Source organism: Novosphingobium sp., assembly GCF_030696665.1.
Taxonomy (GTDB): Bacteria; Pseudomonadota; Alphaproteobacteria; order Sphingomonadales; family Sphingomonadaceae; genus Novosphingobium.
Genome location: NZ_JAUYRV010000043.1, coordinates 1 through 55,279, shown reverse-complemented (window position 1 = coordinate 55,279; position 55,279 = coordinate 1). Strand labels below are relative to the sequence as shown.

52 protein-coding genes and 5 pseudogenes are annotated in these 55,279 nt (G+C 60.5%); 18 read left to right on the top strand and 39 right to left on the bottom strand.

Annotated elements, in window-relative coordinates; genetic code table 11:
* Window positions 1-139: 139 nt before the first annotated feature.
* The 6 genes from traU to traC all read right to left on the bottom strand — a co-directional run bounded on the left by traU (window position 140) and on the right by traC (window position 5,910).
* Complete coding sequence (gene traU, locus Q8R81_RS12340; protein ID WP_305618238.1) at window positions 140-1,150, bottom strand: conjugal transfer pilus assembly protein TraU; 1,011 nt, start codon at window positions 1,148-1,150, stop codon at window positions 140-142.
* Window positions 1,147-1,899 (bottom strand): type-F conjugative transfer system protein TraW, encoded by a 753-nt coding sequence (locus tag Q8R81_RS12335; protein WP_305618236.1) that lies wholly within the window; start codon window positions 1,897-1,899, stop codon window positions 1,147-1,149. The genes traU and Q8R81_RS12335 overlap by 4 nt, the downstream gene beginning before the upstream one ends.
* Window positions 1,896-2,414, bottom strand: coding sequence for a S26 family signal peptidase (locus Q8R81_RS12330; RefSeq protein ID WP_305618234.1), 519 nt, complete (start codon window positions 2,412-2,414; stop codon window positions 1,896-1,898). The genes Q8R81_RS12335 and Q8R81_RS12330 overlap by 4 nt, the downstream gene beginning before the upstream one ends.
* Window positions 2,398-2,874, bottom strand: a complete 477-nt coding sequence (locus Q8R81_RS12325; RefSeq protein WP_305618232.1) for a TrbI F-type domain-containing protein — start codon at window positions 2,872-2,874, stop codon at window positions 2,398-2,400. The genes Q8R81_RS12330 and Q8R81_RS12325 overlap by 17 nt, the downstream gene beginning before the upstream one ends.
* Window positions 2,875-2,974: 100 nt before the next feature.
* Window positions 2,975-3,337: a hypothetical protein gene (locus Q8R81_RS12320; protein ID WP_305618230.1), complete on the bottom strand. Its 363-nt coding sequence runs from the start codon at window positions 3,335-3,337 to the stop codon at window positions 2,975-2,977.
* On the bottom strand, window positions 3,334-5,910 hold the full coding sequence (gene traC / locus Q8R81_RS12315) for a type IV secretion system protein TraC (RefSeq protein WP_305618228.1): 2,577 nt from the start codon (window positions 5,908-5,910) through the stop codon (window positions 3,334-3,336). Before traC ends, Q8R81_RS12320 begins: the two co-directional genes overlap by 4 nt.
* Window positions 5,911-6,335: 425 nt before the next feature.
* On the opposite strand from traC, the gene Q8R81_RS12310 reads away from it, so the two are divergent.
* The gene (locus Q8R81_RS12310; protein ID WP_305618226.1) at window positions 6,336-6,554 is read left to right on the top strand and encodes a hypothetical protein; all 219 of its coding nucleotides are present in this window, start codon (window positions 6,336-6,338) and stop codon (window positions 6,552-6,554) included.
* Window positions 6,555-6,772: 218 nt separating this feature from the next.
* Here Q8R81_RS12310 and Q8R81_RS12305 read toward each other — a convergent pair whose 3' ends face one another.
* The 6 genes from Q8R81_RS12305 to Q8R81_RS12280 all read right to left on the bottom strand — a co-directional run bounded on the left by Q8R81_RS12305 (window position 6,773) and on the right by Q8R81_RS12280 (window position 11,055).
* A complete protein-coding gene (locus Q8R81_RS12305) occupies window positions 6,773-7,735 on the bottom strand; it encodes a DsbC family protein (RefSeq protein ID WP_305618224.1) in 963 nt (320 codons plus the stop codon).
* Entirely contained in the window at window positions 7,692-9,050 is a 1,359-nt protein-coding gene (locus Q8R81_RS12300) for a TrbI/VirB10 family protein (protein WP_305618222.1), read from the bottom strand. The genes Q8R81_RS12305 and Q8R81_RS12300 overlap by 44 nt, the downstream gene beginning before the upstream one ends.
* Entirely contained in the window at window positions 9,050-9,844 is a 795-nt protein-coding gene (locus Q8R81_RS12295) for a type-F conjugative transfer system secretin TraK (protein ID WP_305618220.1), read from the bottom strand. Before Q8R81_RS12295 ends, Q8R81_RS12300 begins: the two co-directional genes overlap by 1 nt.
* Window positions 9,844-10,416 carry a type IV conjugative transfer system protein TraE gene (locus tag Q8R81_RS12290; protein WP_305618218.1) on the bottom strand — a complete coding sequence of 191 codons (573 nt, stop codon included), beginning with the start codon at window positions 10,414-10,416 and terminating at the stop codon, window positions 9,844-9,846. The genes Q8R81_RS12295 and Q8R81_RS12290 overlap by 1 nt, the downstream gene beginning before the upstream one ends.
* 10 nt (window positions 10,417-10,426) lie before the next feature.
* The gene (traL, locus tag Q8R81_RS12285; protein ID WP_305618243.1) at window positions 10,427-10,711 is read right to left on the bottom strand and encodes a type IV conjugative transfer system protein TraL; all 285 of its coding nucleotides are present in this window, start codon (window positions 10,709-10,711) and stop codon (window positions 10,427-10,429) included.
* A 74-nt stretch (window positions 10,712-10,785) separates the two neighbouring features.
* A complete protein-coding gene (locus tag Q8R81_RS12280; RefSeq protein ID WP_371135363.1) occupies window positions 10,786-11,055 on the bottom strand; it encodes a hypothetical protein in 270 nt (89 codons plus the stop codon).
* A gap of 400 nt (window positions 11,056-11,455) precedes the next feature.
* Between Q8R81_RS12280 and Q8R81_RS12275 the strand changes: the two genes are divergently transcribed.
* Window positions 11,456-11,995, top strand: coding sequence for a hypothetical protein (locus tag Q8R81_RS12275; protein WP_305618215.1), 540 nt, complete (start codon window positions 11,456-11,458; stop codon window positions 11,993-11,995).
* Between the two features lie 113 nt (window positions 11,996-12,108).
* On the opposite strand, the gene Q8R81_RS12270 is transcribed toward Q8R81_RS12275, so the two are convergent.
* From Q8R81_RS12270 to Q8R81_RS12260, 3 genes are all read right to left on the bottom strand, one after another.
* Window positions 12,109-12,828, bottom strand: a complete 720-nt coding sequence (locus Q8R81_RS12270; protein WP_305618213.1) for a response regulator transcription factor — start codon at window positions 12,826-12,828, stop codon at window positions 12,109-12,111.
* A gap of 211 nt (window positions 12,829-13,039) precedes the next feature.
* A complete protein-coding gene (locus Q8R81_RS12265; RefSeq protein WP_371135362.1) occupies window positions 13,040-13,429 on the bottom strand; it encodes a transposase in 390 nt (129 codons plus the stop codon).
* A gap of 491 nt (window positions 13,430-13,920) precedes the next feature.
* The gene (locus Q8R81_RS12260) at window positions 13,921-16,440 is read right to left on the bottom strand and encodes a prolyl oligopeptidase family serine peptidase (RefSeq protein WP_305618211.1); all 2,520 of its coding nucleotides are present in this window, start codon (window positions 16,438-16,440) and stop codon (window positions 13,921-13,923) included.
* A 230-nt stretch (window positions 16,441-16,670) separates the two neighbouring features.
* Here Q8R81_RS12260 and Q8R81_RS12255 point away from each other — a divergent pair, with 230 nt between their 5' ends.
* Window positions 16,671-16,880: a hypothetical protein gene (locus Q8R81_RS12255; protein WP_305618209.1), complete on the top strand. Its 210-nt coding sequence runs from the start codon at window positions 16,671-16,673 to the stop codon at window positions 16,878-16,880.
* Between the two features lie 330 nt (window positions 16,881-17,210).
* Here Q8R81_RS12255 and Q8R81_RS12250 read toward each other — a convergent pair whose 3' ends face one another.
* On the bottom strand, window positions 17,211-18,068 hold the full coding sequence (locus tag Q8R81_RS12250; protein WP_305618207.1) for a sterol desaturase family protein: 858 nt from the start codon (window positions 18,066-18,068) through the stop codon (window positions 17,211-17,213).
* 96 nt (window positions 18,069-18,164) lie between these two features.
* On the opposite strand from Q8R81_RS12250, the gene Q8R81_RS12245 reads away from it, so the two are divergent.
* Complete coding sequence (locus Q8R81_RS12245; RefSeq protein ID WP_305618205.1) at window positions 18,165-19,049, top strand: LysR family transcriptional regulator; 885 nt, start codon at window positions 18,165-18,167, stop codon at window positions 19,047-19,049.
* A 210-nt stretch (window positions 19,050-19,259) separates the two neighbouring features.
* Here Q8R81_RS12245 and Q8R81_RS12240 read toward each other — a convergent pair whose 3' ends face one another.
* From Q8R81_RS12240 to Q8R81_RS12230, 3 genes are all read right to left on the bottom strand, one after another.
* On the bottom strand, window positions 19,260-20,075 hold the full coding sequence (locus tag Q8R81_RS12240; protein ID WP_305618204.1) for a sterol desaturase family protein: 816 nt from the start codon (window positions 20,073-20,075) through the stop codon (window positions 19,260-19,262).
* Between the two features lie 11 nt (window positions 20,076-20,086).
* Entirely contained in the window at window positions 20,087-20,503 is a 417-nt protein-coding gene (locus Q8R81_RS12235) for an EF-hand domain-containing protein (protein ID WP_305618202.1), read from the bottom strand.
* A gap of 163 nt (window positions 20,504-20,666) precedes the next feature.
* The gene (locus Q8R81_RS12230; protein WP_305618200.1) at window positions 20,667-21,167 is read right to left on the bottom strand and encodes a hypothetical protein; all 501 of its coding nucleotides are present in this window, start codon (window positions 21,165-21,167) and stop codon (window positions 20,667-20,669) included.
* A gap of 211 nt (window positions 21,168-21,378) precedes the next feature.
* Between Q8R81_RS12230 and Q8R81_RS12225 the strand changes: the two genes are divergently transcribed.
* Together Q8R81_RS12225 and Q8R81_RS12220 are read left to right on the top strand one after the other, a co-directional pair.
* Complete coding sequence (locus Q8R81_RS12225; RefSeq protein ID WP_305618198.1) at window positions 21,379-22,101, top strand: response regulator; 723 nt, start codon at window positions 21,379-21,381, stop codon at window positions 22,099-22,101.
* A gap of 59 nt (window positions 22,102-22,160) precedes the next feature.
* Complete coding sequence (locus Q8R81_RS12220) at window positions 22,161-23,444, top strand: ATP-binding protein (protein ID WP_305618196.1); 1,284 nt, start codon at window positions 22,161-22,163, stop codon at window positions 23,442-23,444.
* A gap of 22 nt (window positions 23,445-23,466) precedes the next feature.
* Here Q8R81_RS12220 and Q8R81_RS12215 read toward each other — a convergent pair whose 3' ends face one another.
* The 6 genes and pseudogenes from Q8R81_RS12215 to Q8R81_RS12190 all read right to left on the bottom strand — a co-directional run bounded on the left by Q8R81_RS12215 (window position 23,467) and on the right by Q8R81_RS12190 (window position 32,759).
* A complete protein-coding gene (locus Q8R81_RS12215) occupies window positions 23,467-24,747 on the bottom strand; it encodes a PepSY domain-containing protein (protein WP_305618241.1) in 1,281 nt (426 codons plus the stop codon).
* Between the two features lie 5 nt (window positions 24,748-24,752).
* A complete protein-coding gene (locus tag Q8R81_RS12210; protein ID WP_305618195.1) occupies window positions 24,753-25,313 on the bottom strand; it encodes a hypothetical protein in 561 nt (186 codons plus the stop codon).
* Between the two features lie 17 nt (window positions 25,314-25,330).
* The gene (locus Q8R81_RS12205) at window positions 25,331-27,418 is read right to left on the bottom strand and encodes a TonB-dependent siderophore receptor (protein WP_305618193.1); all 2,088 of its coding nucleotides are present in this window, start codon (window positions 27,416-27,418) and stop codon (window positions 25,331-25,333) included.
* A gap of 640 nt (window positions 27,419-28,058) precedes the next feature.
* Window positions 28,059-29,582, bottom strand: coding sequence for a chemotaxis protein CheW (locus Q8R81_RS12200; RefSeq protein WP_305618191.1), 1,524 nt, complete (start codon window positions 29,580-29,582; stop codon window positions 28,059-28,061).
* Window positions 29,583-29,587: 5 nt separating this feature from the next.
* Window positions 29,588-31,678: a PAS domain-containing methyl-accepting chemotaxis protein gene (locus tag Q8R81_RS12195; protein WP_305618189.1), complete on the bottom strand. Its 2,091-nt coding sequence runs from the start codon at window positions 31,676-31,678 to the stop codon at window positions 29,588-29,590.
* 347 nt (window positions 31,679-32,025) lie between these two features.
* A pseudogene (locus Q8R81_RS12190) lies at window positions 32,026-32,759 on the bottom strand (IS5 family transposase).
* 222 nt (window positions 32,760-32,981) lie between these two features.
* On the opposite strand from Q8R81_RS12190, the gene Q8R81_RS12185 reads away from it, so the two are divergent.
* Window positions 32,982-33,734: an SDR family oxidoreductase gene (locus Q8R81_RS12185; RefSeq protein WP_305618187.1), complete on the top strand. Its 753-nt coding sequence runs from the start codon at window positions 32,982-32,984 to the stop codon at window positions 33,732-33,734.
* A gap of 155 nt (window positions 33,735-33,889) precedes the next feature.
* Here the strand turns inward: Q8R81_RS12185 and Q8R81_RS12180 are convergent, their stop codons facing one another.
* Window positions 33,890-34,348 (bottom strand): MarR family winged helix-turn-helix transcriptional regulator, encoded by a 459-nt coding sequence (locus Q8R81_RS12180; RefSeq protein WP_305618184.1) that lies wholly within the window; start codon window positions 34,346-34,348, stop codon window positions 33,890-33,892.
* A 94-nt stretch (window positions 34,349-34,442) separates the two neighbouring features.
* Here Q8R81_RS12180 and Q8R81_RS12175 point away from each other — a divergent pair, with 94 nt between their 5' ends.
* The 5 genes and pseudogenes from Q8R81_RS12175 to Q8R81_RS12155 all read left to right on the top strand — a co-directional run bounded on the left by Q8R81_RS12175 (window position 34,443) and on the right by Q8R81_RS12155 (window position 37,626).
* On the top strand, window positions 34,443-34,766 hold the full coding sequence (locus tag Q8R81_RS12175) for a DUF3861 family protein (protein ID WP_305618181.1): 324 nt from the start codon (window positions 34,443-34,445) through the stop codon (window positions 34,764-34,766).
* A 261-nt stretch (window positions 34,767-35,027) separates the two neighbouring features.
* Window positions 35,028-35,762, top strand: a complete 735-nt coding sequence (locus Q8R81_RS12170) for a class III extradiol ring-cleavage dioxygenase (protein WP_371135361.1) — start codon at window positions 35,028-35,030, stop codon at window positions 35,760-35,762.
* Window positions 35,763-35,952: 190 nt separating this feature from the next.
* Window positions 35,953-36,729: an SDR family NAD(P)-dependent oxidoreductase gene (locus tag Q8R81_RS12165; RefSeq protein WP_305618176.1), complete on the top strand. Its 777-nt coding sequence runs from the start codon at window positions 35,953-35,955 to the stop codon at window positions 36,727-36,729.
* A gap of 93 nt (window positions 36,730-36,822) precedes the next feature.
* Window positions 36,823-36,936: pseudogene (locus Q8R81_RS12160) on the top strand (integrase); the annotation flags it as partial.
* 177 nt (window positions 36,937-37,113) lie between these two features.
* Window positions 37,114-37,626: a hypothetical protein gene (locus tag Q8R81_RS12155; RefSeq protein WP_371135364.1), complete on the top strand. Its 513-nt coding sequence runs from the start codon at window positions 37,114-37,116 to the stop codon at window positions 37,624-37,626.
* A gap of 33 nt (window positions 37,627-37,659) precedes the next feature.
* On the opposite strand, the gene Q8R81_RS12150 is transcribed toward Q8R81_RS12155, so the two are convergent.
* On the bottom strand, window positions 37,660-38,442 hold the full coding sequence (locus tag Q8R81_RS12150; protein WP_305618172.1) for a S1/P1 nuclease: 783 nt from the start codon (window positions 38,440-38,442) through the stop codon (window positions 37,660-37,662).
* Window positions 38,443-38,759: 317 nt separating this feature from the next.
* Here Q8R81_RS12150 and Q8R81_RS12145 point away from each other — a divergent pair, with 317 nt between their 5' ends.
* The 3 genes from Q8R81_RS12145 (at window position 38,760) to Q8R81_RS12135 (ending at window position 40,261) form a co-directional block, all read left to right on the top strand.
* On the top strand, window positions 38,760-39,044 hold the full coding sequence (locus tag Q8R81_RS12145) for a transposase domain-containing protein (protein ID WP_305618170.1): 285 nt from the start codon (window positions 38,760-38,762) through the stop codon (window positions 39,042-39,044).
* A 91-nt stretch (window positions 39,045-39,135) separates the two neighbouring features.
* Window positions 39,136-39,573, top strand: a complete 438-nt coding sequence (locus Q8R81_RS12140) for an antitoxin Xre-like helix-turn-helix domain-containing protein (protein ID WP_305618168.1) — start codon at window positions 39,136-39,138, stop codon at window positions 39,571-39,573.
* Window positions 39,560-40,261: an RES family NAD+ phosphorylase gene (locus Q8R81_RS12135; RefSeq protein WP_305618166.1), complete on the top strand. Its 702-nt coding sequence runs from the start codon at window positions 39,560-39,562 to the stop codon at window positions 40,259-40,261. The genes Q8R81_RS12140 and Q8R81_RS12135 overlap by 14 nt, the downstream gene beginning before the upstream one ends.
* 445 nt (window positions 40,262-40,706) lie before the next feature.
* Here Q8R81_RS12135 and Q8R81_RS12130 read toward each other — a convergent pair.
* The 3 genes and pseudogenes from Q8R81_RS12130 to Q8R81_RS12120 all read right to left on the bottom strand — a co-directional run.
* Window positions 40,707-40,844, bottom strand: a pseudogene (locus Q8R81_RS12130) (integrase); the annotation flags it as partial.
* Window positions 40,845-41,016: 172 nt separating this feature from the next.
* Window positions 41,017-41,433 (bottom strand): annotated as a pseudogene (locus tag Q8R81_RS12125) (lytic transglycosylase domain-containing protein); the annotation flags it as partial.
* A 621-nt stretch (window positions 41,434-42,054) separates the two neighbouring features.
* Complete coding sequence (locus Q8R81_RS12120) at window positions 42,055-42,732, bottom strand: hypothetical protein (RefSeq protein ID WP_305618164.1); 678 nt, start codon at window positions 42,730-42,732, stop codon at window positions 42,055-42,057.
* A 363-nt stretch (window positions 42,733-43,095) separates the two neighbouring features.
* Between Q8R81_RS12120 and Q8R81_RS12115 the strand changes: the two genes are divergently transcribed.
* Genes Q8R81_RS12115 through Q8R81_RS12105 form a run of 3 tightly spaced genes read left to right on the top strand, consistent with a single transcriptional unit; the run spans window position 43,096 to window position 45,662 of the window.
* On the top strand, window positions 43,096-43,230 hold the full coding sequence (locus tag Q8R81_RS12115) for a benenodin family lasso peptide (protein WP_305618162.1): 135 nt from the start codon (window positions 43,096-43,098) through the stop codon (window positions 43,228-43,230).
* A 51-nt stretch (window positions 43,231-43,281) separates the two neighbouring features.
* Window positions 43,282-43,923 (top strand): lasso peptide biosynthesis B2 protein, encoded by a 642-nt coding sequence (locus Q8R81_RS12110; RefSeq protein ID WP_305618160.1) that lies wholly within the window; start codon window positions 43,282-43,284, stop codon window positions 43,921-43,923.
* A 50-nt stretch (window positions 43,924-43,973) separates the two neighbouring features.
* Window positions 43,974-45,662, top strand: coding sequence for an asparagine synthetase B family protein (locus Q8R81_RS12105; RefSeq protein WP_305618158.1), 1,689 nt, complete (start codon window positions 43,974-43,976; stop codon window positions 45,660-45,662).
* A gap of 195 nt (window positions 45,663-45,857) precedes the next feature.
* On the opposite strand, the gene Q8R81_RS12100 is transcribed toward Q8R81_RS12105, so the two are convergent.
* The 9 genes and pseudogenes from Q8R81_RS12100 to Q8R81_RS12065 all read right to left on the bottom strand — a co-directional run bounded on the left by Q8R81_RS12100 (window position 45,858) and on the right by Q8R81_RS12065 (window position 55,170).
* On the bottom strand, window positions 45,858-48,014 hold the full coding sequence (locus tag Q8R81_RS12100; RefSeq protein WP_305618239.1) for an Atxe2 family lasso peptide isopeptidase: 2,157 nt from the start codon (window positions 48,012-48,014) through the stop codon (window positions 45,858-45,860).
* A 23-nt stretch (window positions 48,015-48,037) separates the two neighbouring features.
* The gene (locus Q8R81_RS12095; protein WP_305618156.1) at window positions 48,038-50,581 is read right to left on the bottom strand and encodes a TonB-dependent receptor; all 2,544 of its coding nucleotides are present in this window, start codon (window positions 50,579-50,581) and stop codon (window positions 48,038-48,040) included.
* Between the two features lie 103 nt (window positions 50,582-50,684).
* On the bottom strand, window positions 50,685-51,443 hold the full coding sequence (locus tag Q8R81_RS12090) for a hypothetical protein (RefSeq protein WP_305618154.1): 759 nt from the start codon (window positions 51,441-51,443) through the stop codon (window positions 50,685-50,687).
* Window positions 51,444-51,530: 87 nt separating this feature from the next.
* Window positions 51,531-51,734 (bottom strand): annotated as a pseudogene (locus Q8R81_RS18390) (DUF4880 domain-containing protein); the annotation flags it as partial.
* Window positions 51,731-52,261 carry an RNA polymerase sigma factor gene (locus Q8R81_RS12085; RefSeq protein ID WP_305618152.1) on the bottom strand — a complete coding sequence of 177 codons (531 nt, stop codon included), beginning with the start codon at window positions 52,259-52,261 and terminating at the stop codon, window positions 51,731-51,733. The pseudogene Q8R81_RS18390 and the gene Q8R81_RS12085, both read right to left, overlap by 4 nt.
* A 232-nt stretch (window positions 52,262-52,493) precedes the next feature.
* Window positions 52,494-53,123, bottom strand: a complete 630-nt coding sequence (locus Q8R81_RS12080; protein ID WP_305618150.1) for a GntR family transcriptional regulator — start codon at window positions 53,121-53,123, stop codon at window positions 52,494-52,496.
* Window positions 53,120-53,986, bottom strand: coding sequence for a phytanoyl-CoA dioxygenase family protein (locus Q8R81_RS12075; RefSeq protein ID WP_305618148.1), 867 nt, complete (start codon window positions 53,984-53,986; stop codon window positions 53,120-53,122). The genes Q8R81_RS12080 and Q8R81_RS12075 overlap by 4 nt, the downstream gene beginning before the upstream one ends.
* The gene (locus Q8R81_RS12070; protein WP_305618146.1) at window positions 53,983-54,600 is read right to left on the bottom strand and encodes an acyl-homoserine-lactone synthase; all 618 of its coding nucleotides are present in this window, start codon (window positions 54,598-54,600) and stop codon (window positions 53,983-53,985) included. Before Q8R81_RS12070 ends, Q8R81_RS12075 begins: the two co-directional genes overlap by 4 nt.
* A 117-nt stretch (window positions 54,601-54,717) precedes the next feature.
* On the bottom strand, window positions 54,718-55,170 hold the full coding sequence (locus tag Q8R81_RS12065; protein WP_305618144.1) for a helix-turn-helix transcriptional regulator: 453 nt from the start codon (window positions 55,168-55,170) through the stop codon (window positions 54,718-54,720).
* Window positions 55,171-55,279: the final 109 nt, after the last annotated feature.

Below are 55,279 nucleotides of genomic sequence, written 5' to 3'. Positions count from 1 at the left end.
TCTTGGAGACCCCCTTCCGCCCCGACTCCTTCCGCCGGGTGGGGTGGCATCGCAGCCACCGGTCGATCGTCAGCAAGACGATCGAAAGGAACATGATGTTAAATTACATACATATTTCCTTTCTGCGCCGTCACGGCGCTCATGCGCAGCAATTGCGTTTGCGCCAGACAAGATAGCCAAAGTCCTCACCCTTGACGGGATAGCTCTTGCCGGTCTCAGGGTTGATCGTCGTCGCACCGATGGGGGCGCAGGCGTAGCGCCCCTTCACCGTCGCGGTGGGATTGGTCATTTGCAAGCGGTACTGCTGCTTGCGCATGACCGGCATCAGGTATTTCGAGCACAAGGCTTTGGAGCCCATCGTGCCCCAGGCAAGCCCGCTGCGATGCATCTTGTAAAGCATTCGCGTGGCAACCAGGCGCGAGGCCTGAACCGGGGTCACATGCGCGGCGACGTGACCGTTGAGCGGGTACATGCTGCCATTGCAGCCCGCGCACCAGAACAATTGGTCGATCGGCAGCTTTGCGGTCGACGCCACGCAGTCGGCTGCGCAGGCTGCCATCGCGGCAGGATTGGCGAACAGGGCGACTTCGGGATTGAGGATCGAGGTCAGCGCCGAATCCTGCCAGAGCGGGTCGAGTTCGGTGACATAGGCGATGTCGAATGTCGTCTGCTCGAAGCACAGGAAATCGGTCAGGATCTCCATCCAGTAGAGCAGCGGGTAGATGTAGTAGTGCGCTTGCCACTGCGAACTGTTCTGCGCCTTGCCGCCGACCTGGCTCGCGCCCTGGACATGGCCACCGCCAATATCGAAGCCGGGATCGAGGCGGATGCCGCCAAGGTTCGGGAAGCACCATGGCTTGTTGGTGACATCGACGAGCCTTGCCGGCTCCCAGAAGCCGATCGAAATCCCGATGCGCGGAATCGGGCTGCCACAGGCGCATAGCGGAAACGAAGGATTCTTCGGGTCGGGGCGCGAGCCTTTCCAGATGGCCAGGCCGCCGACCGAAAGCGGGAACAAGCAGGACCAGCAAACGTCGGTGATCGGATTGACGAAGCTGCCATGGCACGGCGCACCTGCCGCCTTGGCCGGCGTCACGCTCGCACCGAGGAGCAACAGTGCAAGCAGGACTGCGCACAGGCTCCGGATCATAACACGGCCTTGTGTGGGGAAGGCCCCTCGCCGATGGGTATCTCGCAAATCCTGAGCTGCTGATCGGCCGCCGTTACGACCGCAGGCGTGTGACGGATGCCGAAGCGGGCAACCAGCGCACCACGCTGGTCGAACCAGAAGCGGCGCTTGAAGGGTTTCATCGCATCGAAGGGCGAGCCGGCCACGAAAATGATCTTGGCTTCGCCCGGCTTCCAGTGACGCGTGGCCCAGGCGAGCTCCGACATCCGGCGACCATCGACGAAGACCAGCGCACTTGGCATCGGGACAAGTGCCAGCGGATTGACCCGAGTGCCCTTAGCGGCAATGCGCTCGCCGTGGGCACCGAACACATCCTGCTGTAGAACGACTGAGGGGTCGAACAGCCATTCGCGGCGGTCTTGCGCGGGGCTCAGGCCCGCCACCTGCGCGGGGCGACGAATGCTGGCAACTGCTGTTTGCTGCATTCTGGCCTGCAACTGCGTAATGCCACCTGTGGCTGCGAGGGTCTGCAACCGCGCCGCAATGACGGTAAGCATGTCGGGCTCGATGATGGGGAAGGTCTCGCCCATCTTGCCATGATCGATCGCCGATACGGGAGCGGACGCAGAGACAATGCCCACCCCGACAATGCCCGCCCCGACAATGCCCGCCCCGACAAGGGCCACGCCGACAAGGGCCACGCTGACAATGCTCACGCTGACAAGGGCCGCACCAAAACGGACCGAAACGTTGCTCGTCCAGCGCGTCATAATGCCGCATCGCCCGAGCCAATGATCTGTCGCTTACAGACAAAGCCGATCTCGGCGTAGCGGCTGTCAAAGCCATCCTTGTGTGCGGTACCTGCATAATAGCAGCCTTGGGGCACTTTACCGGTAGGGCCTGGGGTCAGCGTTTCGCCGCGCGTTGTGTGGGCCTTGAGCTGCGCGACTGGTGCGCCGTTGATGAAAACGGTCTGCCCATGCCGTGCAATGAGGTCACCAGGCATGCCAAGCGCGCGCTTGGCAAAGGTTGCACCTCGTTGTCCGAAATGCGCGCGGATCAAAGAAGTGTCCGGTGGTGCGAAGACGACCAGATCGCCGCGCCGGGGCATGCGGCCCCTGTCGATGAAGAAGGCCCATTCGGGCATTGATTGGGTGGTGTTGATCAGGATCGCATGATCGTCGCGCCAGTCTGCAACGACCGAGCCTGTCGTCAGCGTGAGGCCAACGACACCGATAGCGAGCCAGCGCCGCTTCGCACAGGCGCGCTCAGCGGCTTCGGGCATGACCAGCCTCGCCCTCGGCCCCGCCGACGCTTCGGGCCCCAGTTGCCACGGCACCTGGGGCCATGGCCCGGCGCATCGCCTCCAGGACATTGCTCTTGGTGGTGGTGTTTGAGCCCGGCGCCGGGATCCTTGCATAGACTTCCCGGCGCACTGCCATCGTCACATCGGGAACGTCACCGGCCAGCACGGCCTCGCCCACCAGCACGACCTGCCCGCGTGCACCCCGCGCTTCGAGATTGCGCTGTACGGCGCCCATGAACGCTTTCGTCTCGGCGGTCACCCTGTCAGGCGGTGTCTGCGATCTTGCCTGCGCTGTCACGTATTCGCCGATGATCGAGGACAATTGCACCCGCACCATTGTGGGCATCGCAGGGGCGCTGAGCACTTCATGGGTAACCCAGGCACCCCACAGACCGGCAGCGACCGTTGCCCCGATTAGTCCGGCAATTTTCCAGTCCACCGAATGCCCCCCTGGGCTCGTGGCACGTGCCTTGGGAGGTGGCGGCGGGGCGTCTGTTTCAAACAGTGGTCCGGGGCTGACCTCCACGCGCGAGCGACGGTCATCCATGGGGCGTCTCGTGAGAAGGTGATTGCGCACAGATCGAATGCCACCGCGGTAATGATCCAGCGCGCAGCACTGCCACACCAAGAAACAGGACTGTGCTCGCGCTCCAGAACTGGTGGTGGAGATGCGCCTGGCGCGCGGCATCTGCTGTAAGATAGCGGCTCGCAAAATTGTCGAGGTGCAGCAGGGTCCCGGTCAAGGTGAACTGGCCAAGTACGACGAATAGCGTGAGCCAGACGGCACCGGTGCAGCAGATGTTCACGACCAACCATCCGGCGAGGCAAAGGCCCGTGTGGCAAGCGTTCTGGACCTTCGCGGCAGATGGCACGAGGCGCAACCGGAGAATCTGGCGGGTCATTCGGCCCCCTCCGCCGCCCGTGACGGTTCGACCAGATCCGCAAAAGCAATGCGCTCGATTGCATCGGCCAGCGGCACGCCTTGCCCGACCAGCGCCTCGATCGCTGAGAATACTCTTGGGCTCGAGGAGTAGAGCGTTGCCGAATAGGGATCGAGTACGAGGCGTCCAACCACCAGAGTCTCGGGCCCCTTGATGAGAACATCGGAATACTCGGTGCCATTGCGCTTGAGCGACCGGATCAGCGCTTCGGTGTGCCGGTCCATTTCGAAACGCTGGTGGCGAGCAAGGTCATTGACCGTCTCGTCTTTCTGCTGGAGCACCACCGACCAATCGCTGTTTTCGAGCGCTGCCAGCGAGCCCTCGGACTTGTAGAAGTCGTTCAAGGACTGTGTTGCGGTCACCAGTGCTCCGCCATATTTGCGGCAGGTGCGCGCATAAGTCTCGATCGCCTGGCCCATCTGTCCGCCGCCAAGCAATTGCCAGGCCTCGTCAATCATCGTCAGCTTGGGAATCGATCGGTCGAGATCGCGCATGACGCGCAAGGTCAGAAACATCAGCGCCGTTAGCGCAACTGAGCGCAGTTCGGGCTTGGATGACAGGTCGGAAAGCTCAAAGACAGTGAGGTCCGCCGCAAGGTCGATCGAACAAGGTCCGATAAAAAACCGCCCGTAAGTGCCGCCCGACAGGAACGGCGACATCGCATCCGCGAGATCCGCCGCGTAGGGAGAGGGCATTGCGCGCAATGCAGTGGCGATGGCGTCGATCGAGCCTTCGCGCTTGTGCTCGCTCCACACCCTACTGACCGCTGAGTCGATTAAACCTCGGTCTGTATCGGACAAGCGGTCCTGCTGGCGCGCCATCTGCCCGACGATGGCCTTGAGCATGGCAAGGCACTCGACCTCGTAGTCCTCGCCATCGGCCTTGCTGTCGAGCGCATCGGCGTCGATCATGTCGAAGGGGTTCAGCGAAAAGCCCGACGACAGGCGGAACTCGACGAAGGTGCCACCAAAGGCCCTGGCCATGTGCTCGAAGGAGCGCCCGTCGTCGATCACGATGACCTTGGCGCCAGCGCCTGCCAGCGCTGCGCAGACATCCTGGAGAAAGACCGACTTGCCTGAGCCGGACTTACCGAAGACCGCGACATTGTGATTGCCGGCGGCGTTCTGAAACGGCGACCAGAAGAAGGGTTGCCCGCGCCGTCCCACAAGCAGCATGTGCGGGATGGGTCCTCCTGCGTGCTCACCCTGCAGCGGCGCGATTGCCGCTGCCGTATTGCTCAGCATCGTACGCAGGCGCTTCATTCGTCGGAGGTCGCCTGACAGGCCGTTGGGAAGCGTGAGCGGCATGGCGGCCAAGAGGCCCATGACCTGCAGGTAGCGCTCCTCGACCAGGTCCCAGCCTGCCGCCTTGTAGACCGACTTGACGAGGCGCTCGTTGGCATCGCCCTTGCCGAGCGGGGACAGTGCGCCGACGCCATAGTAGGCTTGGACGAGTTTGCGCCCTTCGCGCAGTTGGGCCTGGACGTGCTGCCATTCGTCGCGCTGCTGCGCGAGCTGTGGCAGAAAGCGAGCGGAGCGCGATTCGGCAAGGCTGGTGGTACGCAGCACTTTGTACCCTGCCCGCGATGCCGTCGCTTCCTCGTCGGACAGCACGAAGCCCAGAACCGTAAGCACGTTGCAGGCAAAGCGCAGCTTGTCGTTGAGCACGTCACCAATGAGCTTCTGGACGTCCCACGGCGCCCATTGCCGCGGCATCTGCCGAACCGAGAAGAAGCGCCAGTCGAAGGCGTCCGGTTCGATCGCCGATGGCATTATCGGGCCGCCGGACGGCGCAATCGCGCAGCTGTGGCGGTGGACTTTGAGCACGATACGATCAGGCGACACTTCGCTGACGAGATCGCGCCGCACGCATTGCTCGTGGATCGGATCGAGCGGCGAATAGAGGTCGGCGTTTTCGGCATTGTCGATGCCCGGAGCAAGCAGATCGCTCAGGAAGGCGATCAATTCCGCAGGCGCAATTTCGCGATACGGGACGCTCAGCGCCTGCAAAGTTCCGCCAAGGCTTTCGCGGGTCGCCGCAAGTTCTGACGCGGTGAGTGACGAGCCCAGTGAGGCTCCGATGCTGACCAGTACGCGGTGCTGGCGCAGGCAGAAGGGCGCATCGCGCGATAGCGAGGCCCATGCTGCCTGCCGCAGGTAACGCGCCCGGTGCTGTGCAGCGCGGCCATAGACACCTTTGGCGAGCACCCTTGGCATGACCCAGTCGGCAATGCGCACGCCTGCCGCAGGACTTTGCCAATGGATGATCTGCACTTCGCAGCCTGCCGGCACGCCATCGGACAGGAACTGCGTAAGAATGTCGCCGGTGCGCTCGTCAGCGCCAACCATAGGCGCAAGCTCGAGAATGAAGCCCATGCTCGCCGTATTGATAAACAGCCGGGTCTCGGGGTCATAACTGCGATAGGGGAGCCAGTCTGAAAGCATCGGCACACCCGCTTGTGGCGGTGCCTTGTCAGTCCGGGCCGCGTCGCCGAAAACGACATCGAGAAAACGGTTCCAGATGCTGGTGGACATTGCGCTCACTCCCCGGCCGGACCGGAAAAGGCGGAAGGCGTAGTTGCGGTCACCGGCAGTTTGGGCGCCGCGGAAACTGGCGCAGCGCGTTCTGTCCTGTCTTCAGGAGGTGAATGCGGTGAAATCGGTTGGAGCGATCCATCTGCGGGTGCCGGCGCAGTGTGCTGAGTGCGCCTTGGCGTACCTGCGAGGCGCTCTGCGACCTGGGCGCGGATGGCGTCGATTGTGAGAGGGCTGCTCTGCGTTGGAGATTGGGGGCTTGCTGATGTTGCTGGCTGCTCTTGTGAGGACGCGCCGATCGTTTTGTCTGATATGGACGTTTCGGGAAGGTGAGGTGCCTGAGGGACGGGTAAAGCCTCTCCATCACCGGCGTCATATCCAACCGGGGGCGCCAGCGAACCGTTCGTCAGCTCGATCCAGCCACCTTGATCGACGACAGTGTGGACCACGCGGGCTTCATGCAGGTTGCCTGCATCATCGATGAAGGCCGGGAATACCAGTCGCAACGTCCGAGCATCGCGGTGGGCCAAAGTATCGCTGACTCGGGCGAATTTGGCGGCACGGTTATCACCCGGTTTCCCACGTTCGGCCCGGCTCCCGACTGCGTTTGCCTTGACTTCACGCCGGACGACCAGGCGATGTGACACTGGACTTTGAGGCTGGGCGCTTTCGATCAAGGCCAGTGCCTGGTCGTCGATCAGCGTGGATGGGGCGCAAGTCCCTCCGGGCGCACTGCACACGAAGCTCCCCTTGACGTTGTCGCCAAGCAGTACGCCGCAGGACGACAATGCCGCGCTGGACAGGAGGGCAAGCACGGCACGGGCACGGCCACTGATTTTGCCAATAGCACGCCGCGGCAGGCTCACGATTGGCCTCCCTTGATCCAGGTCTCGAGAAATGCGCGCGGACGGTAGCCCTCGATCACCGCACCGTCGCTGCGGACAATGACCGGGGTTCCGGCAATGCCCTGTTCGCGCGCAAAGTGCTCGTTGGCATCGAGCGCCGAGGTATCGCACGGCGTGGATCGCTCGATCGCCAAGCCTGCATAGGCAGCCTTGACTGCGCGAGCACGGTCGCGCGCGCAAAACACCTGGTTGGCGAGCGCGCGGCTCCCGAGAATCGAGATCGGTCGCTCTATGACCCGAACGTTCATCGCTTCGAGCGTTTGCGACAGGGCGCGACAGTACCCGCAGCGAAAATCACTGAAGACCGTGACGGTCAGGCCTGCAGGGTTGCCCCAGACAATGCCGCCAGCGGCGGGCAGTCCGGCAAGGGACATTGTCCGGGGGGCCCCGTTCGCGGCCGGGGTGGACGCGCCGCGTTCGGGAAGCGTTTCATTTGGTGCAGAGCCACTTTCACGCTCACTGGCCCTGGCGGCTGCGGCCCCGAGAAGGAGATCCGGGTTCACTTCCAGGAGCCGCGCTGCGGTCAGGTCTCGGCGCGTCTTCATGTCGTAGACCCTCCCGACCAGGAGATAACGGCCAGAGCGGTCGACGTAGAACAGCTGCGATCCCGCGGTGACCTCGCACAGCCCGTCGACGAGCGTGCAGTTGATCTTGGTGACGGGTGTGCGCGGCAGCGTTTGTGCGAGAATGCGCGCGACGGTCTTCTCGATTTCTGCAGATTGTTGCGCGCCTGGCGAACCGGCCTCGGCCCAAACCAGCGAAGTGCCGCTTCCGACAAGGATCGCTGCGAGCGGCAGCAGGATCTTGCCTGTTGGCACAGCGAGTTGGCCAAGTGCAATCTTGGTGTTGCGGATAGAGTACACAGCTGCGGTCTCCTCAGCCCTGGATGAAAACGCCTTCGAGAAATACGATTTCGACATCGATGCCGGTCGGCATTTCGATCACGGGCTGGTACTGCTCGGCGCGCTCGATGAGGTATTTCGAGACCATGTCGCCCGAGGTCGCGACGCCCTCGCCAACGCCGCCCTGGAGGATATCTCCCGTTCCCAGCTTCTGACGCTCGCCATTGACGTTGACCGTGCTGCCGGTGAGCAACGACGTGCTGTTGGCGGCAAAGCCTCGGCCAAAGCCGCCAGCCAGCCCGGCAAGGAAAGCCTGGCCGACAAGCGCGCCCTCGCGGCTCACCACACGGCCGCGCACGCCGGTCTTGCCGCCGAACGCGATGAAACCCTTGACGTCCGACACCGCGTAGCGACCGCCTTTCTGCGGGCATGTCATGCGCTGGAGCTTGACGTAAACCTTTTCCGAAGAGAGATCGCCGCGTGCAGCTCCGTTGACAAGGCAGCCGCTGATCTCGGTCTTGAGCAGATGTCCCCGGTCGTAGACCGAGCGCGCCGGGCCGGTGATACGCAGAACGACGGGCAGGGGATCGGTTTCGCTACGCACGCCGGCATTGGCATCGACGCCGACAATGACCCGCGCCACCGCGATCGAATTGGGCGGCAGATAGTTCGCACTGTCGGTGTAGACGGTGTTGCTCTTCGGTACCGGAGATCCGGTTCCAGCAGACCCCTCTCCGAACGAGACCAGACTGACCTCGCTTTTGCGCTGCGACCCGAACCCGGCGGCCGCTACGGCTGCCTCGCCCGCTGGCGTCGAGCCACCCTGGGCAAGCGATGGAGCGCCCGGGCCGTATAGGCCTGTCGGAGATGCGGACGCAGCTATCGGCGACTGCCGCGCGGCGTTTAGCGCGGCACGCAGCTGGTCGTTCTCGGCCTGGTAGGCAGACAGGATCCGCTGCGTATCGGTTGAGACGCCTGCACCACTGGTTTCCCCTGCGCTGCCCGCAAGCTGCTGTTCGAGCTGATCTGCGCGCTCGGCGCGGGCACCAAGTGTCCGCAGTTCGGTCTCAATCCCTGCAATCTGCGCCTCGGATTGCGCCCGCCACTCCTTCTCGGCCATGTTGCTGTTGACCATCTCGTCAACCGAGACGCCAGAGGCGAGCGCATGTGGTGACGCACTGCTCGAGGGGTCCTCGCCCGAAAATATGTACAGCGATCCTGCCACCAGCGCGAACAGACCGACACCTGCAAAGCGCAGTGCTTGCTTGCGCCGCTCTGCCTCGTTAATCGCGATGGCATCGCCGAGCGGCGGAACATCGCCTTGCGGCCTATCAACAGCTGCAGGGCCATCGAGGGCGTGCTGCTTCTTTCGGAAAAGGTCGGTGAGCTTCATCATCGCGCGCCCGCTTTCTGGATGAGGTACACAGCCGAACTCGTGTTCGGCGCGAGTTCGGTCACCGGAGCCATGAAAGCGACCGCGCCGCGCGCTGACAGGACCTGCTCGTCAAGCGTGATAGGTTCGCGCGATGTGTTGCGCACGCGCAGGACCAGACCGCGCAGGTCCTTTCCGTGGTATTGCCCAATCTGCTGGACTTCGAGCTTGCCGATCCGCACTGGCGCGAGCACAGCCGCCACCTGTTCGAAGCTTTCTATCGCCTCGCCGCGGTACATTGCCCGGATAAGCCGGATCGCCGTCTCGTCCGGGGATAAGGGCCGCAGGGTCTGCCGCGCTACTTCCGCCTGGATCGCGTTATTGGCGACGAAGATCTGCTCGGCCTCTTCGCCCCTCACTTCGCAGACGAACTTGTAGACAAAGCCCTTGCGGGTCGTTCCAAAGAACGAAAGCCTGGATTTCTGATAGCCGTCGGGGACGGAGAGGTAGATGTCGCCGCGATTGGGCTCGTTGACTATTTTGACATCCTCGTCGGCATTGCCTGTCGAGATCTTTGAGACAGAAGCAAACTGGTCGCTCTCGAGGCTGATCCGCGTGAGGTCTTTGGCCGAGGCTACACAGCCAACCGTGCCATTGTCTGCGGCGAGCACAGTCTGGTCGGCACAGGCCGGGCTTGCCATCATGCACGTGCCGATGGACAGCACGGCGAGACACCGCGCACGAATTGCCGGCCCGGACTGGGACATTTGCATCCAGTCTTTGGGCGCCAGGGTGAATTTGGCAGGCGTGCGCATCATGCTTCCTCACCGTGCTGCTGGGCAGGTTGCACTTGCCCGAAAGCAACCAGGCGCAGCGAAACGCCGCTGTAGCTCCAGACGAACCGGAACGTCCGTGCCTCCGCGCTGACTTCCTTGGAACCGACCACGGTGTGCAAGGTGCCATTGACCTCGCTGGTGAGCGCGGCAGGATCGACGGTAAGCCGCTCCATCGTGAAATACTGCGACACGCTCGTGCCGCTCTGGTCGGCGACGACCTTGAGCAGTTCCGCTTTCATCCGCCCATGGGCCTTGGGGTCGGCCAGCGCCAGCACGGCGTCCATCCAGTACGTGAGATTGGACGGAGAGCGATTGAGCATGAGCAAGGCAGCGTCGCGGGTCACCAGTTCGAGGTAATCGCGGTTGACCTTGCCGGAGGTGATCGTCAGCGGTCGTGGCAGGACAGGCTGGAGGACAATCTCGCGGCTCTGTCCGGCAGCTGCAAAGGCGAGGAACAGCGAAGCTGCAAATAGGCCGAGCGAGCTCGCGGCAAGGAGATTGCGCTGCTTGAGCAGACGTTGCGACTGCTGGTGGGTGATCGCGAGATCCATGGTCGCTGCCTCATCCTGCCATGATGCGTAGATGCGAGGGTGGCGTTGCCTTAAGGCCGGTGAAGGCGCCCGGCAGATGCCAGTAGGCCGTGTGAACAATCCAGCATACCGCCCTTCCCGCCTTCAACTTGCGCAATCCCCACCAGGCCAGCACGCTCATCATGAGCCCGATCAGAATATGTTGAGACAAGATCCCCCAGGCGAACGGAACGAGGAGGCCCAGGAACTCGTCGAGAGTCCAAAAGCCGATGAGTTCCGGATCGTCGAGGTGCTGAGGCACGGTGTATCTTTGCATGGTCACGTCGCCACCCTCGGGCTGCTGCTTTTCCAATCCCTCAGGGGGATCTTCCTGAAGCAGCCGATGCAAATTCAGATGGTTGCGGTGATCGCAGCAGTGACGATCGGAACCCCGGTGCCAACACCGACACCAACGCCGACCGGAATGGCGATCTGGGCCAGACTGAACCGCCCTGCTGCCAGGCCAACGACACCACCGGCCAAGCTGAGTACCGTAATGATCTTGCCGCCCGACCCTTGCAGGAACCCAGTGAACTTGAGGAGCGCTGTGTTGAAAGTCTGGTCGTTACCAGCCATCGCCATCTCGCTTCCCAGCCCTGCGGCAATGGCAAGGACTGCCATGCTCTGGAGGAGGACTGTGCTCTTTCCTTTCCAACTGCTTGTCATTGGTTTTGGCTCCATTCGTCAAAGCTGCCGCGTCAATCGCGGGCCAATTCAAGGAGCGGTCTTGCGCGGTGTGGGGCAACCGAGCTGCAGCCGGGTGCCCGAAGAATTCCTCAAAAATGGGCGCGTGATAACCACCATGTAAATCTGTACGGAATGAAGCTTCCGCCTCGCGGATTTTGCTTTCCCGCTTTGGGGGTTCCGTTGCCCCGATTACGGCGCTTCGATACTTCGAATCGGAGCATCTCTACAGCGTTTCGTGGTGAACTGCCTTGGCGCTTTACAGGTTAGACTTCGGCATCAATTCAAGTGGATAGGCCGATTATAATGTTGACGGGCCAAGGCCGGGCATGCTCGCATGCAGCAAAAGGGGAACGCTTCGATGCTGCATGGGGCTATTTCACCAGAGACGGTTTTCAATCCGCTCATCGTCGCGCGCAATGCCAACCCGTGCGCATCAGAAATCCGGATCGATGACGAGCAGACCCGGTATAAGCGCCTGATCAATTGTGAGCTTGCACGTCAGGCCGTTCCGCTCGCGCATATGGCAGACCGGCTCGGTATGCTGCGGACAAAACTGCATAAGATCCTCCGGCAAGGGGCGCACCTGAGCGATAACCTCCGTGCACGGTTGTTTGAGCAGTTGGGAATCGATCATACGCGCGCAACGATTGCGGTCTCAATGCTGCAAAGCGCAGCAGCGTATCATGAACAGGCGGTCTTCCTGGCAGCTGAAGGTCTGAAAGGTCTCTACTGCGAAGCTGCATCGGGCAGACAGGGCGAGATCCAGGTCGATCTGCGCCCTGTCATCATTCATACGGCGGTAGGCAAAACCTACGGGATGTTGTTGACGCATCAGGAACGGGTGCTTGAAGCGAGCCGTACCTTGCTCAGCTGATGCAGGGCACAGCTTCTACCCGGTGCCGCCGGACCATCGTGGGTTCATCGTTGAGTTTGTGACGAAGGCTTGGTGGGAGTTGCTGTTCGCCAATTCTAAAAGTGGCTTTTAGACTATCCTTCAAATGCGTCGATCCGAATGCGAACGGCATGGGCACCCGACGTCGCTCCGATCTTTCCCATCATCTTCATACGGTGGATTTCAACGGTTCTGGGACTGATCCCAAGATCCCGCGCCATTGCCTTGTTGGACAAGCCGGTAGCCAGAAGGTCGAGCACTTGGCGCTCACGGTCCGAAAGTCTGGCCAGAGCCGATCTGGCCGCGGCTTGCCGGCCGCGAAATGCAGATACGGACATGGCCTCCTTGGCGCATTCGTTAAGTTTGGCGATCATCGTCCCGGTGCAAACCGGACCGACAAAGTAATCCATTGCTCCGGCCTTCATGCCTGCAACTATCCGGCTGGCATCAACTTCAGCGCCAAATCCGATGACCGGCAGCCACGAAGCGTTCCTTGTCAGTGCTTGGCAGACTGCCGATGCTCCAAGTTTGCCGGATTCATGGACAAGCACGATCCCACCAGTTGGGCGGTGTGCAACCAGTTCTTCGGCATCGTTGTAAACTTCGGCGTGATGACCGGCTGCAAAGATCATACGGGCCATCGCTGCCCTCTGCTGGGCTTCGTCGGCAACGACGTGAACGGTATGACGCGCCGACGACGCTGAGGGCGATGACGCGGTGTCACTAAATTCTGCGACAGTGTCTCGAAATCCGAAAGCGTCCGCGAGGCCCTGCTGTTCGAAATCAGAGTAGCCAGACCGATCTTCAAGCAACATATGGAAACCCCCGTTTTTGGTGACACTAAGTGCGTCGACTTACGAAACCTCCCACATTGGCATTAACCATAACGCGCTGAAACCACGGCAAAGTCTACTAAGTTCTTTTACCTACCTAGCTGTCCAAAACGCCCAGCTTGCCTGCGTCAGCAGAAAAACCTCGCCATTTTGGCAGCGATTCTCGAGGTAGAAAGGACAATGTTGAGTAGCGCTAAGACCCGCCACTTCCCCTCGTTTTGACGTTCTGGCTGTTGATCACACCGGCGCTGTGCGATGCCTCATGCCTCTGTGTTTCACAGACCAGCATAAGAAGCCCATGGTTCACGGCATGCCGCAACCCCGTATCGCGCCAGAGGTAGAACCAGCGTCGCACCGTCGAAACTGGAGGAAAGCGCGGTGGGTAACATTCGCTACGGCAGCTCGCCTCGGCGCAGATCGAAGATGGCCTCGACAGTCCGGCGCATTTCCCACTTCGGTGGTCGGCCTGTCGAGGCTGGCGGGGAAGAAGGGGCTCGAAAATAGCCCACTGGGCATCGGTCAAATCTGTTGCCAAAGCCAGCCCGCTTTGCGCATGGAGCGTGCGAGCGGTATAGGTCCACATCTTTGCATCCAACGTAGTTTTTGGCGAACCCCCCTAAATCAACGACTAGGCTCACCGTCAAGCTAACCTGTTGATACCAATCAACTTAGTTCAGATCGGATTCTAAAGTGCCAACCAATTTTAGGCAGCTGCTGGCGCATTTACCGGCATCGTAAGCGTGGCAGTTGCCGCGTTGAACTCGGTCATTCGCGCTTCAGTTTGCGATTATCGATTCCTGCCCTTGGTTCATCACGCTTTTAGGAAGGGCGGGAGGACTTGGTCTGGGAAATAACGGCCATTCCCGCCTGACGGGTTCAGCGGCAGGTTCGTTGCCAAAACCCGCCACTCTTTCGTCTGCGCATTGGGCATAAATTGCGACCGCTATTGGGCCGTTTGTTGAATGGCAGGTCTTGGAAAAAACGAGGCTGAAGCGGCCATGCTGGTTTCGGGAAAGGGCCTCGCCGTCACTCATGACCGCAGATGGGTGGCAATCTGCCTTTCCGCTTCGAGCTTTAGTCAGTGATGCCGAGGGGCACTTCTGCGTAGCCGCTATGCTTTAGGTGGAGATCAAACCAGTCGACGAGCTCGCGCGTGATGTCGCGGATGTTGGCGGGCGAATTGGCGAGCGAGTGGTTCTCGCCCCAGTAGCGCAGCAGCCGTGCCGTGCGGCCCTTTCGGCGCAGCAGCGAATACAGTGCTTCCGGCTGCGAGAGCGGCGCGCGTGTGTCGAGCTCCCCGTGGATCAGCAGCAGCGGTGTGTGGATCCGGTCGGCGAAAGTGAGGGGCGAGTTGCGGTGATAGAGCGCGGGATCGGTGGCGGGATCGATCCTGAAGCCGAGCCCGCTTTCATAGATCGGGCCGTTGGCCGCCATGTCCTGCTCTATGCCGGGCCAGCCCCGTGCTGCCGGATCGAACGCGCCGTAATTGGTGGCAATGTCGGTTGCCCCTGCGATCGCGGCCGCCGCTCTGAAGCGGTCGGTCTGCGCTACCAGCGCGCTGACCGTGTAGCCGCCGAAGCTCTGGCCGAACACGCCGACGCGGTCGTTGTCGGTGATGCCGAGCTCAACCAGCTTGTCGATGGCAGGAAGGACGCCGCCGGGGAACGCTGCAAGGGGCTCTCCCGGAGCGTCGCTGCGCGGGACCGGGATCGAGGGAATGGCCACGACGTAGCCATGGCTCGCGTAAAGCTCGAGGTTGTAAAGACCCGGCATATGCGGATCGAGGAAGTAGTCGTCGATCCCGGACGGGCTGTAGCCGCCATAGACCCACATCAGTGTCGGGTAGCGCCGCGCAGGATCGTAATCGGCAGGGAGCAGCACCGCCATCTTGAGCGCGGTGCCATCGGCATGGCGATAGTCGATCATGCGCCGCTCGCCCCAGGCGATATCGGCAAGGTGCTGGTTGTGCTGCATCAGGGCCCGGGGCGCGGCGGGATCGTCCCACGAGGTGAAGTTCACGACGCTGCCTTTGAACCCGTTTTCGGCCCAGACAATCCCGCTGCAATCATGGTTGAGCATCCTGGCGGACGACGCGAGCCTGATGCTGGCCGGGCGCGGGTCGTCGCTGGACCAGAGGCTATAGGTGGCGGCCCCGTCTTTCCGTTCGGTGACGAGCCGTGCCGCGCCGTCGCAACCTGTTGCTTTCCTGGCCTTCCATGGCACGAACCGGCGTGCGGCAGGATCGAAGCGGACCGGGCCGGCCTTGCTCTGACCGGTGATCTGCCCCCTTGCCGAGGTCCGCAAGCTGGCAAGCCCTTCGACATTGTCCTCTACCTTGGCGGCCCGGCCAGTGCGAACATCGACGAGCCGCCACCCGCTCCCTGCCTTGCCATCCCGCACCAAAATGCTTGTCCGGTCGGCCCAGAGCGCATGGGATCCCTCGCGCCAATGCGCTGGCGCGGCATCATCAAAGGTCAGGCCGGGGGCTTGGGCGGTCAGCGCGAGGGCATTCGCCGCGAGGGTCCAGAGGCTCGCCGAGTTCGCGTCTGAAGCTGCCCGCGCGCGCAGGGAGATGTATTCCGACTCCGGGGACCACCCGATGATGTCGAGCGGGAATTGCGCGCCGCCCGGCGGCTCGACCCGCTGCAAGGCCGGTCGCTCGCCAAGGTCGAGCATGAACAGGGCGTTCTCCACTGCCCATGCCATGACATTGGGCATATCGGCTGACCGGCGGTGTGGCGGGATGGCCCGCACCGGCGCGAGGATCGCCGCGCGGCGGGCATTGGGCGAAAGGGCAATGGTCAGCGCGCCGAACATCGGGAATGCCGGCACCTCGCCAAGATTCGTCGTCGAGCCATCCGCCAGATTGAAGATCACCAGCTCCGCCGAATAGTTGACCTCAGCCAACTCAGCCGCCGCCGTCGCGCTGTCGGAGCGCGATAGCGTCGGCACCTCGCCTGCACGCATCTCTTCGCCCGCCTGTGATGCCTCGCGGTGGAACTTGGCGTAGCGATCCACCATCGTTGAACGCTCACCCGACGGCATCAGCACCGCCAGCAGGCGATCCGGGCCGAGCCAAACGAAAGGGGCATTCTCGTCATTCTCGCGGCACGTATTCGGGAGGCTCGCGCCTGGGCTGCGCAGGTCGAGCTCATTGAGCGGCGAGCCGTAGCGCACCTGTGTCATCATGGCGCGATCACTGACGCGCCGGGGCGCTTTTGTCCCGCGCTCCCACACATAGAGGCGCACATTGTCACCGCCGCGCGGTTCACTGAGTTCGGGCGCAGTAGAGAGCATCGCCAGTCGCTTGCCGTCGGGGCTCCAGTAGGGGCACCAGTAGCCTGCCGCGCTCGCTTGCCCATCGGTCAGCTGGCGCAGCTGCGACCCGTCGCGCTTCACCAGCCAGATATCGGTGCGCGAGGAGTCGATCTCATAGGAATTGCGGCCATAAACCTCGCCTGAGGTAACCGGGCGAGGCATCGCGATCGCGATCTCTTCAGAGTCCGGAGAGATGTCGGCGCGGTCGACCGTCGCGGTCGCGAGCACATCGTCGATGGACAGCGGACGGGCAGTGGCGGAAGCCCCCATCAGCATCGACAGGAAGCAAAGAAGAGCTGCTCTTGATGAACGTATTCCGGAAGCTTCCAACTTTGCCGCCCTTCGACGCAAACCTTCTGTGATCTTTCAAGGAACTTAGCCAATCATCTGGACGGCGGCTACGGCGTCGGTTGCGGAAAAGCAGGAAATCGCGCCGATTCTAAAAAATCTGCCGTTCAGGTTCCGACTCCATTGCGGACACCCGCCCTGTTGGTAAGGTCTCCGGGATGAAACCAGCGGCAAAGACGCTTCGAGCGATAGAACATCTGCTTTTTGCAAGCCTCGTTGCATGGCTCGGCATCGCTGGCTTTTTGTATGAGCGCTTCCATGATCGCGTTCCTACTTGGCAACTGGTTCCAGCGCTCATCGCGTTTATGGCCTTCGGCTATTTTGTTTATCGTGTATTGCTCGGAGCTTTGTCATCGAACCGCAGATGACTGTCGCCAATGAGCCCACGCGTCCCCTTCCCACCCACTTTGCGCCATAGAGCGTCCTGCAAGGTGATGCTCGAAGCCGAAATCACTGGCGGGTTCCCAATGCCCGCTTTCAGGCAATGCAATGGTCGCTGTTAATGACCGGGATGGGGCGCTTTGCTGACCTTCTTCTTTTCCCTCAGCGATGGCCGCTTCTGGCTGGATACGACGTTCAACGCAGCCGATCCGAGCGACCGGGTCTGGTCGGAACGAGCCTAACGCCATTTACACCCTTTTGCCTGTGGCTCGATTTTCAAATGGCCACTCAAGCAACCACTGCTTCACCGCTTGGGCCTAGGTTGAACGTTTGCTCTCCGCCTCGCTAGGCAGACTTTTGGCAAACAGCGTGCCGACACTGATCGGTGAGAAGGCATCGTCTGCCCAATGCGGGGTGGTGCCGGGAATGCCATAGCGGAACGGTCGGCCTTCCGGGATATGCAACGTTCCGAAAATCCAGTCATAGACCGAAAGAAAAACCCCGAAGTTGCGGAAATTTCCGCCGTCGCGGCCATATCCGTGGTGGCTGTGATGGATTCCCGGGGAGATGAAGACATGTTCCAGCCCGCGAAACACCGGGCCGAAGAAGGTGTGCCGTCTGACCGCGTCGTCCCAGCGGAAATCGCTATGGGTAAAGATGCCCCAGAAGGTGAAAATCACGATCCCCAAGCCCGCCGCCCGAGCCTGGCCGAGATAGATCGCCAGCGAAAACACCCAACCCAGACCCCCGACCAGTATCCAGAATGGGCTGATACGGAAGTTTAGCAGGACGTTTACATATTTGGCGGTGTGATGCGTGCGGTGCATGCGCCAAAACCAATCGAACCAGCGCGTGCCCTTCAGCTGGTGACTGGCGCGATGAACCCAGTAATTTGCAAACTCCGCCAACAAGATGATCGTGATCAACGCCGGCAGAAATGGCACATCTTGCAAGGCTCCCTGCCCACCCGGAAACAGGTACGCGATGGACATCGCCACCATCGCCGTGCCCGCCGGGCGGACCAGTGCGGCCCCGAGCATGCAGATACCGTTTACCAGCCAGTCGCTGCGGTTGTAGATTTCACGGTGCCGGCCGGCGATAACTTCGGCCAGCAGGATCGCGCCGGTTACGGCCAAAACCCAAAGCCCGAGATGGTCCATTGTTTTTACCTTCATCTGTTGTGAACATCGTTGCAATGAAGGGTTTCTGCGTCCAATGCATATTGATGCTATTTTTAATGATGCGGATGCATATGTATGGACCTGCGAAACTTGCGCCATCTGGTCGCCCTTTCCCGCCGCTTGAGCTTTTCGCGCGCCGCCGAGGATTTGGGTCTGTCCCAATCCGCACTCACCCGCAGCATTCAGGCACTGGAGCAACAAGTCGGGATGCGGTTGTTTGATCGAGATCGCGCGGGGGTAAGTCTTACTCCACAAGGCCAGGTTGTAGTTGGCCGAGCCAAGGCCTTGCTAACCCAAGCAGATGATTTTGAACGCCAGTTGCGCCAAACCGCACGAGGGGAAGAAGGACGGGTCAGCTTCGGCATGGCGCCATTGCCGGCCTGGACGTTGCTGCCGGCCGCACTGTCAGAAAGGCTTTCAGCAGCTCCAGCCCTCACCAACGAGGTCGTGGTCCGCAATGTCGAGGCACTGTGGCCTCTGCTGATAGCGGGTGACATAGAGTTTTTCGTCAGTGCAGAAGGGCAGGTGCCTGATGCGCCGCTCGTGCGCGCCGAAACTCTTGGCAACTTCCCGGTCACGCTGATTGTCCGCGCGGGTCACCCTTTGCTGACAGGAGACTGCCAAGACGCCGCATTTCCTGTACTGCTGTCAAGTCGAGCAACCGCGAACGTGGCAATATTCGACGACCTCCGCAAATGGGCGGCAGGCCCCCCGCATGTGATCGAGGATTACGGCACACTGGTTACGCTCACCAAGACCACCGATGCGATCTGGGTTTCATCTGCCTATTCCGTTGCACAGGATCTCGCGGCGAAAGTGCTTCATGCACTTGGTCCGCTCCGAACCGGCGCACCCCAAAGTTTTCGAATGGTTATCTATTCGCTCGACCGTCGCTCCCAGTCACCGGGAATGCAAAGGTTAAAGCAGGCCTTTCGGCAGCGGATACAAGGACTGGAGAACGCGCTCCGCATATGAATTTTGAGCTGATGGTCTAAAACGATCCTATCGCGGCGGCCCAAACCCTAATCTAGGATCGGCACGAACGATGGTTGTCAGCGGGGCGCTATCACGGTGCTATCCGGCAGGAGTTGGCCGCAATCCTGCTCGCCAGTTTCTTGGACCTAAAGTGGCACGTCTAGATTGAACCGGACGTTCGCCGCTTCCAAGCTGAACGACCTGGTTTGGTCATGGTCGGCCAAGGGCAACCTTGATCCTTTCCCATCCTCCCCGCGCTCGCGCGATGTCGGCCAACATGCGATGCCATTCGTGCAGCGCGATGCGCGCGGGATTTCGGGAATCAAGATCGTGCACCAGTCCATACCGTAGTGTGCGATCTCGCGGTTCTGCGCGAAAGGTGCCGAACAAGCGATCCCACACGATCAGGACGCCACCAAAGTTGCAGTCAAGATACTCGGTCTCGCTGGCGTGGTGGGCGCGGTGATGCGATGGCGTGTTGAACACCGCTTCGATCCAGTTTGGCAGGCGGCGCACGGCTTCGGTGTGTAGCGGAAACTGATAGATGAGGTTCGCGCCCAGCAGCACGGCTACCACCGTGGGCGGAAATCCGATCAGCACCAATGCGGCAAAGAAGACCCAACCCAGCGAGAAGAACTCCGTCCAGCCAAGGCGGATTGCACTGGGCAGCACATATTCGCGCGAGGAATGGTGCACCGCGTGCGTTGCCCACATCCAGCGGACGGTGTGGCTGAAGCGGTGGAACCAGTAGTAGGCGAATTCAACAGCGAAGAATCCGGCAACCCACGTCCGCCAATCGCTGGCAGACAGTTGTAGGGGGGAGATGTCAGCCAGCAGTAGAAAGATCGCCCCGGTCGCGATGCCGGTGATCGGGCGGAATACGGCCTGCCCCACAGCCACGCCGAGGCTGGCTGCCGCGGCACTTCCATCATATCCGCGCCCCTCACGCAGACGCCAGCCGATTTCTGCCAGCACGAGAGCCAGCATGATGCCAAGAATCCAGGGGTGTTGGAATGCCAGACGCATGGTGTGATCCTCTAGTTGCGTTTCAGGTCGGCGATTGCGGCCCTGATTTCGGCTTCGGTCACGCGGTTGTCGCGGTTGCTATCGGCCATGTCGTATGCGGGTGTCGGGCCGGAGGTGAACTCGGCGCGGCTGATGCGGCCATCGCGGTTCGTGTCGTAGGTCTGGCGCATGGTGGCAAGGCGTCCGCTGTCCCAGTGCGCCTTCGCAAAGCCCGGCAAATCGTCCTTGCTGAAAATGCCGTCTCCGTTGCGGTCAAGCCGAGGCCATTCCTTCACGCGGTGTACGAGGAGTTCTTGGCGGGTGATTGCCCCGTCCTTGTTCGTATCGGCAGCGCGCAAGCGTTCCAGTGCTTCTTCACCACCGAAATCGCGGGAAGGACGGGCGGTTGGCGCGGCGATTGCAAACGTTGGGACGACTATCAGTGCCAAGGCCAGAGAGGGTCTTGTTATACGAACGAAACGCATTGTGCAGGATCCGTCGGCAAAGAGGGCATGACGCAACGTTTGGGGAGGCTTCGACAGGTGGGAGCGTCGCGCCATGCCAGGTTGAGGGACTTCCAGTACAGATCGTCCCGGGGTCACGTGAAGGCGATCAACGGCAAGTGATCGTTTCGCCCGCAGCAGTGGTGCAGGTGCCGGTGTGGCTTACCGCCCCATCGCTAAGCGTGGTGGACCCCGAGTAGCTGTTCCCGGTGACGGCGTTGGTTGCACTGGTCGAGCGCGATCCACTGGCGGTTCCATCGGCGCTGCGGGTGAAGCTGCCCTGCGACGAAGCGCTGCCGCGCGCGCCGCTGGTTGCAGCATCGGCGTTGCGCGTTACCGTGCCATCGGGCGAGACCGAAGTGGTGGAGGCGCGCGCGCCGCGCGAGCCATTAGTACCTTTGAAGCCTGCTGCGCTGGTGCGGGTCACAGTGCCATCGGCAGCGGTTGTGGTGCCTGCTGCACGACCAGCCACGCCCCTCTGGCCTGCGACAGCGCCGACCGAGCCGTTCTGGCCGCGAGCGCGAACGCCTCCGCTGGCGTCGGCGGTGGAAGCGAATGCAAGTGCGGCAACTGCTGTCAATGCGGTGAGCGTAGTGCGAAAATTTTTCATGACTGATCTCCTTCATGCTGGCCCGGGAAGAGGTTTGACTTTTGTTTCCGGGCGACAGGAGATTTTCTGACCGCAAGATGCATCACCGGAATGTCGGAAAAAGCCGAAGTCGTGGCAGAGCGTGACAGTGAAGGCCTGACGTAACAGTTTGTCACAACTACCCCACCGTATCGGCTGGCTGATCGTCCCCGGCGATGGCAGGAACAAGCCCATGACCGAACGTCCACACCGCCTGCTTGTCGTCGATGATGATCCTGAACTGCGCAGTCTGTTGCAGCGCTTCCTGTCAGAGCACGGCTTTTCCGTGCGCGCGGTGGAAAGCGGAAAGGCGATGGACGTGGCGTTGCAGCGTGAGCCGGCCGATGTCCTCGTGCTGGATCTGATGATGCCAGGCGAAGACGGGCTTGCCATCCTGCGTCGCCTGCGCGCCAGTGGCGAACAGGTGCCAGTGATCATGCTGACGGCGCGTGGCGATCCTGTGGACCGGGTACTTGGGCTGGAAATGGGCGCGGATGACTATCTGGGCAAACCGTTCCTTCCACGGGAACTGGTAGCCAGAATTGCTGCGCTGCTGCGCCGCATGGCCCCGGCACGGAGCACGAATAGCGACGAGACTGTTGTGGTCGGCCCCTTCCTGGTCAACTTTTCGGCCATGTCCGTCAGCCGCGATGGCACGGTCCTGCCACTTTCCTCGCGCGAGTTTGCGCTGATGGCCGCTCTGGCGCGCAGCACCGGCAGGCCGCTCAGCCGTGCGCAACTGATCGACCGTGCGCTGGGCCGCGATGCCGAAGTGACCGACCGCGCGATTGATGTTCAGGTAGCCCGCCTGCGACGCGCCATCGGCGATGATGCGGGTGAGCCACGCTTCATCCGTACGGTCTGGGGTGTGGGCTATGTGCTTGCGCCCGAAAACGGCGGAACCGGCCAGGCATGAACTGGCGGCTTCCGACGCTGGCCTTGCCGCGGAGCCTTTTGCGCCGGAATGTCGCGCTGATGGTCGGGGTCGTGCTGGCCGGACAGGTGGTGGCCGGGCTGCTGGTCATGGCGTTGGTAATACAGCCTCAGGTCAACCGGATTGCTCAACTGACAGCCGATATGATTTCCGTTCTTACCCACGTGATGGAAGATCTTCCGGACGCAGAGCGCAAGATCATGCTGTCGCGATTCGAAAGCAGCGGCAATGTCCTGATTAGGCTGGAAGAACCTGCCAATAGGGCTGCGTCGCAGAGACTACGCAACCGTGTGCCCAATTTCGTCGAACGGCAATTCGTGCGCGCTTTGTCCCATCGGTTGGGTTCTGGAAGAGAGCTGAAGTGGCAGCGCGGTGCCGACGATCGATTGTGGTTCGAAATGCGGCTCGGCACGCAAACCGTGTGGATTAGCGTTACGCCGCCATCGGGGCGCAGCGCACTGCAGACAATGCTCTATGCTTTTCTCGTCGCGTTCATCGTTGCAGCAGCGGCGGGCCTGCTTTTGCAACGAAGGCTGGATGCCCCGCTTCAGCGGCTTGCGGCGCAGGTCGATGCCTTTGCCCCTGACATGGCTAGGCACGAGCAAATTCTGCCTATGCTCGAAACAGCAGGCCCTGACGAAGTCGCAGCGGTGGCCAGTGCCTTCAACCGGCTGACCGAAAGGTTGGCCAATGACGAAGCGGAAAGGACGCTGATGCTTGCCGGGGTCAGCCATGACTTGCGCACTCCGCTAACCCGGCTTCGCCTGTGCCTTGAAATGATGAGCGGGCATTATGACCAGATTGAGGCAACGGCTGCACGGCAGGTTGACCGGATCGAGGCGATGCTTGAGCAGTTCCTTGATTTTGCCCGCGGCTTTGCCGAAGAAGCGGTCGTGGGCTGCAGCTTAGACGAATTGCTTTCGTCCGTGGCACGGGATGGCGATCCGCAAGGGCAAACGCAAGTCGTTGTCGACAAAGCGCTCCGCGCCAATCTGCGCTATCAGGCAGTGGCAAGAGCCGTTGGCAACCTTCTTGGCAACGCAATACGCTATGGCCAACGACCGATTAGGCTCCAGGCGCGCAACGAGGGAAGTTTTGTTCTCATCGAAGTCAGCGATGCGGGCCAAGGGTTCAGCGCTGCTAGCGCAGAACAATTGCGACGCCCGTTTGCCCGAGGTGACAACGCACGCGGCGGGGATGGAGCTGGACTAGGTCTTGCCATTGCCGAACGCGTTGCCGTGGCACATGCAGGATCCTTGCGCTTCGTGTTTCGACATGGCCGTTTTTGTGCCGAACTCGCATTGCAGGACCAGATTTTGCCATAACAATGATTGTTCGCAAAGCGGCTTAAGAATCGTGGCTTGGCTGCCAGGCGCTGAATAGCAGCGCGGATGCCATAATTGCTGCCAATGCGAGCCAGAAAATTGCGGAAAACGCCATCGCATTGCCGAAAAGGATCCGGGCTAGGAAGGTGATGGTAAGAGCAGCTGGCGTTCCTGCCACAACGCCATTCCAAAACGCATGTAGCGCGTGCTCCTGCATGCCACGTCGACGCCGCTTGCCAAGCCAGATGTAGGTTCCGGTTGCACAGATTGCCGTCAGCGCAGCGCCGAGCAGGAAATAGGCTAGTTTGACCGGAAGGCCGCCGAAACTGCCAAAATGCAGTTTGTAAGCAGACGCCGCTGCCTGCTGTCCGATTTGTCCGTCCGCAAGCCCGGCCGTCTTATGAAAGCGGCCGAAAGCGTCGAAATCATAGTATTCGCCGAAGATCAGTCGGCGCTCGTGATCGCCCACGATCTGGACGTGTTGCCCTTTGGTCATGGGATTGTGAAGCGTGGCATAGGTCACGGCCACTTCAGGGTAGGCGCGCGCCATGTATTCCAGCGCTGCAGCCACGTTGGGAACAGGTGCAGGCGCGGCGTCGGGCTTGCCTTCCCCACCAAATACTGTTGCGTAGACAGCTTCGACATCTCCGCCATAGCTGTTGCTGGCAATCGCATAGGCGGTGATGGTAGCCATGCCGATCATGGCCCCGGTTAGCGCGATGGCAAGCGAGAAGGGCAAGGTCCATACGCTCAACCGGTTGTGCCAGTCTGCCAAGCCGACGCCATTGCTGTTGCGTGCACGCAGTCGAAACGCGTCACGGAAAATGCGCGGCAGTGCGATCACGCCGCTGAACGACAGCGCCAGCATCAGCACGCCCAGAATGCCGACCACCGTGATGCCGACAAGCGCTGGCAAGTTGAGTGTATAATGGAGTTGCACGAGAAAATCGGACCAGGCGATCTCTTCCGGTCCGGCGATGGCGCCGGTCCGGTCTAAATGAACGGCCTGCGTATCGGTGGTGATCGTGGTGCGAGGCAAACCCTCGGTTGGCAAATGCACGTAGAGATGCGTGGTGCGGGGTTTGCCTGCCTCACTTGCCAGAACGGCCTCAACTCCACGCTGTACGGCAACGCGATCTATTGAAGACATTTCTGGTGCATGGACTTGCTCGATCCGCTGCAGCTCTTCGTAGAACACCGCCACTGTCCCTGTTAGCGAGACAATGTAGAGCAGCGCACCGGCCAGCAGGCCGATGGCGGCGTGGGCCGATAACGCCTGCTTGACGGTTCCGGTCTCAATCATGCGGCTCACGACATGCTCCCTTTGACGATGGCGGGAATTGCGGCGATCAAAGGCAGCGCGATGCACACCAATTGGCGCTTGCGATTCTCAGTCATGAGCAAGAGAAACGCCAGGATCGACCAAACCAATGGCACGGCAAAGAAGACGAGCACGTTAGCATCAGCTACACTTGCGTTGACCGTCAGGGCGGCCCAACGCGTCATCACGCCGATCGCGATGGCCGCGACCAGGCCGCCTCCAACCACGATGGCGAATGTTGTGATACGCTTTGCCAGATGGCGTGGTTCACCCGGCTCAGGCAACATGCCTGCTCTGCGGTCCGATCCCCTGCTCTTCCTGGCCGGATCGCGCCATGCGGCTATGGCCAAGAGAATAAGCGCCGCTGCCATCGCCCAGAGCGAGGCTATGCTAACACCCCAGGCACCGGCATAGACCCAGCCAGCTGCGAGTCCTGCGCCGATCAACATCCAACCTGCGGTGTTGAGAATGACGGACCGATTTGCGCGCCCCCAGGCAAAACGCAGCGCGCCTATGCCCAGGATGCCAAACAGTGCGCCCGCGGTCATCATTGCCGCGCCTGCCATCAAAACCGATAGCTCACGGTGCCCATGACGTTGCGTTCACTACCCATGAAGCAGTCTCCACGCGCCAGGCATGCTGAGTAGTAACTTTTGCGGAAAAGGTTTGTGGCATTGAGCGTGACCGCCCATTTGCGCCACGACAGTTCCACCAAAGCGTCGGCCAGCGTGAACCCGGGCGTTCTGACCCCATCGGGAAAGGCCGGACCGAACGAACGCTGGCTGCCCACATGGCGCACACCGCCGCCCAGCAGCAACGCGGTTTCCTCGTTCAGCGCAATGCCCGTCGTTGCCCACAGCGAGGCGTTGAACTTCGGCACATTGTCGATCTGGCGCCTGGTTTCGTCCGCTTCGGCCTGGTTGTAGCTGGCATTGGCAATCAGGTTTACCGAGCCGACAAGAGACACCCGCCCTTCAAATTCCACGCCTTTTGAGGTCAGGGCTCCGATCTGGACCTGATCGAACGGATCGACTGTGCTGTCATCGGAAACGGGGCGATTGCTTTCCCTGATGTGATATCCGGTCAAGGTTACCAGCATAGTGTCGGCGGGATGGAACTTGATCCCAACTTCGACCTGGCGGCCAGCCTTGGGGATGAAGGCCGTTCCATCGCTCGCGGTCCCCGCAATCGGCTCAAAGCTCTCTGTGTAACTGAAGAAGGGCGAAATTCCCGTGGCAACTTCGCCGATGATGCCGGCACGGAATGTTGTTGCCGAATCTTTGCGCCACGCTCCGCCGAAGCTTTTGGCCTGCGTCCAATCACGCCTTGCGCCAAATACCACTGAAACGCGATCGTGCAGGCGAATCTGGTCCTGCAAATAGATGCCTAGTTGATCCTGATCGACATCTTCGGCAACATATGTCGGCGTCGGCAGCCCACCGCCATAATCTGAGAGCGCACCATAATCGATATTGTATATGTCGAAGGTTTCGTAAGCAAAACCACCAGTCTTGTTGACAGAGTTGGCACTATAATCGACACCAGCCAACAACGTATGCCGGATGGCTGACCCGGTGTTGAAATCAATCTGCAAGTTGTTATCGGTGGAGAAGATCTCCATCCGGGCGATGCTGCCATCAACGTACAGCCCCATGATGCGCTGATTGGCATCAAGGAACGGGTTCGTGGGATTGGTGTAATTGTCTGGGTAGTGCGTGAAATAGGCAAGGTCGCTGTCGATATAGCGTGCCTTTAAGTTGATCCGAGCGTTTTCACCAAAACGCTGCTCCAGCAGCGCTGTGCCTTGTAGCAGGCGACCATCATAACGGTCCCAGCCCGGCTTGCCAACGAACAGGCCGTTGGACAGCGTGCCATTGGGATTGGGCAAGATTGTGCCCACCAGCGGCAGGAACTGTGATGTCGAGCCGCCATCGTCTTCCTGATAGAGTCCGATCAACGTGAACGTCGTGTCTGACGAAGGCTTGAAGGTGATTGAGGGTGACACCATTACCCGATCATCGGGAACAAAGTCGGTTTGTGTCTTGGCATTGCGAACCCGCGCCACCAGACGCGCCGCAACGCTTTGGTCAAGCGGCCCGGTAAGGTCGAGCATGACTTCTTTGCGGTCGAACGAGCCGTAGCGGACCGAAGCTTCGCCGTGCGTTTCGAATTCAGGACGTTTGGAGACCAGATTCACGATCCCGCCCAGCGCGCCCTGACCGAACAAGACCGATGCGGGGCCGCGGACCAGTTCGACTTGTTCGAAATTGTAAGGATCGGCACGAATGCTGGCGTAAAAGCTGAAGATGTCGCGCATGCCATCCCGAAATTGCAGCGCATTGATTCCGCGCACGAATGCCCCATCAACGCGGCTGTCGGGACCATACGGATTGGCGGTGACGCCCGAGACATAGTTCAATGTATCGCCAATGCTCACCGCACCTTGTGCAAGGAAAATCTTGTCATCGATCACCGTGATGGGTTGCGGGATCTGTACAATCGGCGTGTTGGTTTTTGTCGACGTTGTCGCCGCTTCCTGTGCCGCCGTGACGACGATCGTGCGCTGATCTGCGCTTGCATCAGCTTCAGCCGCGACTGCGAAGCTGGGGGTAAGCGCAGTCGCGCAAAGGATGGGTGCTAGAAGATTGCGCATGTCTACCCCTGAAATCACAAGAGATTTTCTTGCTACTGCGACCTAGTCGCATTTGCAAGAGGTCAAATGCGAGACTGGCGAGAGCTACCCGCGCACCCCATTGCACTCTCACCAGCAAAAGGTGCCGAGCGACAATGGCTGCACCTGTCTCGCGTGGCCGTCGCGGAAGCTTGGCGGAGTGGAATTTTCTGGCCCTGCGAATTTCAATAACGAAGGCTGGAATACCTGCCTTCCTAGCGGCCAGGGATGGGCACCGGCTGACATTCGTTTTGGCTAAGATGGAAAATAATCTTGGTCGGCCGCTGGTGCTGTTATCGGCAGCGTGAGCGTGGCAGTTGCCGCGTTGAACTCGGGCATTCGCGCTTCAGATTGCGGTTATCGATTCCGGTCCTTGGTTCATCACGCTTTTGGGAAGGGCGGGAGGACTTGGTCTGGGACGATCGTTAAGTGCATTGCAAAACGCCTTCACTCCGGCCGTCTTGGTCTGGGACTTTGCTGTCGGTTGCCGCAGCTTACGCTAAGGTCTGGCTACGAGGGAACCAGCCATCCGTCGGGCCGCACAAGCCCCTTCTGTTTTGTCCAAGCCGTCGGACGGTCTTGAAAGTCCGCTTACATTGGCCATTATGCTACTTAGCCCTCTCTAGATTGTTGCTTGGGCCGCGGCAGTGTTGAGCAGGCGTTCGGCTGCTCCGGCAAGGTCGAGCACGGTGCAGGCATGCCCGTCGTTCAGACGGATTGTCGGGCCCGGCAGGCCGGGCAGTTGGGCGGACCGGTCCTTCGCTGCAATTTCTTGCAGCACCTTGCGATCGACCGAATGCAGTTCGTCGACGCGGAATCCTGCGCGGCGCAGGCCTTCGGAATGATCGCTGCGCGTGACTATGATGTAGCGTCCGTCGCGGGTGGCACCATCGCCCAGCACGTGAGCGAGATCAAGCAGCGGGACGCAGTGCCCGCGTGACGCGAACAGGCCGATCATGCCACATTTCCCCGGTGGCATGGGCAGGATCGCGGTTTGTGCGAGCAGGATCTCCTCGACCGCTGCAAGCGGGGTGGAAAAGCGCTGTTCGCCAACCGAGAAGACAAGGAACGGCTTTTCGGACGTGCGCGTGGCACGCTCGTCGGATTGCGCGGAGTGGACCGTGGTCTTTGCGTGTTCGGGTACGTTGCGGATCACACCCAGGTTGCGCAGGCCTTCGTGCGTGGCAAGCTTTTGCGCATCGATCAGGAGTGCGCTGCCTTCAGCCGTTTCGAGCATCCCGCGCGATAGCACGGCACCAGCCACCGCATCCTGCAGCAGTGGCGCAAAGCAGCGGGCGGCAAACCGTCCGATATCATCTACGGAATCGATCAGAAGTGCGACAAGGCCGAAGGATTCTGTCCAACCTGGTGGTGCAGGATCGGGCAATTGAGTGCGCACGACAATGCTCGCACCGCTGCGCCGCCCTGCGGGAAGCGAACCGTGGCCAAGGAGGTGTAGCGTATCAATCACCGGGATTTCAGCGCCTTTGTATTCGCGCTGGGCGATCCACAGTTCGGTTTCCGCCGGCGTCGGCAGAAGATCTGCGCGGGGCAGGCTGGCATCGACGCAACTGGCGGGCAGGGCAAGCCGTAGACCAGCGACCGTGAACACGAGAATCGGCTCATCGATCTGGCGGGCATCGTCCTTTCGCGCGCTGCGATCGGTAGCCGTGACCATGCCGGGCAGCGCGATGATCGCAGCCGGATCTAGCACGACGCCGTTGTGAGTCTCAACGCGGAAAGTGCTGAAAAACAGGCGCTCTCCCTCATTTGCCGTGCTGTGGCCGAGCGGGTTGATTTCGCGCGAGGTGAGCGGCATGACGCCCAGAATGCCATCGGCCAGAACGGCAAAAACGTGCTGTTCATGGCGCAGGATCACGATGATCGAGCGGTCATCTGACTGCGACTCACCGTTAACGACCGAGGCGCTGGTCAACGCGCGAGCAAGGTCGATCACCGGAATGACTTCGCCCCGCAGTTCAAGCGCGCCGAGTATGTCTGCTCGCGATGCGGGGAAAGGATCGAGTTGCGGGGGGCAAGGCACGACTTCGCGGATGGCGGCAACAGGGAGTGCCGCGCACAGCCCGGCCAGGCGGATCAGGCCGTACAGGGTATCGTGTGTGCCCGGTTGCAGCACCGCAGTCATCGTCTTCAGGCGGCGATGCTGGTCGTGGCGGAAAGCTGCGAGATCTGGCCAACTACATTCTCGGTCAATTGCGCCTGATTGGCGGCAAGCCGCGTGATCGCCTCGATTGCGGAATTGGTCTGCTGCACGCTGGAAACGATGTCGGAAAAAGCGTTGCGCGCCATGCGCGAGCGATTGGTGCCTTCGCCTACTTGTGCGTTGGACTGGTCGATCAGGCGCGAAATGTCGCGCGCGGCGGTGGAACTGCGCTCGGCCAGCTTGCGCACTTCGCCTGCGACAACAGAGAAGCCCACGCCGTGCTCGCCCGCGCGGGCGGCCTCGATTTCGGCATTGAAGGCCAGCAGGTTGGTTTGCCCTGCAATCTCGCTGATGACGCGCACGATTTCGGAAATGGAAGTGGCAGATTTCTGGATGAGTTCGATGGCTTCGATGGCCGAACCCAGCGTGTCCTCACCCTGTTCCGCATTGACGCGGGTTTGCAGTGAAAGGGAAAGCGCCTGCTCGGTCGATCCGGTGATTTCGCCAATCGATTTGCAAAGCTGTGCTGAAAGCAGGTTCATTTCGTGTGCGCGCTCGTTGATGGCCGTTTCCATCTGCACCTGTTCGGTAATGTCGAAGGCATACTTCACGATGCGCACGGGATTGCCCGTCAGATCGAAGATCGGATTGTAAGTGGCTTGGATCCAGATATCGCGATCATACTTGCCAACGCGGTGGAAACGCCCGGCATGATACTGCCCTGCATTGAGCGTCATCCAGAAATCACGATATTCAGCGCTCCGGATATAGTCGGGCGAGCAGAACATCGAATGGTGCTGTCCGACGATCTCGCGCAGCGAATAGCCAATGGTGCGCAGGAAATTGTCGTTAGCACTGATCACCTTGCCATCGAGATCGAATTCGATCGTGGCAAGGCTGCGGCCGATGGCATCGACTTTGGCTGAGAACTCGTTGCTGCGCAATTTTTCTTCAGTGACGTCCGAGGCGAATTTGACGACCTTGACCGGTTTGCCGCTGGTATCGAAGATCGGATTGTAAGAGGCTTGTATCCACACCTCGCGGCCATCCTTGCGCAGGCGTTTGTATTCACCGGTGTCAAATTCACCGCGGCCCAGCTTATCCCAAAAAGCGCGATATTCTTCGCCTTGGGTAGCATAGACATCGCAGAAGATGCGATGGTGGCGGCCGCGAATTTCCTCGATGTGGTAGCCCATCAGGGTCAGGAAATTGGCATTGGCATCCAGAACATTGCCTTCAAGGTCGAACTCGATGACGGCTTGCGCGCGTTCGATGGCGCGCACCTTGCCCTCGGATTCGGCATCGCGACGGCGCTGGTCGGTGATGTCGTGCGCGAACTGCACGATGCGCCGAGGTTTGCCGGTCAGGTCCAGAATAGCGGCATAGGAGGCGTGAATCCACACGTCGGCGCCCGAAATACTGCGGCGCTTGAACACGCCGGAAATGGCCTCACCCTTGATCAGGCGGTCCCAGAACTTTGCGTATTCCTCAGTCTTTACAAAGGCCGGGTCGCACAAGTCGCGGTGGGTAAAGTTGCTCTCCTGCCCAGCTTCAAACCCTTTCATCGTGCGGAAGAGGTCGTTGGCGGACGTAATCTTGCCGGACAGGTCGAACTCGACCATCGCCTGCGCGTTTTCGATTGCTGCCAGCTTACCTGCTGCGGCAAGCGCCTCAAGGCGTTGCTGCGTGACGTCCATGGCGATCTTTACGATGCGCTGCGTGGCACCATTGTCATCTTTCACCGGGTTGTAGCTGGCCTGAAGCCAGACCTGTTTGCCATCCTTACGGCGGCGGCAGAATTCGCCCTGCTGTTCTTCGCCCTTGGCCAGATTTTCCCACAGGGTGCGATAAGCCGCAGCGCTTGCAAACTGCTTTTCACAAAGCTGGCTGTGATGCTGGCCGACCAGTTCTTCGGCAGTGTAACCCATGAGATCAAGGAAGCGGATGTTGGCGCGCAGGATGGTGCCGCCAGTATCGAATTCGATCATGGCGAAGGCGTGGTCGATTGCCAACAGCGTTTGTCGGTCGCTGGTGTCACCGGCAATGGCCGCTGCCACATCCACCTTATCGATCTTCATGCCGAGCAACCTTCTGCAATTTCCTACAAGTTTTCAAATTACGACGCATGGCTGGCGCTGGGCTTCGCAATCCATTGCCGTTTGATCTAATAAACTCCGGTTTTCATATAACAGCAAACTACACTAGGAGAATTACTTACAATTTACGCATGGAGGTTGGCGAAATCCTTTGGACTAAAGATTTCTCTGCGCTTTACGAGTTTGCACCCTGGTCGGCGGCCACCTCGAAGTTCTGTGCGTTGACCCAGCGGCACCCGCCCGAAAGGAAGGCCAGCGATCGCCTCGCCGACATCGTCCGGCTCACCGATCGAAAGAAATTCGAGGACGCGCCGATCAGCCGGCAATTGCTAGGCGGCGTGGACAAATTTGAGCCAGTATCTAGCGGTGGCGAGATAGGCCATGCCGAGGAAGCTGTTGGCTAGCTGATCGTATCGGGTGGCGATGGCGCGGTTGATCTTGAGCTGTCCGAACATGCGCTCGATGCGATTGCGCTGCTTATAGAGCGCACGGTGATATTCGATTTTCACACGGCGGTTTGACCGGCCAGGAATAACCGCCTCGATATTCCGTTCGGCAAGGTCGGCGCGGATGGCGTCAGCATCATAGCCTTTATCGGCAAGCAAGGCATTCGGCCTGCGCTCTGGCAGGCCGATCAAGGGGGTATAGACTTTGCAGTCTGCTGCCTCGCCGACCGTCAGATGGAATGCTAGCGGTCTTCCGAGGGCATCAGCCAGACAGTGAAGTTTACTGGTGAACCCGCCCCGCGAGCGGCCAAGAGCTCGTCGATGAGCCCCCCTTTTCCGCCCGCTGCCGAGACATGGGCGCGGACGGTGGTGCTGTCGATGCTGTAGTGGCCAGTGTCCGCCATGATCTCGGCCAGAGTTACGGCCACGGCCTCCCAGACCCCGGCTTCGCTCCATCGGCGGAACCGCCGATAGATGGTGTTCCAACTGCCATATTTGGGTGGCACATCACGCCATGGTGAGCCGCAACGGAGCCGCCAAAGTATGCCGTTGATGATTGAGCGGTTCTGCTCAGGCGGTCTGCCTCGACCACGGTTCTCAGGCTGGATTGGCAGCAAGCCCTTCAGAACGCGCCATTCTGCTTCAGTTAGCTCACCCCGGCTCAAACCTGCCCCCAAAAGGCAGCCTTGAATCAACCCCTCAAGGTCATGTCAACCTATCGGCATCTGCAAGAACTGAGAAGCGGGGTGACACCCGGTTACCAGTTTGAAAGCAGGAAACGGGAAGCCCCGGCCCACAGCTATCCCTAAAGACTCTACTTCAACAGATGGAGTTGCAGAATGAGGCTGATAGAGGGCAAGGTTGCCATAATTACCGGGGCGAGTTCAGGAATAGGCCGGGCGGCAGCAACATTGTTTGCCGCAAACGGAGCCGCCGTCGTTCTTGTTGCTCGTCGACAGGATCGCCTGCATAAATTGGTCGATGAAATCGTCGAAGCTGGCGGGCAGGCAATGGCTGTCGCAGGCGATGTCACGGACGAGCGCACACATCGTGAAGCAGTGACCGCCGCCCAATCCGCCTTTGGCGGCCTAGATATCGCGTTCAATAATGCCGGGACAGTCGGTGCCATGTTGCCGCTCGCGGAGATGGAACCTCAGCAATGGTCGGACGTGTTGGCGACAAATCTGACAGCTGCATTTCTGGGCGTGCAGGCGCAGCTTCCGGCGATGCAGGCGCGTGGCGCGGGAACGCTGATCTTTACCGGTAGCTTCGTCGGCACCAGTGCCGGTTTGCCCGGAATGGGCGCATACGGCGCGGCGAAAGCTGGCCTCATGGGTCTGGTACGAGGGATAACGGCAGATTATGGCGCAACGGGAATTCGGGCCAACGCACTTCTGCCTGGGGGGACAGCGACCGAGATGGCCGGCAATACGGAACAACGCCAATGGGCTGCTGGCCTTCACGCCATGAAGCGGATCGCTGAACCTGAGGAGATCGCACAGGCAGCGCTCTTCTTGGCCAGCGATATGTCGAGCTTCGTCACAGGTTCAGCCTTGTGGGCCGATGGTGGAAACGCGGCGGTGAAGATTTGACCATGCAGGTGTCGCGTACGAAAAGCGAAATGCCGCATTCGTCCAACCTTGAGAATTTGTCCACGCGACCTAGACCGCCTTGGTAACCTTGTGAGTCACGCCCTGTAGCTGGCAGTTGCCGGCCAGCACACCGATCCTTGGGCGCTCAGTCATCATCATTCCTGTGCGGTTGCGTGGGATGCAGCAGCAGGCCGCGCGGTCAGGCCGTCGATCACTTTCGTCAGAATTGCCGACAGATGTTCGCGCTCGGCTGCGGTGACGTTCGCAAAACAGTCCTGCGTAACGGCCGCGCGGTGCGCCTGAAGCCGTGCGAAGATGGCAGCGCCGCCAGCGGTCAACTTCAGATCCAACGCACGCCAGTTTTCCACGCTGGCTTCGCGTGTGATCAGCGACCGTGCCTCGAGAACCTTAATCGCACGCGTCAGCTGTGCCTTGTCGCATCCCATCCGTGCTGCGACAACCTGCTGGTTCGCACCAGGCATTCGCGCGATCGTCGCCAGCGCGCGCGCCTCAAAGGGCGTCAGTTCAACATCTGCTGCATACACTCCATCGCGAAGTCGTTGTTGGAAACGGTGCGAGAGTTCACTCAGAAGGTCGATCGATGCTTCGGTCATACCCTCGTTCTAATGGCATCAGTTGACAATAGCAACCTAGCCTCCATATATCAGTTGATAGCGTCCACCGACCAGCACCAGACTGGATATCCTTATGCCTTCACACTACACGATCACAATTCAACCGAATGATGGATCGGGCACGCGGACCGGCGTCGCGCCGCTCACGTTTGAAATTGTGAACCACGACGATCTCTTTGCGATCCTGAGCAGGATCGAAGCCAACGCGGCCGTGCCGCCTGCCGAGGCTGCGGAATTCGTCTTTGGCCTCAAGCTCTTTCTTGAAGTACTGATCCGCCATCGCAAGAATGCGCTTTTTGCGGAACTGTGGTCGCCGATGAGCGACTTCGTGAAGCGGTTGAAGGCCTTGGGGCCACGCGCCCCTGCATATTGGCGTACGCAATACTGCCAATCGTGACCTGTAGTCTACCAGCGCAGGTGTCGCCCGCAGGCGCGCGCTGCCGCCTTTGGAGGCTCGGCGGCAAATGTTGGGACGCGATCACACGACCCTTCGTCCCTGTCACCTGACCATCCGCCGCGTTTAACCTTGAGTGTGTACTGCGTCGATCCAATGGCTGACTATCCCGTGCCGTCAGAACGCTCATATCGTGATTTGAAAGGACGACCTTTGCGGCAACCCGCTTTCTTTATTCCCCATGGGGGCGGCCCCTGCTTCTTCATGGACGACCCTCGCGGCGTCTGGGCCGGCATGGAGGCGTTCCTTCGCACGCTTCTGGCACTCCTGCCGGAGCGACCGCGGGCCGTGCTGGTCGTATCCGGCCATTGGGAGACCAAGGGCTTTGCCTTCACCGGCGCCGAGCGACCGCCACTGATCTACGACTATTACGGCTTTCCGCCACATACTTACGATCTCCGGTTCGACGCTCCTGGCTCGCCTGAGGTGGCCGCGCGTGCGGCATTGCTGCTTCGGAATGCAGGGCTTCAGGCGGCAGTCGACGCGACCCGCGGCCTGGACCATGGCGTGTTCATCCCGCTAAAGGTCGCACTGCCGGAGGCGGACATTCCGGTGATAGAAATGTCGGTCGATCGCAGTCTCGACCCGGCTTTGCACGTGGCGGCGGGTCGCGGGTTGGCGCAACTTCGCGACGAGGGCGTACTGATCCTCGGGTCTGGCATGAGCTTTCACAATATGCAGGGCTATGGCGATCCCCGCTTTACCGCTCCATCAGAAGCGTTCGATGGCTGGCTGTCCAACGTCGTCCTGCAGGACGGCGCCGAACGCGCTCGACTCCTGGCCAATTGGGAGGTGGCGCCTGCAGCACGCCTATCGCATCCCAAGGAGGAGCACCTTTTACCGCTGATGGTGGCTGCAGGAGCAAGCGATGTGCCGGGCGAACGTGTTTATTCGCAGACTGTCCTCGAAACTGCCATTTCTGGCTTTCGGTTCGACTGATCCTGCCGGGGAACGGACAATGCTTACCGCCATCGCTTGTGCAACTGACGATCTGGCGCCGCCTCGTCGTTGGCAGCCTTAGGGACAAGTGGTTCACCAAATACATCCCCCGGTTCTCGGGCTTGACGTGCTGCTCCCCACCAACGGGATAACGCGCCTGACATTCACAACATCAATAGGAAACTGATCCATGAACATCGACCTCACCGGCAAAATTGCCATCGTCACCGGCTCGACCGAGGGCATCGGATTCGCGATAGCCAAAGGACTGGCGGAAGCGGGAGCCACCGTGGTGGTCAACGGACGCACTGAAGCCAAGGTCAACGCTGCGGTCGTTCGTCTGGGCGGGCACACACGCGGCGTTGCAGCCGATCTCGGCACGAGCGATGGTCACGCCGTCCTGATCGCCGCCGAGCCGGCAGCGGACATCGTCGTCAGCAATCTTGGCATTTTCCAGCCCATGGACTTTTTTTATACCGACGATGTGGAGTGGGACCGGCATTGGCAGGTTAACGTAATGGCCGGGGTGCGGCTCGCGCGCAGCTATCTTCCCGGCATGGAGGCGCAAGGCTGGGGACGGTTCGTGATGCTTGGATCCGAATCGTCATTCAACATTCCGGTTGAAATGATCCATTATGGCGTGACCAAAGCTGCCGATGTCGCGCTCGCCAGAGGCCTTGCCAAGCGAATGGCAGGGACCGGAGTGACTGTGAACTCGGTGTTGCCCGGCCCGACGCTATCTGACGGGATGGCTGCGATGTTCGAAAAGGAACTTGCCGTCGGAGACCGCTCGATGGCTGAAATCGCATCCGACTTTGTGACGACCCACCGTCCGAGCTCAATCATCCGCCGAGCCGCGACCGTCGAAGAAGTGGCAAGCATGGTCGTCTATCTTGCATCGCCGCAGGCGTCTGCCACGACCGGCGCATCTGTCCGCGTCGATGGTGGCGTAATCGACACGCTGTAGGAGAACCCACCGAATGCCACGAGGCTGCGGCCCTGCTCGCCATCGGGAGCGGTGCCGCAATCGTGCATTGTAGCGCTATCCCTATCGCTCTGCAGCTTGCGCGCCGTCCGGATTTTGCTCGGTCATGGCAAGATCGAGAATGCGGTCCGCCATCTAGGGATCGATGTGGAAGACGCGCTAGCTCTTGCCGAGAACACTGAGACCTGAACCGTTGGCTCCCCGCTACTTGCGGGGGGCCAATTTTTGACGGGCCTGGGACAATCCTGCCTATCCAGATCGACAAAATGAAGGGCAGCGCCAACGCCATAACCCGACGCCTATGGTCTCGCCAATTCGGTGTCCGCTTCGGCTGCGTTTCGTGCGAGCCGCTAAGCAGCGCGCCGGATAGGTCGCACCGATCTCAAAGCCACGCAACTCACCCTGAGTGTGCGCGGTGGTGGTTTTCGCACGGACACTGCGCGCCGATCAGACCATCAACGCTGGAGCGCAGAAGTGCAATTTGAAGCGATGCGCGACGATGCATCGAGGCTGGAGCAACTGGCAGCAGCGATTGTCCACGATCGGCGGGAAGTCGGCTTCAAGCCGCGTTCGGTTGCCGTCATGCTGGACGGTCTGCTTGATGCTGCGCCGGCGCAGGAGGACCTGTTGAACCAGCCCGGCCTGAATGATCAGCGCGCTGCGGTTCTTTTGCGCCAACAAAGGCGCGAAAGGCTAAGCGACGCATTGGACGCCATCCGTTCAAAACATGGCCCATCATCGGCATCATGGGGCGTTTGTGAGGACATTCCTGGCGGCTACGTCGGCGGCAAGATCGCGTTCGGGCGCATCCCCGAACTGGCCGATTTCAACGAAGCGCCCAGCAAAGATGAGGCTACGCACTTTTGTGTGGTGGTTTGAGCTAGAGTTTTCGGCTGCGCGCTTGCCCTGCGGTCATTTTTTTTCGAAAACCTTGTTGAGGTAGGCCGCAATCCGAACCCCGGCTTGCTTGAGCCGAAGGTCAACCGCGTGGTGATGTTGATAGGCGTAGTCCCACGACAGTTCAGGGTTCTGCGGGTAAATGGTCTTACGCAAGGCAATGCTTTCGGTGGTCCAGATTGCCGGATCGGCTGTGTTCCAGGCAATGATCTGTTCCGGCGTTATCGAACGCGACAGCCAGTCCGCATGTTCTGAATATGACAGCGAGCGTTGCTCTATCATAGCGGAATCCCACACCGAATGCAGGTTTGTCGGCTTGCCAAACCATGTGACCTTGACATCGTTGCCACCTCGATCTGTGCCCCCGCCTGCGTGCAGCGGTTGATGCAGGTCGCCAATGATATGGACGATGAAGCGAAGGGCGAGGCGGCGATCGGTTGGAGGGGCGTCTGGATTCTTGAGCGTCTTGGTGAAGCTCTGGAGTGCAGTGATGGCGTCACCTTGGGCAGGCGCATCGGCTGGCTTATAGGCATTGCCGTCCTTGACCGTGATGTAATGCCAGGCGCTGGCCTCCTTTTGCCAGTACGTGGCCGGGTCCGATTTCATTTCATCAGGCCATGTCGAGGCTTCGGCCAAGTCTTCGTTCGATAGCAACAAGCGCACATTGGCTCGCGCAACACCGCTCAGGTTCTGGTCGGCTATGGCACCTGTAATGCGATGACCGTTAGAGCCCCAGGCCAGCGCTGGCGCATTTGCGACGACGAGAGCGACAGTGATGGTCGAAAAGGCTTTTTTCATCGACACGCACGATACTGTCTTTGCCGGGCTTTGTCAGCTTCGATCGTTATGTGCAGCGCAAAGCGCCTTGACGCCGGCCGACTTGGTCTGGGCCAAACGCGCCGTTCACGCGCCAAGGATAGAGCGGCAGGTTCTTCGCCAGAACCTGACCTGCGGCCAAGGCAAGCCTAGGCTATAACTGCGGCCGCAACCGGGCCGGTTGCTGAATGGCCGGTTCTTGCTGACAGGTTCTGGCTGGCAAAGGCCCAAAGCCCAAGGTCGGCTTTGGGCAAGACCTTGGTTGGCCCGGCGCGACCGAAGATGGGTGGGAAGCGGAAATGCAAAAGATGGACTGGTGGCGTAGTTTCACGTTAGCAGCTGCGCCACAAAGCCACAAATCCAGCTCCCTGTACACGACCATCCATCAAGCCGCGATCAACTCGCTCGTCGAGGCGGAAAAGTCCAACGGCATCGAGCCGCAGACTCGCATCGCCGACGTCCTGGCGAAGCTTGCCAGTGGATGGTCGGCCTCACGCCGGGACGAGCTCATGCCCTGGAAACGGACGGCTGGCGAGCAATCGCTGATCGGCCACTGGCTGCCAAAAGCGGCTAATCTCCCATAGGATCGCCTATGATTGCAGGCGCTGACCGCTATCCGTTCAACCTTGACATACGCACCATATGGTGCGTATGGTCGCGTCAGGAGAAACGAATATGGCGATCGCCACAATTCGGCAGCAAGCGGCCCCGGCAGCTGTGGGCCTGCAGACCTTTTCGGGCGACAAGGACCGCAAGCGACTGACCGGCGCGGCCGTCAAGGCCGTGTTGCGGCTCGTCGATGCCTGGGGTGGCAGCAATGCCGAGGGTGCCGCGCTGCTCGGCGTGTCCGAGAGCACGTGGGACCGGATCAAGGCCGGCAAATGGGACGGCGCATTGAGCCAGGACCAGTTGACCCGTGCCTCGGCCTTGATCGGCGTGTTCAAGGGCCTGCACTTGCTCTTCGCCGACGGGATGGCCGACCGCTGGCCGCGCCTGCCCAACCGGGCGCCGGTGTTCGGCGCAATGTCGCCGCTCGAGGCGATGATCGACGGCGGCATTCCCCGGATGCTCGAGACCCGGCAGTATATCGACGCGCTGCGTGGCGGGCTCTGAGCCGCAGTCCCCGCTGCCGCTGGCGCGTGAGGCTTTCCTCTACACCATCAGGCTGGTTGCCAGCGCTCGGCTGCGCGAAGCTGTGCTCACGCCGCTGGCCGACGATCCGGACGAGTTGGCGCTGCTCGCCGAGATCGAAGGCGCGACCAGCGGGCGGTTAGTTGCCGAGGAACGCGGACTTGGCGCTCTCAGCCCCGAAGAACTCGTTCATGGCGTGCCACATGCCCGCTTCATCAACGCCAGCTTCGCCTATGCCAAACCGCGTGAACCCATGCGCTTCAACCCTGCGGACCGCGGCGCATGGTATTCGGCGCTGGCAGTTGAAACCTGCATCGCCGAAGTTGGACATCACCTGACCAAAGCGCTTGGGGATGCAGGAGAATTCAACGCGGTTGTCGAATATGGCGAAATGCTGGCGAGTATGGCGGGCGTATTCGTCGACCTGCGCGAGGCAGCGGGTCATCCCGCGCTCGATGCTGACCCTGCGACCGGCTATGCCGCTGGAAATGTTCTTGCCGCGCAGGCACGCGTCGAGGGCCACAATGGCATCATCTACCCATCGGTCCGCCACGCAGGCGGCACCTGTATCGCTGCACTCTGGCCCAACGCCGTGCAGTCGGTGGTGCAAGGTGCCATGGTTCGCCTGATCTGGTCGGGCACGCCGGATTATACCTGGGAGCCGATCTAGTGGACATGATTTTGACATGTGCATCCCTTGGCGGCGGGGATTGGTCTGCAAATGTCAAAATTGCTAGATTCATAAGAATCACGGGTTTTTAGTGGTCCGTTAAGATTCCGACATTCGAGCAGGGCCTATGGTCGGTGGTCGCGAATGTCAGAATCGGACCATTAGCAATCTGCTCCAGCCTGTCCGTTTCTCCGCCAAGGTCTTCAGCAGGCAACTCGCCGCGCCAGAGCCACGGGGATTGATTTGGACGAGTGCGGCTCGAAAGGTTTCTCCCGCTGCGTTTACGACATTCTGACGGCGAACCGAACAGTCCGCTCCCCACCCATTTGCGGTCGAACCTGATCAATTCAGCGCTCCCCTACAGCGGCCCCCCTACAGCGCCCCCCCTGTAGCGGCCTCCCTGTAGCGGCAAGCGGATCATGCCCGATAGCCGCCGCGGCCGCCAGATCTCGGTGCGCTCGGCCAGCACCAACGCATCTTCAACATCCACGCCAAGGTAGGGCACGGCGTTCTCAATCCTGGTGCGCCCGAGGAAAATTGGCGCCGCACGAAGATTTCCTGATGCTCTGTAGATCACCCCGGCAATGCGGGAGGCAACCTGCACACTGCAACAGAGTGCGATTTTGCTTCCTGTGTAATGCAGCGCCGACCGACCCGCCCTTTGCAAGTTTTTCCCAGCGTTCGATAACAGAGCGAACATAGTCTTGGGTCTCACGGATTGCTGGAATCCTGCCGCGCGCCAAAGACTTTCTCTCCGGACCAGCGTTGTAAGCTGCCAAGGCCAGATCAACCCGTTTGAAGCGATCAATCTGCTGGCGCAGATAGCGCGCCCCTCCCCGAAGATTATGCCAAGGATCAAACGGCTGTGTAACGCCCAGCCTTCGTGCCGTGGCTGGCATTAGCTGCGTAAGCCCTGCCGCTCCAGACTTGCTGAGAGCTGTTGCGTGGTATGCCGATTCCTGCCCAACGAGCGCGTCCAGTAGATGTGCTGGCAAGCCAACTTCACATGCGACCTGCTCAATAGCCGCATGATACCGCAGGCGTCGTCGTTCCGCCGCAAGTGCAAGCCAAGGCGCAGGCACATATTGCGCGGAAGGACAGGGTGGTAGGATATTCTTGTGGTTTGCGTCGCGGGTTGCGGGGGCTCGAGTGGTGTGAAAGTACCAGCGCATCGCAGCTAGGATGTCTGCGGTCTCGTGGCTTGAATCGCTGCGGAGCGCGCCTGTTTTTGGAGTGCTTGCCGGTCGTGCAAAGTTTGAGACTTCTGCTTCGCGCGCAAATGACCCAGCAGGAAATGGCAAAAGCAGCAGCACTATAAGAAAAACGCGAGACATCAAACGCCTCCAAACGGGGCGTACTGGACTGTCGGGACTGCGCGCAAGCGATCAAACGCGATCGCGGCCGCTGTGTCAAATCCTGGCGATGATCTTCTCGCTTCGTCGCTGTCTCCGGTATTGCCCTGACCTGCAATCCCGCACGCCGCTCAATGCAGATGGCATGGACTGCGTGGCCCGCTTCCCTGACCTTTGGCGCGATACAGGCCAATTCTCGTGCAATGATCCGCTAGTGCTTTGCACAGCGCGCTGTGACACATGCTTCCTGCAGCTTCCTGACCTTCGTACGTTGCTGGCGATTGACGCCAGGCCTGGCATGGACGACACGCCGGTCCAACCGCTCGGCTTGCGTGCGCTGGCAACCCAGATGGCGGACGTCCGAGGTAGACCGTCACCTGTGAGCAAAGCGTAATGCTACAGGCTCTCCGGCAATCTGATGATCCAGGAACGCCGCATCCTTTAACCGGCATCCTTAGGGTATTCCTTATCCAAAGCGATCGTGGCTAACTCCTGCTTTGGCTGGGCACGAGGCATCCACTGCGCAAAATAGGCCTGCGCCTTGGACAAGGCCTGCACCTTTGACAGGCCCAGCGCCATTGACAAGCCATCCGGCAGTGTCTTCGGTCGGGGCTGGTCCAGTTCCTCGCCAGCGTTTTGGTAGAGCGCGATGCCGTCGCAGGCGACGTCGATGAAGCAATAACGACCCTGTACGCGACCCTGTAAGCAACCCTTTACGCGACCGTGTACGTGACTTTGGGCGTGACTTTGGGCGTGACCCTGTTTCACGTCTCCCAGCGTGCGCACAATGAAGTTCACCGGAGCGGTGAGCGGTGCGGTAACGCCGTACTCGCGCATCAGGCGTTCCTCGCGTTGTGACCCATACCTGACCCGCGCCGTCACCTGCGCGTCGTTGACAACGATCAGCCGGTCCTGGAGCGCCTTGTAGACTTTGTCTTCATGCGGCTCATCAAGCCATCCACCGCGCGCAGGATCCTTGAACCAGCACCTCGAGGATATGGCCGTGCAATTTCCATTCCTGCCGGCGAACGCGAAGCTGGCCTCGAATTCCGCCAAGACAAGTCGGAGCTCGCGCTCGCGCGGCGTGTTCGTGCCAAAATGGTCGAGGTCGGTCGGCATGGCAGACAGTGGCCAAGCACCAAGCGGCAAGTGATGCACGATTGTGAAGGAACTTTAACGCTCTGAAATATTGTCATTTATGACAAATGGTGATTAGCTTGTGCGATTGAACGGCCTTGCTTTGCGCAGTCTGTCAGCGGCAAACGGCAAGTGGGCATGACCGGGTCGCCGCCGCGCATGTCCAGGCCGCAAGGCTAAAGGCTGTGGTATGTGCCCCAACGCGCATTCCATGACCCGGTCATAGATCCCATCGTGAAAACCCTTTAAAATAAAGCTATTATAAAGTGGCTGGCAGCCCAGCGTCACCACATCCTTGGCACCGCGACAATGGAGTCGCGCAATCAGCAAACGAGGATGATGACCATGACCGAAGACACCTGTGAGGAAACCGTGATCGACCTGGGCGAGGCCTCAACCACCACCCGGGGTCAGGCGATCGTCGAACTCGACGTGAGCGGCGGCAATCTCCGCTTCCTGCCAGGCATTGCCGCTGAGTGAAGGCAGCGGGGCGCATGTCAGGTTTGGCATGCGCCCTATGGCCGACCCCGCATGACAGCCCCCCTGCCGTCCCTCGCCTTCTGCGTGATTGGTGACACCGCGATATTCCTCGACATTGCCGGTGATCGCTACTTCCGCCTTCCATCCGACAGAAATGCCGCTTTCGTTTCTGCGCTTGCGGGCACAGCGGCCGGGGGCAAAGTCCTGAGAGCGGCGGGCCTTGACCGGTTTGCCGATGGCGCACGGGTGACGATGCCGCACTTGTCCAATGCGGAACGGCGCAGCCCAGACCTCTCTCACGTCAGCGTTAGCCCGCTCAATCTGGTCCGGGCAATCGTCTCCCAGCGAACAATTGAACGGCGAGTGCGATCACAAGGGTTGTTCAGGGTGCTCGGCCAACTGCACAACCAGCTCCACGCCGGTGTGCTCGAGCCAATTTTGGCACAGAAACCTGCCTTGCAGATCGTTGCGGCATTCGCACAGGGCCGTCTGGTCCGTAGCGCAGTCGATCGCTGCCTGCCTCGGTCCATCGCTCTTGCACATATGCTCGGAAATGCCGGGTATCGCACAGAAGTGATAATCGGCGTCAAGCTGCGCCCATTTGCCGCGCATTGCTGGGTCCAGTCCGGGTCCTTCACGCTTAATGAAAGTGCGCAAGAGGCGGATCGCTATACGCCGATCCTGGTCCTGTGACACCAATACGTTTTGCATTGCGCAAGCCTTGGCCATCGCCGTCAGGGCCGATGGTGCAGGTCAAGGCGGTCGCCGGGCTCAGGTCCTCAAGTGCGCAACTGTCGTCTACTTTATGGCTCGGTGACAGCGACCACCGCATCGATCTCGGCCCCTTGGGTGTAGTCATCGGCTATGTCTTTGCTCGCAGCACTGGCTTGCGCATCAGGCACTTGCCGCAGGATCTGGCCCATCAGGACATCACGGACCTGGCGACCTGGCTGGTGCGCGAGTGCTGGGGCACTTACGTCGCCTTGTTCAACGACCTGGACGCGATACAGGTACTGCCCGATCCCTCTGGCCTCCTGCCCGTATATGTAACGACCGACGAGCAAGATGTTGTGTGCACCAGCGATCCTGGTTTGATCGGGCAAAGCGGCTGCCGGCAGCCAGAGATATCCTGGGAGGACCTCTTTCACCATCTCCAGCACCCGGGCCTGCGACCTGCCAGAACCTGTCTGTCTGGTATTTGCGAACTGTCACCCGGTTATCTCGTCAGGCTCGGCGATCCACGCACTGCTGCACGTCCGATCTGGGTGCCAGCGAGCTTTATGCCTGACGGCGGGACGTTCAGCTTTGAGGCGCTGTCTGTGCAGTTGCGCGAGATTGCCACGCACGTCCTGGGCGCTTGGAGCGCGCTGTCGTCCCGCGTGGTAGTGGCGGCATCTGGCGGGGTGGATTCCTCACTGATCGCAGCCGCTCTTGCAGATGCCGGGCGGGACTTCGCGCTGATGACTGTTGCGACTTCCGATCCCAGCGGCGACGAGCGCGCGCATGTCAGAGTCTTGGCGCAACACCTCGGCGTTCCGCTTTTTGAAGGGCAATACGCCCCACAGAACATCAATCTCGGCCTGGCCGTGTCGGCGCGAGGTCCGCGACCTTGTGGCAAGGCCTTCATGCACGAAACCCGGCGTGTGGGCTTTGAAGCACGCCGTGCGCTCGGTGCGGACATCGTGTTCGATGGCAACGGCGGGGACAATCTGTTCTGCTATTTGCACAGCGCGGCGCCTGTGCTCGATCGCTGGTTCTGTGACGGCTTGAGCCGGGGCACCTGGTCTACGCTTGTGGACATGTGCCGGGTGACCGAAACCACAGTGCCGCAGATGGCGCGCGCATTTGGGCGCCGCTGGGCTCGTGGCACGGCATTTGCGCTTCAGCCTGCTGATTCTCGCCTGCTCAGCGGTCAACAGGGCCAATCTGCGATCCCGGAAACCTTGCGCGACTGGCGCGACCAGGTGCCGCGCAAGCATCCCGGCAAAGTCGATCATCTCGCACTGCTTCTGGCCACGCAAAATCATCTTCATGGTGCCGGTCCCTCTCCTGCCTTCGCGCAGTTCTCCCCGCTGATGAGCCAGCCCCTGCTCGAATTCTGTCTTTCGGTTCCAACCTGGATCTGGTGCATGGGCGGGATAAATCGGGCGCTTGCGCGGGCAGCTTTTGCCGATGTCCTCCCCGCTGCGGTGACCCGGCGTATTTCCAAGGCAGGCCCCGACAGTCTGATGCACATGGTCTTTGCCGCTAATCACGCGCTGATCCGCGATATGCTCATGGACGGACTGTTGATGCGTAACGGTATTCTCGACAGGCACGCGGTCGATCTGGCGCTTTCTCCAGGAAAGGCTGGCGTGGAGACTGACGATGCAACACTCTATCGCCTGCTTGACCTGACCGAAGCAGAAGCCTGGGTCCGATCCTGGCGCTAGTGGATTGGTTTTGACATTTGCATCCCCTGGCGGTTGGGATGGGTCTGCAAATGTCAAAATTGTGAAATCCACTAGAATCAAAAACTTCTAGTGGTCCGAAAAGATTCTGACATTCGAACGCCGCCTAACCTCATAGGGTACCGAATGTCAGAATCGGACCACTAGCGCGCTGGTAACGGCTGTCGCGCCTTGTGCTCAATCACATCGCAAAACTGTCGGATCCGGCGCGCCACGCATTGCCTTCCATCTTTCGTATTGAACCTGCTTTGCAGGGGAGCAATCCATCTTGGCCAGCAACCAGAACCTGAACCAGTCGACCGCGCGCGCGTAGATCGCAAGGCGATGCGCCGGCTGCCATTTGAAATGCGGCTCGTTATCAAGCACGATGAGCTCTACGGCTTTACCCCGCTTGCGAAATGCCGATACCACATCTAATCCTGCTTCGTATTCGCTGTCGCCGGTCTGGATCAGGATGGGAACATCGACTTTGTCCGCATTGAGGACCAAGGACATCGGCTTCCAGAAAGCAGGCGCATCCTCCTCGAAAAAGCGGTAGCCCATGTCGCGTCCGAACCGCTCGAAAAAAGGCCCTGCTGCCAGAGGATAAGACATTATATCCTCACAACAAGCGCCCAGACTTGCAACCTTGAACAACGCAGAGTTGATCAAGGCCCATTGCGTGGTCGACGTCCCGTCGCTGAAACCGCTGATGCCCATCCGCTGTGCATCGACTGTGCCGGTCGCAATCGCACGGGCTACCGCCATTTCGAGGGAGGACTGCACGCTTCTTCGGTCAAGCCAATCGGTTCTGTTGCGTGTTCTTAAGTCCCGTTCGCTGGTAGCTTCCATGACCCACGCCGGGAAATCGGGTCTGGCAAAACTCAGCACCGCAAATCCGTTTGCGGCGAGCACCGCAACAGGCACTTCGTCGCCGGTACCGCCGCGCAGGAAACCGTCGCTGCCATACTGCACGACAACAAGCGGATGCTTCTCGCCGGACTTGTGGCCCGGCGGCGTAACAAGGTCAGCATAGCTCTGGACACCATAGGCATTGCGAAACCGCAACCGCTGCACCGTTGCGTGATGGAACGACCCCCACGCCGGATTGGGATCAAAGATCGTCCGTTCATGGCCGGTGACCAGATCAATCGAGACAAGGCGGCGCGGCTGCGTGGCCCCTTCCCTTGCACAGACCAGGTGCAAGGCTTGCAAGGCGCAGCCGATAAGCGCGTCCTGCGTCACCAGAACCAGCTCAGGCTTCGACGCTCCGATTTGCCAACGCAGAACTGCCGTCTGGCTCTGGCCCCATCCGGTCTTCTGGAGGGTATAGAGCACGCGTCCGTCAGCCGACCACCACAAGTGCCTTGCCCCATCGCAAGTGGCCGTGCTGCACGTCAGCACCGATCCGCCTGGCATGCGCATGACCAGCTTTGTCGGGGCAATGAGCCGCGCTGGAGCTGTGCTCTCAATCCATGCCGCAGCGCCTGCGCTGGACAAAGTGAAGCCCATTGCTCCTGCAGGTATGGCCAGCTTGCCAGCGTCCGCATTGCTGCGCGTTACCAATGCCACCTCCTGGGCGGTTGCGTCACGTATTGCCCCGTCGAGCTTGGACACTCTGTAAACGACTGGCATGGGACCGGTTGGCAGCGGCCGGTCAGAGAATTGCGGCGAGAAGCGGTCATCAAACACAAACCCGGAACGTGCTTCCTCGGCAATTCGTGCACTTGCCTTGCCAAGCGCCGGCCGGCTTGCAGTAACGATGCGCGCGCCGTCTGGCGTCCAGGCAAAGTCATCGACATCCTCCGGCAGCGCAGTCAGTGGCCTTGCGGCAGCTTTTCCAATGGTCTGGACCCCCCACACTTGTGTTTGCTCATTTACCCGCTTGAGAAACGCAATTGTCCTGCCATCAGGAGACCACTTGGGGGTAATTACCCGGGCATAGCCTGCTGCAATCGCGGGGAAATTGCGGAGTTGGAAGGTGTCGCGGATAAATGCGCCGCCGCGATCGAGTACGCGCGGTAGCGCGCGCTGCGCGTCTACCGGCATGACCATGAGCTTCTGGCAAAACGTATTGGTATGCGGGTCGGCGCGTCGGACGACGAAGGCGATCTGCCTGCCATCGGGCGATAGACCGAACGGACTTGGGGATTCGTAAGGATCTGAGCGGCCAATGTCAGCGATTGTCGCCAGATCAAGCGCACCGATATGCAAGTCAGCACGCGATTTGCGCTGGCTGTCAAGCCCATCCAGATCGGCGCAAGAGTCGAGGCCCGCGAGCGTTGCCGGGGTTGTAGGGCTTGCAGGGCTTGCAGGGATTGCAGGCGTCGCCAACGGCAGCGCTGCTTGTGCCATCAGCACAATCAGAGCCGTGCCCATTACCAGCGCCTCGAAATCCCGACGGCGACAAACCGTCCGATCGGCGAATAGTTTGTCGAGTCGTAAGGCGTATCGGTTGGCCCAGTCGTTCGAATTGCCTGTGGCTGCTTGTTCAACGCATTGTTGACGACCACAGACAAGGCAAGGCCGGGTTCCTCAGCGCTGGCGTGGAGCGCTGTGTAGCGCAGAGCAAGATCGAGCGTGGCCTGCGGCGCGATGCGTGCAGGCAAGGCAAAACGGCGATCCGACAGCGCGCCGCTGTAGTTGAGGAAAGCAGACCCCGTAAACTGCTGCGACCGATAGCTGACGCTGGCGCGCGCGCGGATCTCAGGCGGATTGAATAGCGTGCCCGACAAGCTGGTCTGCGGCAGGTCTTCGCTCACCTGCTGTCCGCTGTCGAGCCATGCGCCGGCAAGATTGAAGGAGATGGACCGCTCTGCGCCAAGCTCACGGCGCCAGCTTAGCGCCGCATCCAATCCCTGGATGTGCTGGATCGCGACATTGAGATTGCGGTTATCAACCAGCGCGACGACATTGGCGGGATTGTAAGGCAGCCCCGAAAAGTTCTGCAGGCCAAGCTGGGCAGCGGCCACGAGGTCGGCCAGCAGGCTCGCGGACGGATCGCGGTCGATCAGCGAGGCGTATCCTGGATCGGTGAATGCAGCGGCGATCGAGCCGGCGATAGGCTGCACGACCCTGTCGCGATAGCGGATGTTGAAGTAGCTGCCCTCAAGCGACAACCCCGGGATGCCCGCAGGCTTCAGGACAAAGCCAGCGGTCCAGCTGCGCGCCCGCTCGGGTTTGAGATCGGGATTGCCCCCGCTGGTATACATGACCGTCTGGCCAACGGACCCTGCACCGAAGGCTGCGGCCGGCAACAGGTAGGCCTGATACCCGACATATTGCTGGTAGAGCGTCGGCGCCTTGAAAGAGCGCGCCCACGAGGCCTTGAGCGTCAAGTCGGTTGCAGGTGCATAGATCAGGCCAAGTCGTGGCGTTGCAAGCCGCGCCATGCCGGGATAATCCTCATAGCGTAGTGCGCCGGTAAGGATCAGGCGCTTGACGCCAGGGATGTCTGAGTGCGGGCCGACAAACGGCAGGTAGACTTCCCCAAAGGCAAAGTAGCTGTGGCGTGAAACATCGAACGTCTGCTGCGTAGTGCCATTGACAATACGGCTGAATTTCATGCCATTGTCCCGATAGCCGCCGCCCACTGCCAGCTGGGCAGATCCGCCCGAGAGTGCGAACATCGGCCCGCTGGCAATGAACTCGGCAGAGGCAGCGTCATTGCAATAACACCCAGAAGTGACGCTGGCAGTTCCTCCGGCAGGCGCAAAGGAGGTACTGTACCGGGTCCGGTCGTTGCCATAGGCACCCAACAGCTTTACCGTCCAGGCACCCCCGGCATCAAAACTCAGTTCCGGGGCAACCGAAAAGGTCGAGACGCGCGGCGCAAAAACATAGCGGGCCGCCGCAGTACCTCCGATCGTTGTGGAAGTACGGCGCGACAAAAGCGCATCGACATTGAACGCCCACCTCTCGCCGAGCGCCTGATGCACGCTAGCAATCCCGGCATGGCGAGTCTGCGCGGGATAAAGCGAGGCCTGGGGATCAAGTGACCGGGTGTAACTGCGCTGACCGGCTGCAAGCTGTGCATTGTGTGCAAAGTCATAGGCCAGCATCGCCCCGCCACCCGACCAGCGCGTGCCTGCTACAGCGTCGGCTTGCTGGCGAAAATAGCCGCCATCGCTGGCTGCTCCGACCTGCGCCGATGTCGCCAGACCCGAATAGTCGCGGCGCAAGATGACATTGACCACGCCTGCTACGGCGTCCGAACCATACAGCGCCGATGCGCCATCGGGAACGACCTCGATGCGCTCCAGCGCCGCGACAGGAATGGCCGAGATGTCGACCCCGCCAAAAGCAGAATCATAGGGAAGCCGGTGACCATTTAGCAAGGTGAGCGTTGCGTCAGGACCAAGCCCACGCAAGTTTGCGCTCGCGGCAGAATTGACATTGGTGTTGATCAGGCCCGCGCCAGTCCCGACGCCCGGGTTCTGTCCGCCACTGAAGTTTTGCGGCAAAGCCCGTACAGCTTCGCCGGTGTCGATCTGACCTGCCGCCACGATCAGGTCACGCGATAGTTTGATCACAGGCGCTGCGACGTCGGCGCCGCGGATCAGGGAGCCGGTGACCACGATTGGCGTTTCACCAGCGGGTTGCAACAACCCATTCCGGGCTGGCCGAATAAGGATTGTACGGTTGGAAAAGCTTGCCGAGAGTCCGGTGCCGACGAGCAGCGTGCCGACAGCCTGCTCCACGGTCATCATACCGCGCAATGCAGGAACACGAAAGCCCGCGACAGCTTCGGTGGGTGCGTAAATCTGCCACCCGGCTTTTGCGGCCACGGCCATTAACGCGCTACCCAGATCCTGCTCGGCAAGATCGAAAGTGATGCGCGCGTCTTGCGCGACGGCGGCATGCGGCGGCAGCATTGCAGCGCCACCGAGCAGGGCAGCGAGAAGGCGAGTCGTGGACGTCATGGTTCAATCCCTCATTCGTGTTCCGCACGCATTTGGTGGTGCGGTGGATAAGGGGATTGACGCTGAGCGAAGACCGGACCTTAGTTACGTTTGAAAATATATTTCAATTCTGGCGCAAGTGCAGTCCGTCAGGCCTCTCGGTGACCTGGAAGCCAAATACAGTCGCAAGGTTAGCCGCAAGGGCAGATGTATCGGTAAAGCGGAAGCGCCCTGACACCGACATGGTGCCAATCGCGGGATCATCGATGACGATGGGTTTTTCTGCATAGCTATTGGCGATGCTGACGAGCCGGGAGATCGCAATGGCGCGATACTGACCCCACCCCGACGGCCAATCCTTCTCGTTGGTAACAAAGCTTGGCCCCGCGTTGCCGATCCGTCCATGCAGCAAGCGCAAGGGACGTCCAACCGGCAGGCGCTGGCCTTGGATACGATAGGCTGCATTTTGGAGCAGAGGCTGAACTTCGGCCTCACCGATGTAAAGGCGAACGCGCGGTGCTTGATGCACGGCAAGAGTTACATCCATCAACGCAGCTCGCGCCGTTATGGTGTTCGCTCCGGCCGCTATCGTGTAGGTCTGTGCGCTGTCCAGCGCGTTCAATTGCATCCGACCCATTACCAGTTTGATCGTCGAGGTTCCATCACGCGACCCGACAATGACCTTGCTTGCCCGATCGAGCGTGACTGCGCCGCCGCCGGGCAGCGCAAATGTGCGCATCGTGCGCGGTGCCGTCTCAAGCAGCATATGCGTCTGCCCCGTGGGCGTGCTCGACCACGGCAGCATGGAAGCAGGCACCAGCCCCACGAAAACGGCGAGCGCCAGACACGCAGCAATCGCTCCGGACACCAACACTTGGCGCATGTCCCTCAATGATCTGCGCTGGCGCAAGGGCCCATAGTGTGCTGACGAGCGCAGGACGAGGCTATCATCAAAAATCTTGCAGATGCGGGCGAACGCCTCGCGATTGTGCGCCCCCTGATTGAGCCAAGCCTCGAACTGTGGCGTTCTTGCGCCCGCTTGGGGTCCGCGCATCGTGGCAAACCACTGCGCGGCCTGCTCGGCAGCATCGGCAGGCTCTTGCCCTTGCCCTCCGCCCTGGCCGCTCCCCCCCTGCCCGCTCCCCCGCTGCCCGCTCCCCCGCTGGCCGCTCATCGTTCGACGCCGAGCTGCCCGGCCAGATGGATAAGCGCTTTGGACATGTGATATTCGACCCCCGCACATGTGATGCCGAGCGCGCGTGCAATCTCCTTGTACGTGCGCTCATCAAAGCGGTGCATCAGAAATACCTCCCGCGTTCTTGTCGGCATGGCGGTCAAAGCCTTCTCATAGCGACGCTGTAGCTGTGCTGCTTCAAGTGTTGCGGTCTGGTCAGGGGCAGGTTGCCAATGCTGCGCTTCATCGAATTCGACCTCTGCCGGTTGCCGCTTGCGTTTTCGGACCGTGTCAACCAGCAGGTTTTGCGCGATCCGCCACAGATAACCTGTTGGATTTTCAAGCTGGTCACGCTGATCGCCGGACAAAGCTCGGGCAAAGACATCCTGCACGAGATCCTGCGACACCTCCGGGCCGGCTTTCCAGTCGAAGTAGCGCTTCAACCGTGGTTGCTCTTTGCGGTAGACTTTGTCGAAAAGACCATCGCTCGCGGGCTTGAGAACCTGCCGATATCGGGAAGAGGACACGTCGGCACCGAGGCGGGCACAATCCGGGACGACCGGCAATCACACCGGCGCGCATCGGAATCAGGGCTATGCCGATCGTGCACTTGTGCATGACCAACCGCATGTCCGCCAGGGACCTGCGTGTTTGATGCCTGGCGGAAATGATTCCGGGCAGCTGACGCCAGCAACAGCGCTGCCTTGCCCAAATATGCCCTGATTGCAGGACCTTGACAAGAGTCTGGAGCATCGAACTTTACGCGCCTGGCCGGCGGTCTGTCGCAGTGTGTTCGAACACGGCCAGCAGCTGGGGTGCAGCGCGGCTGCGCCGGGTGTGATAATGCCGCAAGGCCGGCTCAAGTTCACGCAGCTTGCGTAGTTTGCAGGTATCCTCGAGAAACTGCAATTCCGAGCCGGTGTCTGACAAGACTTTGTGTTCGGTCCTGCGCAAGGCGTGCAAGCGGCTATTGAGCGCATCGATCGCATCTTCCAACGCCTGATTGCCACAGCTGCGAGCGATTGCGCTAAACAGCCATGCAGTCTTCAGCGCAGCATCTGCAGCATCTGCAGCATCTGTACAAACTTGCAACGGGATGGGCCGATTAACCTTGCGGATCGCCATGCGCAGCAGCGCGAGATTGAGGTCAAGCAATTCGCGCAATTCCAGTGCGCCAAGGTGTGGCACATGAAACCCGAACCCCGGCTGCAAGTCGACCAACCGCTCTCCCACGAGGCGATTGAGGCTGTCGCGGACCGGGGTCATGCTAACGCCGGTCTCATCGGCGATCCGCGCGCTCTCCAACCTGCTGCCCGGCGGCCACTCGCCGGCGAGCAAGCGTTGCTTTATCGCCGCGTAAGTCGGTTCGTGTACGTGAGCCGGGCTCACGGACGCGTCACCTGGCTGTGGGCAAACGCTGCGATCATGGCCGCTTGGTCGGGCCTTAGAGCGTCAATTGCGCCCAGCGGGACAGACACTTCGCGACCCAGCAGCACCGACGGACATTGGCCTTCAAAGTTACCCAGGTTTGGCCGATGCTGGGCGTAACCTGCCAAAGCAGCGAGCTCGGGCGGAAAGTTGCGCGCGATTGCGGGCGGGTAAGCCAGCCAAAGGTTCTCGTAGGGCTTCAACCATCCCAGGCTATAGCCGATCACGACCGCGCGCCGAACATCTTGCGAGGTATTGGCACCGGCACCGTGGAGCGTGGAGCCCAGGAAGCAAATGGCTGAGCCGGGAGGGCATGCGGCACAGACCGGATCGGACATGCATGAATGATCGGCTGAAAGCACGCGATGCGAGCCTGGATAGATGCGCGTCGCACCATTGTGTTGCGTAAACCTGTCCAGCGGCCAGATAACGTTCAGCAGGTATTCGTGCGGGCCTTTTAGACCAGGCCACATGTCGTGGTCACGGTGCGGGAATTGCTGGCGCTCGCCTGGATGAACGGCAATGGCCTGCGCGACGTTGAGCTGTATCGTGTCGCAGGCCGGGCCCAGAACGGCGTCGGCCAGCGCCAGGATGGTTGGCTCCATCACCAGGTCCGCAGCGTGCCTGGACCGCTTGAGCAAGCTCCCGAAGCGTTTGGTGCGAAAGCCGTAGAAATGGCCTTGCCCAAAGGGTGTATTTGCAAAGGCGTCTGCCAGATCGTTGGTCAGTCCGCAAAGAACGCTTTGCGGCAAAAGGTCAGGGATGATGCAAAAGCCGTCGCGCATCAGCGCCTCGAACCACGGGGTCGTCTGGTCGGCTTTCATGCAAAGCCTCCCATCGCACCTGAGAGTATGCGTGAAGATTGCGCGTAGCATCCTGCCTGTTTGAGGCCCTGGGTTGTCTCGTGATCGATCCGGATGTGCAGCGCCACGAGCGTCTGGCCTGCATGTGCAACTGCCTTCCCGAGCGCCCGGCAGTCCCACCCGAATGTTCTCACCTGCCGAAACCAGGCAAGTCCCGCAACGCCTGTGTAGTGCGTGATGCCGTGGCCGAGCGCATGGTGCACAAGCGCTGTCACCAATTCGTTGCGGGCAACCCGCCTTTGCGGCGTGGGGAGACGTGGATCGAGGCAGAAGCGGGTGATCTCTCGTGTCGTGGGGCCTGACGGAATTGGCCCTGGACAAAGCACCGGGAACAGCTCGCTCAGGATATGGGGGCGATCCGTCCGCAGCAGACGGGTCGACGCGCGGTGCTCGCCACATTCATCCACGAGGATCAAGTAGTCGGCCTCTGGGTTGTCGTACCGATCCAGCTCGTATTTGTCGGCCAGCACCGGGAGATCCCAGCGCAGCAAATCAACGAAAACGCGCTTTCGCGCATCAAACATTTTTCGAAAGACATGCTCGTCGTCAAGAGCGCTCAGGGATTGCAAAGACATTTGGCCACCTCGTGCAGTTGAGAGGTGGCCATCAAATCACGGGCAAGCCCACAGCGGTATTCCAAGATCTTGGAATGGCAAATCCGGAATTACGGACCAGAAATGACGGGCTGCGAGTCACATGTGCGGGTTGTTCCACCACCGAAACACGTCCGCAAGGCAAATCAGCCCGTCATAAAGCGTGCACAAGATCAGTACCTGGCTGCTGTGGACATTATAGCGTTCACGGGCAGCTTGCAGGTGTTTGATGACCGTTGATTCCTTTATCCCGAGGATAATGGCGGTATCTTCTGCCGACATTCCGCGGGCATTCCATAAGACGCATTGTCTCTGTCGCTCGGACAGGACCGGCTTGGCTGGCCCGTCTCTCGGGCCTGCCAGATTTCGAGCCGCAGTGATGGCAAGGCCGCCAAGGATCTCGGCCAACGCCAAAACGTCGCGGGGCAGCGAAACGCCAGGTCCGACCACGAACGAGCAAGAACCACTGCCGTCGCCCGGCAGATGCCGTGGGACCGTAAAGCCGTCGGCAACACCGACCTGAGAACACCGGCAATAAAAGGGGCCATTCATCGGACGGTAGCACCGGATTAAAAAGGGGCCACTCCTGCTAGACCTTCGCCTTTGCGCGGAGGCGGAGGGTGAAGAGAGTGGAACTTTATCTCAAGGTTCGCCGCGCTGT

Coding starts and splice junctions, on each gene's coding strand:
- Q8R81_RS12250 (WP_305618207.1), bottom strand. CDS start 18,068: ATGAAGGTAAAAACAATGGACCATCTCGGGCTTTGGGTTTTGGCCGTA.
- Q8R81_RS12175 (WP_305618181.1), top strand. CDS start 34,443: ATGCCTTCACACTACACGATCACAATTCAACCGAATGATGGATCGGGC.
- Q8R81_RS12230 (WP_305618200.1), bottom strand. CDS start 21,167: ATGAAAAATTTTCGCACTACGCTCACCGCATTGACAGCAGTTGCCGCA.
- Q8R81_RS12170 (WP_371135361.1), top strand. CDS start 35,028: ATGGACGACCCTCGCGGCGTCTGGGCCGGCATGGAGGCGTTCCTTCGC.
- Q8R81_RS12240 (WP_305618204.1), bottom strand. CDS start 20,075: ATGCGTCTGGCATTCCAACACCCCTGGATTCTTGGCATCATGCTGGCT.
- Q8R81_RS12215 (WP_305618241.1), bottom strand. CDS start 24,747: ATGATTGAGACCGGAACCGTCAAGCAGGCGTTATCGGCCCACGCCGCC.
- Q8R81_RS12210 (WP_305618195.1), bottom strand. CDS start 25,313: ATGACCGCGGGCGCACTGTTTGGCATCCTGGGCATAGGCGCGCTGCGT.
- Q8R81_RS12275 (WP_305618215.1), top strand. CDS start 11,456: ATGCAGCAAAAGGGGAACGCTTCGATGCTGCATGGGGCTATTTCACCA.
- Q8R81_RS12100 (WP_305618239.1), bottom strand. CDS start 48,014: ATGGCACAAGCAGCGCTGCCGTTGGCGACGCCTGCAATCCCTGCAAGC.
- traL (WP_305618243.1), bottom strand. CDS start 10,711: ATGCAAAGATACACCGTGCCTCAGCACCTCGACGATCCGGAACTCATC.
- Q8R81_RS12115 (WP_305618162.1), top strand. CDS start 43,096: ATGACCGAAGACACCTGTGAGGAAACCGTGATCGACCTGGGCGAGGCC.
- Q8R81_RS12225 (WP_305618198.1), top strand. CDS start 21,379: ATGACCGAACGTCCACACCGCCTGCTTGTCGTCGATGATGATCCTGAA.
- Q8R81_RS12180 (WP_305618184.1), bottom strand. CDS start 34,348: ATGACCGAAGCATCGATCGACCTTCTGAGTGAACTCTCGCACCGTTTC.
- Q8R81_RS12120 (WP_305618164.1), bottom strand. CDS start 42,732: ATGCCGACCGACCTCGACCATTTTGGCACGAACACGCCGCGCGAGCGC.
- Q8R81_RS12205 (WP_305618193.1), bottom strand. CDS start 27,418: ATGCGCAATCTTCTAGCACCCATCCTTTGCGCGACTGCGCTTACCCCC.
- Q8R81_RS12140 (WP_305618168.1), top strand. CDS start 39,136: ATGGCGATCGCCACAATTCGGCAGCAAGCGGCCCCGGCAGCTGTGGGC.
- Q8R81_RS12300 (WP_305618222.1), bottom strand. CDS start 9,050: ATGAAGCTCACCGACCTTTTCCGAAAGAAGCAGCACGCCCTCGATGGC.
- Q8R81_RS12200 (WP_305618191.1), bottom strand. CDS start 29,582: ATGACTGCGGTGCTGCAACCGGGCACACACGATACCCTGTACGGCCTG.
- Q8R81_RS12110 (WP_305618160.1), top strand. CDS start 43,282: ATGACAGCCCCCCTGCCGTCCCTCGCCTTCTGCGTGATTGGTGACACC.
- Q8R81_RS12270 (WP_305618213.1), bottom strand. CDS start 12,828: ATGTTGCTTGAAGATCGGTCTGGCTACTCTGATTTCGAACAGCAGGGC.
- Q8R81_RS12150 (WP_305618172.1), bottom strand. CDS start 38,442: ATGAAAAAAGCCTTTTCGACCATCACTGTCGCTCTCGTCGTCGCAAAT.
- Q8R81_RS12095 (WP_305618156.1), bottom strand. CDS start 50,581: ATGACGTCCACGACTCGCCTTCTCGCTGCCCTGCTCGGTGGCGCTGCA.
- Q8R81_RS12305 (WP_305618224.1), bottom strand. CDS start 7,735: ATGTCGAAATCGTATTTCTCGAAGGCGTTTTCATCCAGGGCTGAGGAG.
- Q8R81_RS12075 (WP_305618148.1), bottom strand. CDS start 53,986: ATGAAAGCCGACCAGACGACCCCGTGGTTCGAGGCGCTGATGCGCGAC.
- Q8R81_RS12255 (WP_305618209.1), top strand. CDS start 16,671: ATGAAACCAGCGGCAAAGACGCTTCGAGCGATAGAACATCTGCTTTTT.
- Q8R81_RS12090 (WP_305618154.1), bottom strand. CDS start 51,443: ATGCGCCAAGTGTTGGTGTCCGGAGCGATTGCTGCGTGTCTGGCGCTC.
- Q8R81_RS12260 (WP_305618211.1), bottom strand. CDS start 16,440: ATGCTGATGGGGGCTTCCGCCACTGCCCGTCCGCTGTCCATCGACGAT.
- Q8R81_RS12105 (WP_305618158.1), top strand. CDS start 43,974: ATGGTGCAGGTCAAGGCGGTCGCCGGGCTCAGGTCCTCAAGTGCGCAA.
- Q8R81_RS12335 (WP_305618236.1), bottom strand. CDS start 1,899: ATGACGCGCTGGACGAGCAACGTTTCGGTCCGTTTTGGTGCGGCCCTT.
- Q8R81_RS12070 (WP_305618146.1), bottom strand. CDS start 54,600: ATGTCTTTGCAATCCCTGAGCGCTCTTGACGACGAGCATGTCTTTCGA.
- Q8R81_RS12185 (WP_305618187.1), top strand. CDS start 32,982: ATGAGGCTGATAGAGGGCAAGGTTGCCATAATTACCGGGGCGAGTTCA.
- Q8R81_RS12280 (WP_371135363.1), bottom strand. CDS start 11,055: ATGGCAGTCCTTGCCATTGCCGCAGGGCTGGGAAGCGAGATGGCGATG.
- Q8R81_RS12265 (WP_371135362.1), bottom strand. CDS start 13,429: ATGTGGACCTATACCGCTCGCACGCTCCATGCGCAAAGCGGGCTGGCT.
- Q8R81_RS12145 (WP_305618170.1), top strand. CDS start 38,760: ATGCAAAAGATGGACTGGTGGCGTAGTTTCACGTTAGCAGCTGCGCCA.
- Q8R81_RS12165 (WP_305618176.1), top strand. CDS start 35,953: ATGAACATCGACCTCACCGGCAAAATTGCCATCGTCACCGGCTCGACC.
- Q8R81_RS12295 (WP_305618220.1), bottom strand. CDS start 9,844: ATGCGCACGCCTGCCAAATTCACCCTGGCGCCCAAAGACTGGATGCAA.
- Q8R81_RS12320 (WP_305618230.1), bottom strand. CDS start 3,337: ATGACCCGCCAGATTCTCCGGTTGCGCCTCGTGCCATCTGCCGCGAAG.
- Q8R81_RS12065 (WP_305618144.1), bottom strand. CDS start 55,170: ATGAATGGCCCCTTTTATTGCCGGTGTTCTCAGGTCGGTGTTGCCGAC.
- Q8R81_RS12290 (WP_305618218.1), bottom strand. CDS start 10,416: ATGGATCTCGCGATCACCCACCAGCAGTCGCAACGTCTGCTCAAGCAG.
- Q8R81_RS12220 (WP_305618196.1), top strand. CDS start 22,161: ATGGTCGGGGTCGTGCTGGCCGGACAGGTGGTGGCCGGGCTGCTGGTC.
- Q8R81_RS12195 (WP_305618189.1), bottom strand. CDS start 31,678: ATGAAGATCGATAAGGTGGATGTGGCAGCGGCCATTGCCGGTGACACC.
- traU (WP_305618238.1), bottom strand. CDS start 1,150: ATGATCCGGAGCCTGTGCGCAGTCCTGCTTGCACTGTTGCTCCTCGGT.
- Q8R81_RS12330 (WP_305618234.1), bottom strand. CDS start 2,414: ATGCCCGAAGCCGCTGAGCGCGCCTGTGCGAAGCGGCGCTGGCTCGCT.
- traC (WP_305618228.1), bottom strand. CDS start 5,910: ATGTCCACCAGCATCTGGAACCGTTTTCTCGATGTCGTTTTCGGCGAC.